This is a genomic window from Rhodovarius sp., from assembly GCF_040399605.1.
GTDB classification, from domain to species: domain Bacteria; phylum Pseudomonadota; class Alphaproteobacteria; order Acetobacterales; family Acetobacteraceae; genus Rhodovarius; species Rhodovarius crocodyli_A.
In genome coordinates this window covers 1-56,228 of the sequence record NZ_JBBARU010000012.1, presented here as the reverse complement: position 1 = coordinate 56,228, position 56,228 = coordinate 1, and the positions used below count along the sequence as shown (strand labels likewise).

At 66.8% G+C, this 56,228-nt stretch carries 52 protein-coding genes (1 of these 52 running past the window's edge); 35 read left to right on the top strand and 17 right to left on the bottom strand.

Annotated elements, in window-relative coordinates; translation table 11 throughout:
- The 4 genes from ABWP84_RS05980 to ABWP84_RS05965 all read left to right on the top strand — a co-directional run.
- Positions 1-411: the 3' portion of a 3-hydroxybutyryl-CoA dehydrogenase gene (locus tag ABWP84_RS05980; RefSeq protein ID WP_353211093.1), read on the top strand. Its footprint begins 507 nt before the window's first position; 411 of the gene's 918 nt are visible here — the last part of the coding sequence; the start codon falls outside the window, past its left edge; the stop codon is at positions 409-411.
- A gap of 79 nt (positions 412-490) precedes the next feature.
- Positions 491-1,225, top strand: a complete 735-nt coding sequence (rph, locus tag ABWP84_RS05975; RefSeq protein WP_353211092.1) for a ribonuclease PH — start codon at positions 491-493, stop codon at positions 1,223-1,225.
- Between the two features lie 13 nt (positions 1,226-1,238).
- Entirely contained in the window at positions 1,239-1,832 is a 594-nt protein-coding gene (rdgB, locus tag ABWP84_RS05970) for an RdgB/HAM1 family non-canonical purine NTP pyrophosphatase (RefSeq protein ID WP_408904242.1), read from the top strand.
- Positions 1,833-1,861: 29 nt separating this feature from the next.
- Positions 1,862-3,052, top strand: coding sequence for an FAD-binding domain-containing protein (locus ABWP84_RS05965; protein ID WP_353211090.1), 1,191 nt, complete (start codon positions 1,862-1,864; stop codon positions 3,050-3,052).
- A 209-nt stretch (positions 3,053-3,261) separates the two neighbouring features.
- Here ABWP84_RS05965 and ABWP84_RS05960 read toward each other — a convergent pair whose 3' ends face one another.
- Genes ABWP84_RS05960 through ABWP84_RS05950 form a run of 3 tightly spaced genes read right to left on the bottom strand, consistent with a single transcriptional unit; the run spans position 3,262 to position 5,736 of the window.
- Positions 3,262-4,470: an ATP-binding protein gene (locus tag ABWP84_RS05960; RefSeq protein ID WP_353211089.1), complete on the bottom strand. Its 1,209-nt coding sequence runs from the start codon at positions 4,468-4,470 to the stop codon at positions 3,262-3,264.
- Positions 4,421-4,597 (bottom strand): hypothetical protein, encoded by a 177-nt coding sequence (locus ABWP84_RS05955; RefSeq protein ID WP_353211088.1) that lies wholly within the window; start codon positions 4,595-4,597, stop codon positions 4,421-4,423. The genes ABWP84_RS05960 and ABWP84_RS05955 overlap by 50 nt, the downstream gene beginning before the upstream one ends.
- On the bottom strand, positions 4,597-5,736 hold the full coding sequence (locus ABWP84_RS05950) for a penicillin-binding protein activator (protein WP_353211087.1): 1,140 nt from the start codon (positions 5,734-5,736) through the stop codon (positions 4,597-4,599). Before ABWP84_RS05950 ends, ABWP84_RS05955 begins: the two co-directional genes overlap by 1 nt.
- Before the next feature lie 5 nt (positions 5,737-5,741).
- Here ABWP84_RS05950 and rsmI point away from each other — a divergent pair, with 5 nt between their 5' ends.
- Positions 5,742-6,653, top strand: a complete 912-nt coding sequence (gene rsmI / locus ABWP84_RS05945) for a 16S rRNA (cytidine(1402)-2'-O)-methyltransferase (RefSeq protein WP_353211086.1) — start codon at positions 5,742-5,744, stop codon at positions 6,651-6,653.
- Positions 6,654-6,789: 136 nt separating this feature from the next.
- Positions 6,790-8,223 (top strand): lytic transglycosylase domain-containing protein, encoded by a 1,434-nt coding sequence (locus tag ABWP84_RS05940; RefSeq protein WP_353211085.1) that lies wholly within the window; start codon positions 6,790-6,792, stop codon positions 8,221-8,223.
- A gap of 124 nt (positions 8,224-8,347) precedes the next feature.
- Here ABWP84_RS05940 and ABWP84_RS05935 read toward each other — a convergent pair whose 3' ends face one another.
- Positions 8,348-9,079 (bottom strand): sulfite exporter TauE/SafE family protein, encoded by a 732-nt coding sequence (locus ABWP84_RS05935; protein ID WP_353211084.1) that lies wholly within the window; start codon positions 9,077-9,079, stop codon positions 8,348-8,350.
- A gap of 16 nt (positions 9,080-9,095) precedes the next feature.
- A complete protein-coding gene (locus ABWP84_RS05930; protein WP_353211083.1) occupies positions 9,096-10,064 on the bottom strand; it encodes a lysine-2,3-aminomutase-like protein in 969 nt (322 codons plus the stop codon).
- 38 nt (positions 10,065-10,102) lie between these two features.
- On the opposite strand from ABWP84_RS05930, the gene epmA reads away from it, so the two are divergent.
- Entirely contained in the window at positions 10,103-11,119 is a 1,017-nt protein-coding gene (epmA, locus tag ABWP84_RS05925; RefSeq protein ID WP_353211082.1) for an EF-P lysine aminoacylase EpmA, read from the top strand.
- Positions 11,120-11,213: 94 nt separating this feature from the next.
- On the opposite strand, the gene ABWP84_RS05920 is transcribed toward epmA, so the two are convergent.
- On the bottom strand, positions 11,214-12,257 hold the full coding sequence (locus ABWP84_RS05920; RefSeq protein WP_353211081.1) for a C-terminal binding protein: 1,044 nt from the start codon (positions 12,255-12,257) through the stop codon (positions 11,214-11,216).
- A gap of 346 nt (positions 12,258-12,603) precedes the next feature.
- Here ABWP84_RS05920 and groES point away from each other — a divergent pair, with 346 nt between their 5' ends.
- On the top strand, positions 12,604-12,903 hold the full coding sequence (groES, locus tag ABWP84_RS05915) for a co-chaperone GroES (RefSeq protein ID WP_353211080.1): 300 nt from the start codon (positions 12,604-12,606) through the stop codon (positions 12,901-12,903).
- Between the two features lie 78 nt (positions 12,904-12,981).
- Positions 12,982-14,628 carry a chaperonin GroEL gene (groL, locus tag ABWP84_RS05910; RefSeq protein WP_353211079.1) on the top strand — a complete coding sequence of 549 codons (1,647 nt, stop codon included), beginning with the start codon at positions 12,982-12,984 and terminating at the stop codon, positions 14,626-14,628.
- A 54-nt stretch (positions 14,629-14,682) separates the two neighbouring features.
- Here the strand turns inward: groL and ABWP84_RS05905 are convergent, their stop codons facing one another.
- Positions 14,683-15,525 carry an alpha/beta hydrolase gene (locus ABWP84_RS05905; RefSeq protein ID WP_353211078.1) on the bottom strand — a complete coding sequence of 281 codons (843 nt, stop codon included), beginning with the start codon at positions 15,523-15,525 and terminating at the stop codon, positions 14,683-14,685.
- A gap of 179 nt (positions 15,526-15,704) precedes the next feature.
- On the opposite strand from ABWP84_RS05905, the gene ABWP84_RS05900 reads away from it, so the two are divergent.
- From ABWP84_RS05900 to ABWP84_RS05835, 14 genes are all read left to right on the top strand, one after another.
- Positions 15,705-15,884, top strand: coding sequence for a hypothetical protein (locus ABWP84_RS05900; RefSeq protein ID WP_353211077.1), 180 nt, complete (start codon positions 15,705-15,707; stop codon positions 15,882-15,884).
- A complete protein-coding gene (locus tag ABWP84_RS05895) occupies positions 15,885-16,886 on the top strand; it encodes an ABC transporter substrate-binding protein (protein ID WP_353211107.1) in 1,002 nt (333 codons plus the stop codon). It abuts the gene before it with no gap.
- Complete coding sequence (locus tag ABWP84_RS05890) at positions 16,886-17,749, top strand: branched-chain amino acid ABC transporter permease (protein WP_353211076.1); 864 nt, start codon at positions 16,886-16,888, stop codon at positions 17,747-17,749. The genes ABWP84_RS05895 and ABWP84_RS05890 overlap by 1 nt, the downstream gene beginning before the upstream one ends.
- Positions 17,746-18,678 (top strand): branched-chain amino acid ABC transporter permease, encoded by a 933-nt coding sequence (locus tag ABWP84_RS05885; RefSeq protein WP_353211075.1) that lies wholly within the window; start codon positions 17,746-17,748, stop codon positions 18,676-18,678. The genes ABWP84_RS05890 and ABWP84_RS05885 overlap by 4 nt, the downstream gene beginning before the upstream one ends.
- A complete protein-coding gene (locus ABWP84_RS05880) occupies positions 18,675-19,436 on the top strand; it encodes an ABC transporter ATP-binding protein (RefSeq protein WP_353211074.1) in 762 nt (253 codons plus the stop codon). The genes ABWP84_RS05885 and ABWP84_RS05880 overlap by 4 nt, the downstream gene beginning before the upstream one ends.
- A complete protein-coding gene (locus ABWP84_RS05875; protein ID WP_353211073.1) occupies positions 19,429-20,139 on the top strand; it encodes an ABC transporter ATP-binding protein in 711 nt (236 codons plus the stop codon). The genes ABWP84_RS05880 and ABWP84_RS05875 overlap by 8 nt, the downstream gene beginning before the upstream one ends.
- Positions 20,140-20,150: 11 nt before the next feature.
- Positions 20,151-20,648, top strand: a complete 498-nt coding sequence (locus ABWP84_RS05870) for a hypothetical protein (protein WP_353211072.1) — start codon at positions 20,151-20,153, stop codon at positions 20,646-20,648.
- Positions 20,548-21,261, top strand: coding sequence for a 5-methyltetrahydropteroyltriglutamate--homocysteine S-methyltransferase (locus tag ABWP84_RS05865; RefSeq protein ID WP_353211071.1), 714 nt, complete (start codon positions 20,548-20,550; stop codon positions 21,259-21,261). Before ABWP84_RS05870 ends, ABWP84_RS05865 begins: the two co-directional genes overlap by 101 nt.
- A 156-nt stretch (positions 21,262-21,417) precedes the next feature.
- Positions 21,418-22,191 carry a carboxymuconolactone decarboxylase family protein gene (locus ABWP84_RS05860; RefSeq protein ID WP_353211070.1) on the top strand — a complete coding sequence of 258 codons (774 nt, stop codon included), beginning with the start codon at positions 21,418-21,420 and terminating at the stop codon, positions 22,189-22,191.
- A 28-nt stretch (positions 22,192-22,219) separates the two neighbouring features.
- Positions 22,220-23,422 (top strand): ABC transporter substrate-binding protein, encoded by a 1,203-nt coding sequence (locus ABWP84_RS05855; protein ID WP_353211069.1) that lies wholly within the window; start codon positions 22,220-22,222, stop codon positions 23,420-23,422.
- Positions 23,423-24,316 carry a branched-chain amino acid ABC transporter permease gene (locus ABWP84_RS05850; RefSeq protein ID WP_353211068.1) on the top strand — a complete coding sequence of 298 codons (894 nt, stop codon included), beginning with the start codon at positions 23,423-23,425 and terminating at the stop codon, positions 24,314-24,316.
- Complete coding sequence (locus ABWP84_RS05845; RefSeq protein ID WP_353211067.1) at positions 24,313-26,118, top strand: branched-chain amino acid ABC transporter ATP-binding protein/permease; 1,806 nt, start codon at positions 24,313-24,315, stop codon at positions 26,116-26,118. Before ABWP84_RS05850 ends, ABWP84_RS05845 begins: the two co-directional genes overlap by 4 nt.
- Positions 26,111-26,821: an ABC transporter ATP-binding protein gene (locus ABWP84_RS05840; RefSeq protein WP_353211066.1), complete on the top strand. Its 711-nt coding sequence runs from the start codon at positions 26,111-26,113 to the stop codon at positions 26,819-26,821. Before ABWP84_RS05845 ends, ABWP84_RS05840 begins: the two co-directional genes overlap by 8 nt.
- Before the next feature lie 13 nt (positions 26,822-26,834).
- A complete protein-coding gene (locus ABWP84_RS05835; protein WP_353211065.1) occupies positions 26,835-27,800 on the top strand; it encodes a tripartite tricarboxylate transporter substrate binding protein in 966 nt (321 codons plus the stop codon).
- A gap of 46 nt (positions 27,801-27,846) precedes the next feature.
- Here ABWP84_RS05835 and ABWP84_RS05830 read toward each other — a convergent pair whose 3' ends face one another.
- The 5 genes from ABWP84_RS05830 to ABWP84_RS05810 form a co-directional block, all read right to left on the bottom strand.
- Entirely contained in the window at positions 27,847-30,681 is a 2,835-nt protein-coding gene (locus ABWP84_RS05830) for a 5'-nucleotidase C-terminal domain-containing protein (RefSeq protein ID WP_353211064.1), read from the bottom strand.
- 368 nt (positions 30,682-31,049) lie between these two features.
- A complete protein-coding gene (locus ABWP84_RS05825; RefSeq protein ID WP_353211063.1) occupies positions 31,050-31,811 on the bottom strand; it encodes an enoyl-CoA hydratase/isomerase family protein in 762 nt (253 codons plus the stop codon).
- The gene (locus ABWP84_RS05820) at positions 31,808-32,956 is read right to left on the bottom strand and encodes an iron-containing alcohol dehydrogenase (protein ID WP_353211062.1); all 1,149 of its coding nucleotides are present in this window, start codon (positions 32,954-32,956) and stop codon (positions 31,808-31,810) included. Before ABWP84_RS05820 ends, ABWP84_RS05825 begins: the two co-directional genes overlap by 4 nt.
- A gap of 27 nt (positions 32,957-32,983) precedes the next feature.
- Entirely contained in the window at positions 32,984-34,771 is a 1,788-nt protein-coding gene (locus tag ABWP84_RS05815) for an NAD(P)/FAD-dependent oxidoreductase (RefSeq protein WP_353211061.1), read from the bottom strand.
- A 50-nt stretch (positions 34,772-34,821) separates the two neighbouring features.
- Positions 34,822-35,661 carry a helix-turn-helix domain-containing protein gene (locus ABWP84_RS05810; RefSeq protein ID WP_353211060.1) on the bottom strand — a complete coding sequence of 280 codons (840 nt, stop codon included), beginning with the start codon at positions 35,659-35,661 and terminating at the stop codon, positions 34,822-34,824.
- Positions 35,662-35,813: 152 nt separating this feature from the next.
- Here ABWP84_RS05810 and ABWP84_RS05805 point away from each other — a divergent pair, with 152 nt between their 5' ends.
- The 7 genes from ABWP84_RS05805 (at position 35,814) to ABWP84_RS05775 (ending at position 42,776) form a co-directional block, all read left to right on the top strand.
- Positions 35,814-36,788, top strand: coding sequence for a tripartite tricarboxylate transporter substrate-binding protein (locus tag ABWP84_RS05805; protein ID WP_353211059.1), 975 nt, complete (start codon positions 35,814-35,816; stop codon positions 36,786-36,788).
- On the top strand, positions 36,788-37,753 hold the full coding sequence (locus ABWP84_RS05800; protein WP_353211058.1) for an aldo/keto reductase: 966 nt from the start codon (positions 36,788-36,790) through the stop codon (positions 37,751-37,753). Before ABWP84_RS05805 ends, ABWP84_RS05800 begins: the two co-directional genes overlap by 1 nt.
- Positions 37,754-37,791: 38 nt before the next feature.
- Positions 37,792-38,823 (top strand): LLM class flavin-dependent oxidoreductase, encoded by a 1,032-nt coding sequence (locus ABWP84_RS05795; RefSeq protein ID WP_353211057.1) that lies wholly within the window; start codon positions 37,792-37,794, stop codon positions 38,821-38,823.
- Positions 38,820-39,677, top strand: a complete 858-nt coding sequence (locus tag ABWP84_RS05790; RefSeq protein WP_353211056.1) for an alpha/beta fold hydrolase — start codon at positions 38,820-38,822, stop codon at positions 39,675-39,677. The genes ABWP84_RS05795 and ABWP84_RS05790 overlap by 4 nt, the downstream gene beginning before the upstream one ends.
- 25 nt (positions 39,678-39,702) lie before the next feature.
- A complete protein-coding gene (locus tag ABWP84_RS05785) occupies positions 39,703-40,677 on the top strand; it encodes a tripartite tricarboxylate transporter substrate binding protein (protein ID WP_353211055.1) in 975 nt (324 codons plus the stop codon).
- Between the two features lie 375 nt (positions 40,678-41,052).
- Positions 41,053-41,292: a hypothetical protein gene (locus ABWP84_RS05780; RefSeq protein WP_353211054.1), complete on the top strand. Its 240-nt coding sequence runs from the start codon at positions 41,053-41,055 to the stop codon at positions 41,290-41,292.
- Positions 41,280-42,776, top strand: coding sequence for a solute carrier family 23 protein (locus ABWP84_RS05775; protein ID WP_353211053.1), 1,497 nt, complete (start codon positions 41,280-41,282; stop codon positions 42,774-42,776). Before ABWP84_RS05780 ends, ABWP84_RS05775 begins: the two co-directional genes overlap by 13 nt.
- Before the next feature lie 4 nt (positions 42,777-42,780).
- Here ABWP84_RS05775 and ABWP84_RS05770 read toward each other — a convergent pair whose 3' ends face one another.
- Complete coding sequence (locus tag ABWP84_RS05770) at positions 42,781-44,247, bottom strand: M81 family metallopeptidase (protein ID WP_353211052.1); 1,467 nt, start codon at positions 44,245-44,247, stop codon at positions 42,781-42,783.
- Positions 44,248-44,315: 68 nt separating this feature from the next.
- Between ABWP84_RS05770 and ABWP84_RS05765 the strand changes: the two genes are divergently transcribed.
- Entirely contained in the window at positions 44,316-45,245 is a 930-nt protein-coding gene (locus ABWP84_RS05765) for a TAXI family TRAP transporter solute-binding subunit (protein ID WP_353211051.1), read from the top strand.
- A gap of 20 nt (positions 45,246-45,265) precedes the next feature.
- Here ABWP84_RS05765 and ABWP84_RS05760 read toward each other — a convergent pair whose 3' ends face one another.
- Positions 45,266-46,348: an aminotransferase class V-fold PLP-dependent enzyme gene (locus ABWP84_RS05760; RefSeq protein WP_353211050.1), complete on the bottom strand. Its 1,083-nt coding sequence runs from the start codon at positions 46,346-46,348 to the stop codon at positions 45,266-45,268.
- Positions 46,345-47,403, bottom strand: a complete 1,059-nt coding sequence (locus ABWP84_RS05755; RefSeq protein ID WP_353211049.1) for a malate/lactate/ureidoglycolate dehydrogenase — start codon at positions 47,401-47,403, stop codon at positions 46,345-46,347. The genes ABWP84_RS05760 and ABWP84_RS05755 overlap by 4 nt, the downstream gene beginning before the upstream one ends.
- A gap of 136 nt (positions 47,404-47,539) precedes the next feature.
- On the opposite strand from ABWP84_RS05755, the gene ABWP84_RS05750 reads away from it, so the two are divergent.
- The 3 genes from ABWP84_RS05750 to ABWP84_RS05740 all read left to right on the top strand — a co-directional run bounded on the left by ABWP84_RS05750 (position 47,540) and on the right by ABWP84_RS05740 (position 54,309).
- Positions 47,540-50,872, top strand: a complete 3,333-nt coding sequence (locus tag ABWP84_RS05750) for a transglutaminase family protein (RefSeq protein WP_353211048.1) — start codon at positions 47,540-47,542, stop codon at positions 50,870-50,872.
- Positions 50,873-50,962: 90 nt separating this feature from the next.
- Positions 50,963-53,440: a circularly permuted type 2 ATP-grasp protein gene (locus tag ABWP84_RS05745; protein ID WP_353211047.1), complete on the top strand. Its 2,478-nt coding sequence runs from the start codon at positions 50,963-50,965 to the stop codon at positions 53,438-53,440.
- Positions 53,437-54,309, top strand: coding sequence for a transglutaminase family protein (locus ABWP84_RS05740; RefSeq protein ID WP_353211046.1), 873 nt, complete (start codon positions 53,437-53,439; stop codon positions 54,307-54,309). The genes ABWP84_RS05745 and ABWP84_RS05740 overlap by 4 nt, the downstream gene beginning before the upstream one ends.
- 1 nt (position 54,310) lies before the next feature.
- On the opposite strand, the gene radC is transcribed toward ABWP84_RS05740, so the two are convergent.
- Entirely contained in the window at positions 54,311-55,063 is a 753-nt protein-coding gene (gene radC, locus ABWP84_RS05735) for a RadC family protein (RefSeq protein ID WP_353211045.1), read from the bottom strand.
- 56 nt (positions 55,064-55,119) lie between these two features.
- Entirely contained in the window at positions 55,120-55,683 is a 564-nt protein-coding gene (locus ABWP84_RS05730) for a cell cycle transcriptional regulator TrcR (RefSeq protein WP_353211044.1), read from the bottom strand.
- Positions 55,684-55,888: 205 nt separating this feature from the next.
- Here ABWP84_RS05730 and ABWP84_RS05725 point away from each other — a divergent pair, with 205 nt between their 5' ends.
- A complete protein-coding gene (locus ABWP84_RS05725) occupies positions 55,889-56,083 on the top strand; it encodes a DUF1192 family protein (protein ID WP_353211043.1) in 195 nt (64 codons plus the stop codon).
- Positions 56,084-56,228 lie beyond the last annotated feature (145 nt).

Below are 56,228 nucleotides of genomic sequence, written 5' to 3'. Positions count from 1 at the left end.
GGCCTGCCGACCGATGAGCCCACTTTCCAGGCCGTGGCGGCGCTCGCGGAGCGCATCGGCAAGCGCCTCGTCTCCTCCGCCGATACCCCCGCCTTCATCGTCAACCGCATTCTGATCCCGATGATCAATGAGGCGGTCTATGCGCTGTATGAGGGTGTGGGCGATATTCTGGCGATCGATAGCGCCATGAAACTCGGCGCCAACCACCCGATGGGCCCCTTCGAACTGGCCGATTATATCGGCCTCGATACCTGCCTGGCGGTGATGCGGGTGCTGCATGAGGAGCTGGGCGACAGCAAGTATCGCCCTTGCCCGCTCCTGGCGAAATATGTCGATGCGAATTGGCTGGGCAAGAAAACCGGCCGCGGCTTTTACGACTACACGGTCACCCCGGCCCGGCCGACGCGTTAGGGAGAAAGCGGGCAGGGGGCCTTCGCCAGATGCCCCCACCCCCTACCGGCCCATGGCGAAGCGGCGTATGCGCTGGGGCATGAACACATCCTCCACGCGCCCCTCCGGCCGTATCCCCGCCGCCTTGCGCGGGCTTTCGATGGACACTGGCTTTTCGAAGCACGCCGAGGGCTCCTGCCTCATTCGCATGGGCAATACTGAAGTCCTCTGCACCGCCTCGGTCGAGACCCGGGTGCCGCCCTTCCTCCGCGGCAAGGGCGAGGGCTGGGTCACCGCCGAATACGGCATGCTCCCCCGCGCCACCCATACCCGCGGTGATCGTGAAGCGGCGCGCGGCAAGCAATCCGGTCGCACCCAGGAAATCCAGCGCCTGATCGGCCGCTCGCTGCGCGCCGTGGTGGACCGCAAGGCCATGGGCGAGATGAGCATCACCGTCGATTGCGACGTGCTGAACGCCGATGGCGGCACACGCTGCGCCTCTATCTCCGGCGCATGGGTCGCGCTGCACCTGGCGCTGAAGCATTGCGTGGCCAATAATATCCTCAGCGCCATCCCGCTGATGGATCAGGTGGCAGCGGTGAGCTGTGGCATTTTCGGCGGCGTCTGCGTGCTCGACCTTGATTATGCCGAAGACAGCAATGCCGAGGCGGATGCCAATTTCGTCCTCACCGGCGCCGGCGGTCTGGTCGAAGTGCAGGGCACTGCCGAGGGCGCGCCCTTCTCGGAGGGCCAGTTGCTCGAATTGCTGGGCCTGGCCAGGCTCGGCACGGCGGAGATCTTCGCCGCCCAGAAGCGGGCTGTCGGCCTTGCCTGAGGTCCGGCGGCTGATGCCGCCCGGCCGGCTGGTTCTGGCCAGCCATAATGCAGGCAAGCTGCGTGAGTTGCGTGCCTTGCTCGCGCCGCGCGGCTTTGCGGTGGTGAGTGCTGGCGAACTCGCCTTGGCCGAACCGGCCGAGACGGGCACCAGCTTCGAGGAGAATGCCGCGATCAAGGCGCTGGCCTCGGCCCGCGCCACGGGCCTGCCGGCGCTGGCCGATGATAGCGGGCTGATGGTCGCAGCCCTCGGCGGTGCCCCGGGGGTTTATACCGCCGATTGGGCGATGGCCGATGATGGTGGCCGCGATTATGCCGTTGCCATGGCCCGGGTGGCGCGCGAGGTGGGCGACAACCCCAATCGCCGCTGCGCCTTCGTCTCCACCCTCGCCCTCGCCTGGCCGGATGGGCATGTGCAGTTTCACGAGGGCCGGGTGGAGGGCCATTTCGTTCACCCGCCACGCGGCAGCGGCGGCTTTGGCTATGATCCGATGTTCATCCCCGAAGACGAGACCCGAACCTATGGCGAGATGACCCCGGAAGAGAAAGCCCGCACCAATCATCGCGCCCGGGCTTTCCAGGCATTTGCCAGCGCCTGTCTGGACTGACGCGCTGCCTTCCGCCACACCCACGGCGCATGAGCAATATCCCCCCAACCCGTGCCGCGGCACTGGCGCATCTTGAGGCCTTCGCCCCGCGCATGGGCCGGCTCTATGCCGCCGGGCGCAATACCGACCCCGGCCCAGGCCAGCGGCAGGATGTGAGCGAACTTTCCGCCCATATCCGCCATCGCCTCATCACCGAGGAGGAGGTGGTGCGTCTGGCCCTGGCCCATCACGGCGCAGAGGCGGCGGAAAAATTCATCCAGGAGGTGTTCTGGCGCAGCTATTGGAAGGGCTTTTTAGAACTGCGCCCCAGCATGTGGCGGCATTTCGAAAGCAAGGTCGCCGCCGATCAGGCGCGCCTGGCCACCGATGCCCTGCTGCGCGGCCGCCACGAAATGGCAATGATGGGCCTCACCGGCATCGAATGCTTCAACGCCTGGGTCCATGAATTGAAGGAGACCGGCTATCTGCACAATCATGTGCGGATGTGGTTCGCCGGCATATGGATCTTCACCCTGAAGCTGCCCTGGGCGCTGGGGGCGGATTTCCTCCTGCACCACCTCAAGGATGCCGATCCGGCCTCCAATACCCTCAGCTGGCGTTGGGTGGCGGGCATTCAGACCCCGGGCAAGCATTATGTGGTGCGGCCGGAGAATATCGAGCGCTACACCAATGATCGCTTCAACCCCGAGGGCGAGTTGGATGTCTGCTGCGAGCCGCTCAATGAACCGCCCCCCCCGCCGCCGGGCAGCCTGCCACCGGCCGATGCGGCGCGCGGCCGCATCGCCCTGCTGCTGCATAGCGATGACGTGACCTTCTGGCCCGAACGCTGCGAGGTGGTGGCGCTGGCCGGGCTTTCCGTGGCCAGGCCCTGCGCCGATGGCGCTGCCAATTTCGCCGAAGCCGCGCTTGAGGATGGGCTGGCCATGGCCGAGGCCAGGCTGGGTGCCCCGGCGGCACGGCTGACACCGGGTAGCCTCGCGGCATGGGCCATGGCGCAGGATGTCGATGCCATAGTGACGCCTTGGGCTCCGGTGGGCTGGGTGGCCGATGCCCTGGCGGTGGCCGCTTCGGGCGTTACGCTGCTGCGCGCCCGCCGCGCCTGGGACAGCACCTGCTGGCCCCTGGCCCGCGCCGGCTTCTTCCCCTTCAAGGACAAAATCCCGACAATCCTGCAGGAATTGTCGATCGCGCCCGACGCCCTGCCGCTCTTTGGCCGCTGACCATCACCGCAGCCCGCGCCGGCTGATGATAGACAAGCAAAGACTTGGGGTATCATCCGTTCAAACGGAATCGTTTGAGCGGATAGAGATGCGCGACAAACAAAAGTTTAGAGCCTGTGCAGTGAGCCGTGGCGAAGGAAGCAGGCTCTAGCCTTTGTTTTGCCGCATTTTCCCAGTCGCCTTGCGAAGCCGCAAGGCTTGAAAATGCTCTAATCCCCCGGCAGCCACACTTTGAAGGTGGCGCCTTGCCCCGGCTCACTCTCGATGATGAGTTGGCCGCGGTGGCGATTGACGATGTGCTTGACGATGGCAAGGCCCAGGCCGGTGCCGCCGGTGCCGCGGCCGCGGCCCTGCTCCACCCGGTAGAAGCGCTCGGTCAGGCGCGGAATATGCTCGCGCGGAATGCCCGGGCCATCATCGGAGATGGCGAGCAGGATGCCCGGCCGGTTGGGAAGGCGCGGCCCGCCGCCGGTCACCCGCGTGAGGCTCGCGCGCACCAGCCCCTCGGTTTTGCCGTGGCGCAGGGCGTTCTCCAGCAGATTGCGCAGCACCTGCGCCAATTGCTCGGTATCGGCGGGGCTGGCCAAAAGGCTGGGCGGTGCGGCAATCTCGATGCGCGTGCCCTTCGCCAGGGGCTCCAGCGCCACCGCCTCGGCCCGCAGCAATTCCGCCACATCGGTCTCGCCCTGCGGCGGCTGATGTTCCGACAATTCGATGCGCGAGAGGCTCAGCAGGTCATCGATGAGCATGCGCATCCGCTCACCCTGCGTGGCCATGATGCCCAGAAAGCGCTCGCGCGCCTCCGCATCATCCTGCGCCGGGCCGCGCAGGGTCTCAATGAAACCGATCAGGCTGGCGAGTGGCGTGCGCAATTCATGGCTGGCATTGGCGACAAAATCTGCCCGCATGCGCTCGACAGCGCGCATCTGGCTGCGGTCGGAGAGCACGACCACCACCCGGCCGCCATCGGCGAGCGGCGGGTTCATCGGGATAGCCTGGGCGTGCAACTCGCGGGCGACGGGCACGGGCAGGTGCAAATCCGTCCCCTGTGCCGTTTGCTCGGCCAAGGCCCGCTCCACCGCCCCTGACAGGGCCGGGTGGCGCAGCAGCGCCGCCAGATCCCCCCCCGCGCCCGATTTGAGGCCAAAAAGCTGCCGTGCCGCGCGATTGGCGCGCAGCGCCGAGCGATCCTCCGCCAGCACCAGCAGCGGGTCCGGCAGGTTTTCGACAATGGCCTCATCGGCCGCGCGCAACCGGCCAACCAGGGCGCTGCGGGCCTGCAGGCTGCGGGCGAGGCGTGTCAGCGCCTCCTCGATATCCGCCACCGCCGGCAGGCGGGGGGTGCGGAAGGGGCGGGAGGATGCATCATCATCCGCCGCCGCCGCCTGCAGCGCCGCGGAGAGCCGGGCCGTATGCACCAGCCAGCATGGCCAAAATGGCGCTGCGGGTGGAAACCTCCTCGGTCAGCAACAGCACCAGCTGCACCAGCAGGGGCACCGCACCGAGAATAAGGGCGGTGCGCAGCAGGCGGCCCAGCGGGGGCATCAGCTGCCCGGCCCGCCGGGAATCGGCGCTGCGTCTCGCAGCACGGCCTGCCCGTTCTGGAATTCGAGAATGGCCAAGCCGCGCCCCAGCACGCCATCTGCCATCAATCGGATCGGCCCATCGGCACCCTGAAACGCCATGCCAATGAGCAAGGCGCGGCCCCCCTCGCGCGCAGCACGGGCTGCAAGGGCCGCCGCATCATAGGCTGTGCCGGCAAGGCGGGCGGGCCTTTCGCCAAAATTCTCCAAGAAGCGGTTGTCAAAGCTGTTGCGCGCAGCGGGATCGGGCCCGGTGAAGCCAGCGCCCGCCAGCACGCTCTCCTGCGCAATCTGGCCATCGCCTGCCCAGAGATGGGTGCCAAACAGCCGCGGCATGGGTGCGAGCCCCGCCGCCACCAGCCCCTGGACGGCCTGCCGCGCCGCCGTGCCGGCCTGGGACAGGATCAGCGCATCCACCCCGCCCTCCGCGGCCAGGCGGGCGGTGAAATCCCGGCCATTTTGGCCTGCATCTGAGCCGGGCCGGGTGAGCATCACCACCGGTGCCGGCAGCCCCGCCTCGGCCAGAATGCTGCGCAGCGCCGCCACCAGCCGGCGGCCAAATTCATCATCGGCGCCGAGCAGGCCGATGCGGCGCTGCCCGCCCGAGACCGCGACACTGGCCAGGCGGCGCGCGACCTGCGCCGGGGTCACGCCCAGCACCCACACGCCATTGCCTGCCTGGCTTTCATCGCTGGTGAAGGAGAGCATGGGTACCGAGGCGGCCTGGGCCGGGCCCGCGGCGGCTGCGGTCTCTCCCAGGGTGAGGGGGCCGATCAGCACGCCCGCGCCATCGCCAATCGCTGCCCGCGCGGCCTCCAAGGCCCCCGCGGCGGAGCTGCGGGTGTCACGCGGCAGGAATTCAATCATCGTGTCGCTTTGGTCGAACAGCGCCAATTGCGCGGCATTGAGCATGGAATGCCCCAGCGCCGCATTGGGCCCCGAGAGCGGCAGCAGCAGGCCCACGCGCTGGCGCGCCACCGCCGCAGCCGCAGCCGGCGGCGCCATCACCGGCGCCTGCCAGGCCTGGGCTGCGGGTGCCCGCGGCCTCGCGGCCTGCTGTCGCACTTGCGGTGCACAGCCGATCAGGGCCAACACTGCCATCACCCATGCAAGACGCATCCACCAATCTCCCTGCCGCCGGCATTTCGCCCCCACCAGGCCCCCAACCGGGGCTGACCCTGGTGGCGACGCCGATTGGCAACCTTGACGATATCTCACCACGCGCACTGGCCGCCCTGGCGGGGGCGGATGCCGTGCTGTGCGAGGACACCAGGGTAACCTCTAAGCTGCTCGCAAGACATGGCATTTCCATAACGCTTTGGCCACTGCATGATCACAATGAGGAGGCACAATTGCCGGGCTTGCTGGCCCGGCTGCGTGATGGTGCGGCCTTGGTGCTGGTGAGCGATGCCGGCACGCCTCTGATGAGCGACCCCGGCTTTCGCCTGGTGCGTGCCGCCATTGCGGCCGGTGTTCCGGTGCATGGCATTCCAGGCGCCAATGCGGCTGTGCTGGCGCTGATTCTCTCCGGCCTGCCGCCGCATCCCTTCATGTTCGTGGGCTTTCTGCCGGCGAAAGCGGGTGCGAGGGACGCCGAATTGGCGCGTTTCAAGGCCATGGAGCAGGCAGGCCTATCCGCCACGCTGGTCTTCTATGAGGCGCCGCATCGCGCCGCCGAAACCCTCGCCGCCCTGGCGGCATCGCTGGGCGAAACCCGCCCCGCCGCCCTGGCGCGCGAATTGACCAAGCGTTTCGAGGAGGTGCGGCGCGGTTCTCTGGCCGTGCTCGCCCAAGGGGCGCTGGACGACCCGCCGCGCGGGGAGGTGGTCTTGCTGGTGGGGCCCGCCCCCAACGAGGCAATGGGCCAGGCCAGCCTCGATGATGCGCTGGCGGTGGCGATGGCCGCCATGAGCCTGCGCGATGCCGCCGCCAGCGTGGCGCTGGCCCATGGCCTGCCGCGAAAATCTGTCTATGCCCGCGCGCTAGAACTCGCCGCCGAGAAAAAGCGTCCAGATTAATTCCAAATGTTGCATGCCAGGGGCGAGATTCTGTATAACGCCCGCTGCTGCGCGTTCATCCGCGTGGTGCCTGCTGTCCGGCGTTCCCATGGGGGTGGGTTCGCGCTATCAAGGCAGCGGCCAGGGGAGTGTGGGGATGTTTGTTGCTTCCGGCGTGATGCGCTCGGCCTTTGCCGTGGCTTTGCTGTGCGGTTTGGCTGCCTGCGGTGGCAATGCCGGGCGGCCGGGGCCCACGGCGGCCCATAACAGCGCCGCACGCAGCTATGACCCTCCAGGCCCGCCTTCTGACCCTTGGGGGCCCTATATCCGCGAAGCGTCGCGCCGTTTCGATGTGCCCGATCGCTGGATCCGGGAAGTGATGCGCCAGGAATCCGGCGGAAGGGCCACCGCCACCAGCCCTGTCGGCGCCATGGGGCTGATGCAGGTTATGCCCGGCACCTATCGGGAACTCCAGTCGCGCTACGCCCTGGGCGATGATCCTTATCATCCCTATGACAGCATCATGGCTGGCACAGCCTATCTGCGTGAGATGTATGATCTCTTCGGCTCGCCCGCCTTCCTTGCGGCCTATAATGCTGGCCCGCGCCGGCTTGAGAATTACCTCTATAACCGCTCCGGCCTGCCCAATGAAACGCGCAACTATGTGGCGCGCATTGGCCCGGGCGTGCTGCGGGCCAGCCCAGTGCGCCGCGCGCCGCCAGAGGTCTATGCCGCTGCTGAACTCCCGGTGCGCGTGCCGCCGGGCCCGCGTAGGATGGACAGTGCCACAATGATGGCCCTGCAGGAGCAGCGTGACCTGCGCGAGCAGAATGCCCGCTATGCCCGCCTGCCAGACCCTGAGCCGGCAACGCCGATCCTCACCGCAGCCCGAGCCACGGCCCCCGCCATGGCCCGCCCGGTTGCCTTGGCCAGCGGCGGGGTGGTGGCGATGGAGCCCATCGCCGATGGCTCCACCCCTGGCGGCCAGCAGGCGATGGCAGAGAGCGCGGCGCGCGCCGGCACAGCGCAGGTCGGCACAGCGCAGGTCGGCACAGGGCAATCTGGCACCTCTCTGGCTGGCTACGACCAGCCGCCGGCGGAGCGGCGGGTGATCGCCGCCGCCATGGAGCCCATCGCCGATGGCAGCACGCCCGAGGGTGCAGCCGCCCTAGCCGAGAGCGCCAACCGGCAGGCCATGGCCAATTCTCCCACCGGCCCGCTCGCCCGGCCTGTCTATACGCCGAGCCCGGCCCGGGCGAATGGCCCTAACCTTGCCGCTGCATCATCGCCTCGCCGCTTTGGCCTGATCGGTTCGGCCCAGGCCGCCAGCCTGTCGCCGGAGATTCGCCCAGTTGTGGCGAATACCAGCGCAAGCTGGGCGGTGCAGGTGGGGGCCTTCTCCGATGAGCGCCAGGCGCGCAGCGCCGCGGATGCGGTCGGCGGCGGGCGGGTGCAGGTGCAGCCGGTCCGCGTTGGCCGCTCCACCCTTTATCGCGCCCGCGTCGTGGGCATGACGCAAGGCGGCGCGCAACAGGCCTGTGGCCGGGTGCGCGGCCCCTGCATCGTGCTCAGCCCCGACGCGCAGGGGTAATGCTGGCAGGGTGGAGCATGATGCGTTGCGGCGGAACCGCCATAAACGCTGCTTTATTCTCTCAACAATGGCTGGACCACGCGGCGTGAACCCAGCCTGGGCTGGGCATCCAGCCTCGCCCGCCTCAGGGCCAGGCCTGCCAGACCAAATGCAGCCCCAGCAGCACCAGCGCGGCGAAAAAACAGCGCCGGAACAGCGCCTCATTCAGCCGCTGCCGCAGCATGCTGCCCAGCGCCTGGCCCAGCAGCGCCGGCAGCAAGGCGAGGGCTGAGCCACCAAGCTCCGCCAGACCCAAATGCCCAGAACCGCCGATCACCAAGGCGAGCGACAGCGCCGAGACCAGCAGCGAGACACCCATCGCCTGTACCAAACGCTCCCGCGGCAGGCCGCTGGCCTGCAGCCATGGCACCAGCGGAATGACGAAAATCCCGGTGCCGGCGGTAATCACCCCGGTGACCAACCCGGTTGGAATGGCCAGCCGGGCCGAGGCGCGCGGTGACAGGCTGAGCCGCAAGGCGCTGACGCCCAGCAATCCATAAGCCACCACCATGCAGCCCAGGCCCAGCCCCGCGAGCCGCCCACCCAGCCCGCCCCAGGCCCACCAGCCGGCGCACGTGCCCAGCACCACGGCGGCCAGCATGGGGCCGAGTTGGCGCAGCAGCCCGGGCAATCCCGGCCCCGCCATCTGCACCATATTGGTGACGATGCTGGGCACCAGCAGCAGCGAGGCAGCCTGCAGCGGGTGCAGCCATAGCCCCAGTAGACCCATGGCGATGATGGGCAGCCCCAAACCCACCACGCCCTTCACCAGCCCGGCCAGGGTGAAGATCAGGGCAATGGCGATGCCCTCGGTCACGCCCGCCGGCCCGCCGCTACCATGCCGGCCCCAGCGGCCGCTTGCCCGCACCGCCCGCCGTCTCACGCACGAAAACCGGCCAGGCCAGGCCCGAGACGCGCCCGCGCAGGCTGCGCAACAATTCCAGCGCCCGCGCATCCGGCACGGCAAAGCGCGCAGTGCCCGGCGCGGCGTCCAGCGCATGCAGATAATAGGGCTTGATGCGATGCGCCAACATGGTGCGCAACAGCCCCTCCAACGCCGCTAGGCTGTCATTCACCCCGGCCAGCAGCACGGATTGGCCGAGCAGCACCACGCCCGCACCATGCAGCGCCCGCAGCGCCGGCCCGGCAGCGGGGCCGAATTCCTGGGCGTGATTGGCATGCACGCACAGATAAAGCGGCGTCTCCAGCCGCAGCGCCGCCAGCAATTCGGGCGTGATCCGGCTGGGTTCGGCCACCGGCACGCGGCTATGGATGCGCAGGGTGTGGATATGCGGCAGCGCCGCCAGCCGGCCCAGAATATGGGCCAGCCGCCGGGGCGAGAGCATCAGCGGGTCGCCGCCGGTGAGAATGACCTCCCCCACCTCCGGATGCGCCGCAAACCAGCCCAGCGCAGCCTCAAGCTCCGCCTCGTTCAGCAAACCGCCATCGGGGCCGACATGTTCGCGCCGGAAACAAAACCGGCAATAGACCGGGCAGGCCAGCAGCGGCTTGAGCAGCGCGCGGTCGGGGTAGCGGTGCACCACGCCCTTGATGGGCGTGAAGGGGGCATCGGCGGTGGGGTCGGCCATTTCATGCGGCTGGCTGAGCGCCTCATCGGCATGAGGGATGTATTGCCGGCCCACAGGATCATCGGGCGAGGCGATTCGCGCCTGGACCTCCGGCGTGAGAGCGATGGCATAGCGCGATTGCAGCGCGCTGAGCGCGGGCAGCGCCGCGGCGGTGATCAGCCCGGCATCGAGCAGGGCCGCAGCATCACGTAGGGTTTTTTGGGGCAGGGCCATGGTGGGCTGGCAGTAGCTGGGCTAGGGCAGGGGCCGCAATGGCCCTTCCCGCATGGCACCCCGAACGTTTGGCGGCAAGGCTGCCCTATCTGGCGGCGCGCAGCCGTATTCTGGCCGCCACCCGCGCGCATTTTTCCGCCCGCGGCTATAGCGAGATCGAAACCCCCGCTTTGGTCCCCAGCCCCGGGGCCGAAGTGCATCTGGCGGCCTTCGAAACCGCCTATGAGCCGCATCTGGGGGCCGGGGCGCAGCAGCGGCTCTTCCTGCGCACCAGCCCCGAACTGGCCATCAAGCGGTTGCTGGCCGGCGGTGTGGGGCCGGTCTTCGAAATCGCCCGGGTTTGGCGCAATGGCGAATTATCCGCCCGCCACGCGCCGGAATTCACCATGCTGGAATGGTACCGGCCCGGGCTCTCCATGGCCGGGCTGATGGATGAGGCTGAGGCCTATCTGCGCGCCGTCTGGCCCGATTGCCCGGCCGCGCCATTTCGGCGGATCACCATGGCGGAGGCGTTTTTTCGCTGGTGCAACGGACTCCATATCCTGGCCACGGTGCGGCCGGACGGCCAGGGGGACGCGGCAGCGCTGCAAGCGGCCATGGCCAGTGCCGGCCTGGAAGTCCGGCCCGATGAGGATTGGGAAAGCGGCTTCTTCCGCCTGCTGCTGGAGCATGTGGAGCCCCGCCTGGCCGCCGAGCCCAGCTTTCTCACCCATTGGCCCAGCCCGCAGGCGGCGCTGGCAAGGCGTGATGCAGCCGATGCCCGCGCCGCGCTGCGCTTCGAGCTCTTCGCCGGCGGTATGGAACTGGCCAATGCCTTTGAGGAACTGACCGACCCGCAGGAGCAGCGTCTGCGCCTGGAGGCTGATATGGCCGAGCGGGTGCGGGTGCATGGCCCGGGCGCCGCCTGGCCGGTGGATGAGGATTTCCTGGCAGCACTTGAACTGGGCATGCCGCCCTGCGCCGGCATAGCTTTAGGCCTGGACCGCTTGGTGATGCTGGTCTCTGGCGCGCGACGAATAGCGGACGTGCAATGGCTGCCCTGGCAGGGCACCTAGAGGGCCGCCCAAAGCAACGGGATCAAAGGGCCTTTCGGCCCTTTGCGGGAGGGTTCGGGAGGGCAAAGCCCTCCCAAGCGCCATCTATGCGACCTTAAGAGTTAGGCCCACGCCCCAGCCCCACGGGCTGCCAACGCGCCAGCGCCGTATTCTGCAGCACTGAAGGGTTCACGCAGCTCATCGGCCATTTGCCAGACAACACCAGCGCCAATTCGCTGCCCACGCGGCGCTTGCGCGCCTCATCGAAGCGCGCCGAGGCCGAGGCCGTATGCGCCGATAGAATCACATTATCCATCGACAGGATGGGGTTGTTGTGGCTCGGCGGCTCCACCTCCAGCACGTCGAGGCCGGCATAGGCGAACCAGCCCTCGCTCAGGGCCTTGATCAGCGCATTCTCATCGACCGTGGGCCCACGGCCGGTATTGATGAAGATCGCGCTCTTCTTCATCTGCCGGAAATGCTGTTCCTTGAGCAGATGGGTGCATTCCGGCCGTGCCGGAGCATGCATGGAGACGAAATCCGACTGGCTCATCACCTCGTTCAGCGTCGCCGGCATCACGCCATGTTCGGCGATCTGCGTCTCGTCCAGGAACGGATCATAGGCGATCATCCGCAGGCCGAAGGGCGCAGCCCGGCGGGCAACAGCGCGCGCCACACGGCCGAAGCTGACAAAACCCAGCGTCTGGCCCATCAGGCGGGGGATTTTCAGCAGCGCCGGGCGGCCTTCCTTCCAGCGATGTTCGCGCACCATGCGGTCCTGCTCGATCACCCGGCGGAAGGTGCTGAGCAGCAGCGTCATGGCATGGTCGGCCACCTCCTCGATGAAGGTATCGGGCACATTGGTCACCGGGATGCCGGCTGCGGTGGCGGCCTTCACATCCACGCTGTCCACGCCCACCGAGCCCAGGCTGATCACCTTGCAGTTCTTCAGGGCGGCGATGATCTCGGCGGTGATGGGGATGCCCTTGGCATAGATCGCATCCGCCGTGGCGGCGGCGGCGATGAAGCCGGCGGTGTCCATCGGCGCTTCGATGATCTCGGCATCCATATTGGCGAGCGCTTCCATCTCCAGCGAGTAATCGCTGCTGCCGACGGTGAAGCTGGCCCCGGCCGGGGTGATGATACGTTGTTTTGCCATGTGTTCCTCCAGAGATAACTTGTTAGGAAGCCAAGCATGCAAGGGCGGGCGCCACAACCCTGGCAACGCAGGCGCATCGCCAGCAGCCCCGTCCGGGCTTTCGGCGCCTCAGCCATGCGTCTTGCGACAAAAAACCGTAAAATTAACGTAAAAACATTGAATTAGCACTCATGCTCGGAGAGTGCTGGAAATCCCTTGACGCCAGTCAACCAAGCCCCTACATCGCTGGCACTCCTTGGGTGAGACTGCTAACGGGCGCTAAGCTCAGCGGCTTCCCCACGGATCCGTGGCCCAGGGGCTCCCCTGGGCTGCATGACTTTCACCCTTTCAGGAGAGGATTAGCCATATGAGCTTTCGCCCCCTGCACGACCGCATCCTGGTCGAGCGCATTGAAGCCGAAGCCAAGACTGCCGGCGGCATCATCATCCCCGACACCGCCAAGGAAAAGCCGCAGGAAGGTCTCGTGATCTCCGTCGGCAACGGCACGATCAACGAAGATGGCGATGTCCGCCCGCTCGACGTCAAGGCCGGTGACCGCATCCTGTTCGGCAAGTGGAGCGGCACGGAAGTGAAGCTCGACGGCAAGGATCTCCTCATCATGAAGGAATCCGACGTGATGGGCATCATCGACACCAAGTCCGCCTGATTTCGGGCCCGGCGCGCGAGGCCGCAAGGCTCGGCGTGCCGCCCGTATCCGCAACATTCGTAAGAAAGAAACCAGACAATGGCAGCTAAAGACGTCAAGTTCGGCGCCCAGGCCCGCGAGCGCATGCTCCGCGGCGTGGACATCCTGGCCGATGCCGTGAAGGTCACCCTCGGCCCCAAGGGCCGCAACGTGGTCATCGACAAGTCCTTCGGCGCACCGCGCATCACCAAGGACGGCGTCACCGTCGCCAAGGAGATCGAGCTGGCCGACAAGTTCGAGAACATGGGCGCCCAGATGGTGCGCGAAGTGGCCTCGAAGACCAACGACACCGCCGGTGACGGCACCACGACCGCGACCGTGCTGGCCCAGGCCATCATCCGCGAGGGTGCCAAGGCCGTGGCCGCTGGCATGAACCCGATGGATCTGAAGCGCGGCATCGACAAGGCCGTCACCCAGATCGTGGGCGAGCTGGAAGCCAAGACCAAGAAGATCACCACCTCCGCCGAGGTGGCCCAGGTCGGCACGCTCTCCGCCAATGGCGAGACTGAGATCGGCAAGATGATCGCCGAAGCGATGGAGAAGGTCGGCAACGAGGGTGTCATCACCGTCGAGGAAGCCAAGTCCATCCAGACCGAACTCGACGTCGTCGAGGGCATGCAGTTCGATCGCGGCTATGTCTCCCCGTATTTCATCACGAATGCGGAGAAGATGATTGCCGAGATGGATCAGCCCTACATCCTGATCTTCGAGAAGAAGCTGTCCCAGCTGCAGCCGATGCTCCCCCTGCTCGAGGCCGTGGTGCAGTCCGGCCGTCCGCTGGTGATCATTGCCGAGGATGTCGAGGGCGAAGCCCTGGCCACCCTGGTGGTGAACAAGCTGCGCGGTGGCCTGAAGATCGCCGCCGTCAAGGCGCCGGGCTTTGGTGATCGCCGCAAGGCGATGCTGGAAGACATCGCGATCCTGACCGGTGGCCAGCTGATCTCCGAAGACCTCGGCATCAAGCTCGAAACCGTCACCCTCGCCATGCTCGGCAAGGCGAAGATGATCCGGATCGAGAAGGAAAACACCACCATCGTCGATGGCGCCGGTGAAAAGTCCGAGATCCAGGGCCGTTGCGAGCAGATCAAGGCGCAGATCGAGGAGACCACCTCGGACTACGACCGCGAGAAGCTGCAGGAGCGCCTGGCGAAGCTCGCCGGTGGCGTGGCCGTCATCCGCGTCGGTGGCAGCACCGAAGTGGAAGTGAAGGAGCGCAAGGACCGTGTGGACGACGCGCTGCACGCAACCCGCGCCGCCGTGCAGGAAGGCATTGTCCCCGGTGGTGGCACCGCCCTGCTGCGCGCCAGCACCAACCTGCACACCCTCAAGGGCCTGAACTCTGACGAGCAGGTCGGCATCGAGATCGTCCGCAAGGCCATCCAGGCCCCGGCGAAGCAGATCGCCGAGAATGCCGGCAAGGATGGCGCCGTGGTCGCCGGTGAAGTTCTGCGCAGCGATGTGTGGGAATTCGGCTACGACGCGCAGCTCGACCAGTACAAGAACCTGGTCGATGCCGGCATTATCGACCCGACCAAGGTTGTGCGCACGGCGCTGCAGGATGCGGCCTCGGTCGCCAGCCTGCTGATCACCACCGAAGCCATGGTGGCCGAGCGTCCGGCCAAGGGCTCGGCCCCGGCCGGTGGCCCGGGCGGCGGCATGGGCGGCATGGGCGACATGGACTTCTAAGAAGTCCAAGCCTTGCGAGAAACGAAGGGGCGGTCCGCAAGGGCCGCCCTTTTTTTATGCGTCGAGGCTCCAGCGCCCACGCTCCACGGTCGAGAAAAAACTCTGCATCTCGCGGTTAAACGCCGCCGGCTCCTCCAGATTGATGGCGTGCCCGGTGCGCGGCTGCATCCACAGCCCGCAATGGGGGATGGTGCGCTTGAGGAAGCAATTGGGTTCGATGCAGGGCCAATCCTCATCACCCAACGCCAGCAGGGTGGGCACCATCATGGTCTTGAGTTCCGCCTCCCAGGCGTAAACCGGGTCGCGCGCGCCCTGGTAATATTGCTGCGTCATCGCCGAGCCCTCGGGCGAATGCTCGCGCAGATGGGCAACGAATTCAGCCCAGCCGCGCGGGTCCTTCTTCTTCAACTGCACCCGGGTTGGGCTATGGCCGGATTCAAGGGCAAGATCATGCCAGCCATCGCTGCGCAGCGCATCGGCGCGCACCACCTGTGCGGCGCGAAACGCCTCAAGCTCGGCCAGGTTCGAGCCAGTGCCCACGCCCGCCACCACCAGCGCCGTCGCCATTTGCGGGTAGCGGATGCCAAAGAGCAGCGTCGCAAAAGCCCCCATCGAGAGCCCCACCACATGCGCCTTGGGAATATCAAGGTGGCGCATCACCGCCGCGATATCGGCTGCGGCAAAATCCTGGCCATAGAGCCGTGGGTCGGATGGCACGTCGGAGGGCGTATAGCCGCGCGCATCAAAGGTGATGCAGCGATATTCGCGTGAGAAGAAGCGAACCTGCTGCTCCCATTCGCGATGATCCGAGCCGTATTCATGGACGAAGACGATGGGATGGCCATGGCCCGTCTCCTCATAATGCAGGCGGGCACCTTCGGCTTGGGCGTATGGCATGGTGGTTTCCTCAAACAGTGCCGCCCCAGCTTGGCCCCGCCAATGCCCGCTGCATAGCGGCTGCCCGCCGCGCCCCAACACCCAAAGCCGCAACGGGCTTGCGAATTTTTGTGATGCGGGCGACATCGCACCCATTGGCGGGAAGCCATGCAGGCAAGCGAAACAGGGAGACCAGGACCATGTCCATTGTGACACGACGCAGCGCCATCACCGGGCTTGGCATCGCCCTGGCCACCCCCCCTCTGGCCATCCCCGCCCTGGCCCAATCGGGCGATGTCTTCCGCATCGGCCTGATCCTGCCGATGACCGGCCCCTTCGCCAGCACCGGCCGGCAGATCGAGGCCGCCATCCGCGCCTGACTGCGCGCCAACCCCGCCCCGATTGCCGGCAAGCGCATCGAAATCCTGCTGCGTGACGATACCGGCGTCGCCCCCGATGTCACCCGCCGCCTGGCGCAGGAGCTGGCGGTGCGTGAGCGGGTGCAGGCCCTGGCTGGCTTTGGCCTCACGCCGCTCGCTCTCGCCGCCGCCCCCATCGCCACCGAGGCGAAGCTGCCGATGATCGTCATGGCGGCCGCCACCGCCATCATCCCCAGCCGCTCGCCCTTCATCCTGCGCACCGCCTTCTCGCTGCCGCAGGCCACCGCCCCCATCGCCGTCTGGGCGCAGCGCGCGGGCATCCGAACCGCGGTCACATTGGTCACCGATTTTGCCTCGGGCCTGGATGCCGAGCGCGCCTTCAAGGAGCGTTTCACCGCCGCCGGCGGCAGCGTGACGGCCGAGCTGCGCACGCCGCTGCGCAACCCCGATTACGCCCCCTTCCTGCAGCGGGTGCGCGATGCGCGGCCCGATGCGCTGTTCATTTTCGTGCCCTCCGGCGAGGGCGCGCCGCTGATGCGCCAATTCGCCGAGCGTGGCCTGCGCGAGGCCGGCATTCGCCTCATCGGCACCGGCGATGTGCTCGATGATGATATCCTGAACGATATCGGCGACAGCGCGCTCGGCGCCGTCACCTCGCACCACTACTCGGCCGCGCATGACAGCGCCGAAAACCGCGCCTTCCTCGCCGCCTATGCCGCCCAGGCGCCCGGCCAGCGGCCGAATTTCATGGCGGTGGGCGGTTGGGATGGCATGCATCTCCTGGCCGAGGGCCTGCGCCGCACCCAGGGCAATACCGATGGCGAACGCCTGGTCGCCGCCATGGCCGGCCAGGAATGGATCAGCCCGCGCGGCCCCGTGCGCATCGATGCGCAAAGCCGCGACATCGTGCAGGACATCTATATCCGCCGCACCGAGCGCCGCGACGGCCAGCTGTGGAATATCGAGTTTGACCGCGTCGAGCGTGTGGGCCCGATGGGCTGATGGCCTCCGCCATCACCGTGCTGCTCGACGGTGTGGCGGCGGGCATGCTGCTCTTCGTCCTCTCGGTTGGCCTCTCGGTGACGCTGGGGCTGATGAATGTGGTCAATCTGGCGCATGGCGCTTTTGGCATGCTGGGCGGCTATGTCTGCGTGGTGTTGCTCAACCGGCTGGGTGTGCCGTTTCCCCTCGCTTTGCTGGCGGCGGCCGCGGCGGCGGCGGCCATGGGTTTTGTGCTCGAGCGGCTGCTCTATGTGCATATTTATGGCCGGGATCACCTCACCCAGGTGCTCTTCTCCATCGGCCTCGTGTTCATCATGGGGGCGGTGGCGGATTGGCTGATGGGTGCGCGCACCCAACTCATCCAATTGCCGCCCTGGCTCTCGGGGCGGATGGAGTTTGCCGGCATTGGCCTCGGGCGCTATCGCCTCTTTCTGATCATCCTCTGCGGCTTTGTGGCACTCGCGCTGCATTTTGGCCTGGTGCGCACCCGTTTTGGCGCCCGGCTGCGCGCTGCGGTGGATGATGGGGTGGTGGCCCGCGGCATGGGGCTGCCGGTGGGGCGCATCTTCTCCATCACCTTCGCGCTGGGCTCGGGCCTGGCCGGGCTGGGCGGCGCGCTTGGGGTGGAAATTCTCGGCCTCGATCCGAATTTCCCGCTGAAATACATGGTCTATTTCCTCGTCGTCGTGGCGGTGGGCGGGGCCAATTCGGTGGCCGGGCCGTTTCTGGCCGCGCTACTGCTGGGGGTGGTGGGTGTGGCCGGGAAATATTGGATTCCCGAGGTGGGCGCCTTCATCATCTACACCGCCATGGTCGTGCTGCTCCTCGCCCGGCCGCAAGGCCTGCTGGCGCGGGCGAAATGATCCTGCTGCACGCCATCCCCTGGGCTGGGGCGCTGGCCGGCTATTGGCTCTTTCCTGAGCAATTGCCGCTGCTCTCGGCCATTGCCATCGCCGCACTCTTCGCCGTCTCGCTCGACCTCATCGTCGGCTATGCCGGGCTGGTCACGCTGGGCCAAGCCGCGTTTTTTGGCGCGGGCGCCTATACCGCCGGCATCCTCGCACAGCAGGGCTGGGGCGAGCCATTTTCCGGCCTGCTCGCCGCCGCCGCGGTGGCAGCACTGCTTGGGCTTATCAGCGCGCCCCTGGTGCTAAGGGCCGGCGAATTGGCCGGGCTGATGGTCACGCTGGGCCTGGGCCTCATGCTTTATGAGGCAGCCAACAAGGCCGCCGCCATCACCGGCGGCGCCGATGGGCTGCAAGGTGTGGAGATGTGGCCGATTTTTGGCCTTTATCGTTTCGACCTTTGGGGCCGCACCGCCTATCTCTACTCCCTGGCCGTGCTCTTCGTGCTGTTCATGCTGGCGCGGCTGCTGGTCGCCTCGCCCTTTGGCTGGTCGCTGCGCGCCATTCGCGGCAATGCCCGCCGCGCGCCCGCCCTGGGCGTGCCGGTCAAGGCAAGGCTGACCGCGGCCTATGTCATCGCCGCAGCCTATGCCGGGGTGGCGGGGGCTCTTTTGGCGCAGACCACCAGCTTCGCCTCCCTCGATGCGCTCTCCTTCCAGCGCTCGGCCGATGGGTTATTGATGCTGGTGCTGGGCGGGCTGGGCAGCCTTTATGGCGCGCTGCTGGGGGCGGTGGCCTTCACCGTGGCGCATCACGCGCTCAGCGAGGCCAGCCCGGTCTTTTGGCAATTCTGGCTGGGCATCGCGCTGGTGGCGCTGGCCCTGGCAGGGCAGGGCGGGCTGCTCGGCCTCGCCCGCGCCGCCATCGCCAGGCTGCGCCGCCGATGAGCGCTGCGCTGGAAACCCGGGGCCTCACCCGCCGCTTCGGCGCCTTCGTCGCCGTTGATGCCGTCTCGCTGCGGGTGGAGCCCGGCGCACGGCACGCCCTGATAGGCCCCAATGGCGCGGGCAAGACCACCTTCGTCAACCTCCTCTCCGGTGCGCTGGCGGCCAGTGCGGGCCAGGTAAGCCTGCTGGGCCGGGATGTCTCGGCCGCGCCACAGCATCTGCGGGTCCGCCTCGGCCTGGCCCGCACCTTCCAGGTCAATCAACTCTTCGCCGAACTCACCCCCATGCAGGCCACCACCATGGCGCTGGCCGAGAGGGCGGGGCTGGGCGCCATCTGGTGGCGGCCGCTATTCGGCATGGCCGGGCTGCGGGCGGAGGCCCAGCAATTGCTCGACACGGTGCGCCTGCCCGATGCCGCCCGCCACCAGCGCACCGCCTCGCTGCCCTATGGCCGGCAGCGGCTGCTGGAAATCGCCCTGGCCCTGGCCATGCGCCCGCGCGTGCTGCTGCTCGACGAGCCCGCCGCCGGCGTGCCCCCCGCCGATAGCCGCGAGGTGCTGGCCGCCGTGGCCGCCCTGCCGCGCGACGTCGCCGTGCTGTTGATCGAACACGACATGGACCTCGTCTTCCGCTTTGCCGAGCGCATCACCGTGCTCGCCTTCGGCGCCGTGCTGGCCGATGGCGCACCATCCGAGATCGCCCGCAGCCCGGCGGTGCGCGAGGCCTATCTCGGCAGCACCGAGGTGGCGCATGGCTGAGCCGCTTCTCAGTATCGACAATCTCCGTGCCGGCTGGGGCGAGGCCATGGTGCTGGACGGCATCAGCCTCACCTTGGCGGAGGGCCAGGCGCTGGCACTGCTCGGCCGCAATGGCGCGGGCAAGACCACGCTGATCGCAGCCCTGATGGGCGTGGCCCGCCACCGCGCCGGGGTGATCCGCCTGGGTGGTACAGCGCTGGAGCGCCTGCCCAGCGAGCGCCGCGCCGCCCTCGGCTTGGGCTGGGTGCCGCAGGAGCGCAATGTCTTCCGCTCGCTCACGGTGGAGGAAAACCTCACCGCCGTGGCCCGCCCCGGCCGCTGGGATCTGGCGGCGGTCTATGCCCTCTTCCCCCGGCTGCGCGAGCGGCGGGCCAATCTCGGCGGCGCATTGTCGGGCGGTGAGCAGCAAATGCTCGCCCTGGCCCGCGCGCTGATGCTCAACCCGCGCCTGCTGTTGCTCGATGAGCCACTGGAGGGCCTCGCGCCGGTCATTGTCGAGGATCTGCTCGCCGCCATCCGTCGCCTGGTGCGCGATGAGGGCATGGCCGCCATCATCGTCGAGCAGCACGCCCATCAGGTGCTGCCGATCGCCGACCACGCGGTGATTCTCGATCGCGGCAGCATCATCCATCGCGGCGCCGCTCCGGCGCTGCTGGCCCAACCCGATCTGCTCTCCCGGCATCTCGGCCTGCAACACCACTAAGGACGCTTGTCATGCCCCATGGAGTTCCCCCCTTCCGCGCCGATCACGTTGGCAGCCTGCTCCGCCCGGTGGCGCTGCGTGAGGCCCGCGCCGCCCGCGCCGCCGGCAGCATCGATGCCGCCACCCTGCGCGCGGCCGAAGACACATGGATCGCCCAGGCGATTGCGGAGCAAAAGGCGATCGGGCTGAAGGCGGACACCGATGGCGAGTTCCGCCGCGCCTTCTGGCATTTCGACTTCCTGGGCGAATTGGGCGGGGTGGACATGGTCGAGACCGACCAGGGCATCCAGTTCAAGGGTGGCCAGACCAAATCCTACACCCTGAAGGTGACGGATAAGATCAAATACCTCCCCCATCCTTTCGTCGCCGATTATCGCTTTGTCGCCGAGCATGCCGGGGGGGGCTGTGGTGAAGCAGACCATCCCCTCGCCCTCCGTGCTGCATTTCCGCGGCGGGCGACGGGCGGTGGACCCGGCCGTCTATCCGGATATGGACGGCTTCTTCCATGATCTGAAGTTCGCCTATCGCGATGCGGTGCAGGATTTCGCCGCCGCCGGCTGCCGCTATCTCCAACTCGATGAGGTCAATATCGCCTATCTCTGCGACCCGGAGCAGATCGCCGGCCTCAAGGCGCGGGGCGAGGAGACCGAGGGCCTGCTCGGCCGCTATGCCGAACTCATCAATGGCGCCATCGATGGCCGGCCTGCCGACATGATGGTGACCATGCATCTTTGCCGCGGCAATTTCCGTTCCATGCACATCGCCTCGGGCGGGTATGACCCTGTGGCCGAGGTGCTGTTCAACGGCATCAATGTGAATGGCTACTTCATGGAGTATGATGACGAGCGCTCGGGCAGCTTCGCACCCCTGCGCTTCCTGCCCAAGGGCAAGACGGTGGTGCTGGGCATTGTCACCTCCAAGCGCGGCGAATTGGAAAGCCGCGATGAATTGCTGCGCCGCATCGAGGAGGCAGCGAAATACGCCCCGCTCGACCAATTGGCGATCAGCCCGCAATGCGGTTTTGCCTCGACCGAGGAGGGCAATCTGCTCACCGTGGAGCAGGAATGGGCCAAGCTGCAACTATGCGTCGATGTCGCGCGCGAGGTCTGGGGGCCGGTCTGAGCCGATCATCGCGGCCGGGTCCGATAAACCCGGCCTGCGCCTGAGCGCTGCAATCGGCGCGCAACACCGATTGCCAAGTACTGTCCGATCCCGCAGTCTTCCCATCATCGAGGCGTGAGGAACGCGCCCGGTGTTCAGGGAAGGACGTCAAGAGCCATGGATGAGCTCTCACCGCGCCAACGCGCCTTGAAGGAGGAGTTCACCCAAGCGCGCGGCTATTGGAGCCCGACCTGGGACCAGGTCCTGGCACTCGATGCCGATTTCTTCGAAGCCTATATGAACTTCTCCTCGGTGCCCTGGCGCCATGGCGTGCTCGACCCCAAGGTGCGCGAGTTCATCTACATCGCCATCGACGCATCAACCACGCATCTGCACGCCGCGGGCACCCGCGTGCATATGAAAAACGCGCTGGGCTACGGCGCGACCCAGCAGGAAATCATGGAGGTGCTGCAGCTCATCTCCGTGCTCGGCATCCACAGCGTCACCCACGGCGTGCCCATCCTGATGGAGGAGATGACGGCGGCCGGCCGCGGCGGGGAACTCCCCAAGCCCGGCGATGGTGGCGAGCGCGCGGCCCGGCTGAAGGCCGAGTTCACCGCCGCGCGCGGCTATTGGTCCGCATTATGGGATGATGTGCTCGCCCTCTCGCCCGATTTTTTCGAGGCCTATATGCGCTTCTCCTCGGTGCCCTGGCAGCATGGCAGGCTGGAGCCCAAGGTGAAGGAATTCATCTACATCGCAATCGACGCCGCCACCACGCATCTCTATGCCCCCGGCACCCGCATCCATATCCGCAACGCCATCGGCTACGGCGCGACCAGCCAGGAAATCATGGAAGTGCTGGAGCTGATCTCCGTGCTGGGCATCCACAGCACCACACATGGCGTGCCGATCTTGCTGGAAGAGCTCAAATCCGCCGGCAAAACCTGAAAAACCAGCGTCAAGGGAGGAAAACACAATGAATATCAGCCGCAGAACCTTAGGCCTCGGCGCCACGGCCCTCAGCCTGCCCGGCCTCGTGCAGGCGCAACCGGCCACCATCAAGTTCGGCTTCACCGCAGCGCTGACCGGCCCGTTCAACGAGTTTGGCGAGGGCATTAACCGCGGCGCGCAGATCGCGGTGGAAGAATGCAACAAGGCCGGCGGCATCAATGGCCGCATGGTGGCCCTCGCTGAGGTGCTGGACGATCAGCTGGTGCCAGACCGCGCGGTGCAGAACCTGCGCCGCATCCTCGACAATCGGGAGATCGTCGGCCTGATGTGCCCCTCGGGCTCCGGCCCCACCCTCGCCATCGCCGATATGATCCAGGCCGATGGCCGGCCGATCATCAACCCGCAGGCGCAAACCCCCACCATCGTCTATCCCAATGGGCTGGATAAGCCGCCACGGCCCAACCTCTTTTCCGTCTCCATCAGCAATACGGTGGAATCGGAAAAACTGGCGGCGGCAATGTCGCAATACAGCCGCGTCGGCATCGTCCATGAAAGCACGGGCTATGGCGTCACCGGCGCCGAGCTGGTGCGCCAGGAGCTGGTGAAGCGCAAACCCGGCATGCGGGTGAGCGTGGAGAGCTACAACCAGCGCGCCCAGGACATGACGGCGCAGCTCGTGCGCGTGCAGCGCGCCAATGCCGAGGCGATGCTGGTGATCGGCCTGGGTGCTGACTTCGCCGTCATCCGCCGCAATATGAGCCGGCTGAACATGAACCTCGCCCTGTTTGGCGCCGCCGGTGCGGTCACCATGCCCTATATCGAAGGTGCGGGTGATCTCGTGGCCGGCACCCGCGCGGTCAACCACGCCGCCTTTGGCCGGCGGCCAATGCATGCGGCGGCGGCGAAATTCGTCGATCTCTACCGCGCCAAATTCGGTACCGACCGCTGGTATGGCCAGGATGCCGCCAATCCGCTGATCTCGCTCGCCGCCACCGTGGGCAGCGGCTATGACTGCATCAACCTCCTGATCGACGCCATTCGCCGCGCTGGCTCCACCAATGCCGCCGAGATTGTGCGGGCCCTCGACCAGACCCGCGATTTCGCGGGCGCCACCATCGAGAAAATCAGCTTCACCCCGCAAAACCATGTGGCGCTGAAGCTGGAGGATCTGGGCACCTATGAGATGCTCAAGCGCGGCGATCGCGTGGTGCTGGAACTGCGCGACTAAATGATGGACGACTTCTTCTTCTCCCTGCTGCTGGCCGGCATCAGCGTGGGCGCGGTCTATGCGCTCATCGCCCTCGGCCTGAACCTGACCTTCTGGACCACGAAGACGATGAATTTCGGCCAGGGCTCGCTGATGATGCTCTGCGCCATGCTCACCGTCTTCCTCTCCAGTCAGGGGCTGGCAATGGCCCTCGCGGTCATCGGCAGCCTGCTGGTGGTGGCTGCTTTCGGCGTCTTCATCGAGCGCTGGACGGTGCGGCCGGCGCTGCAGGCCAGTGGCGGCAGCATGGGATGGGTGGTCTCCACGCTGGGCTTTGGCATTTTCCTCCAGGGCGTGGCGGCGAAGTATTTCGGCTCCCAGGCGGTGGCCTTCCCCGATGTGGTGTTCACCGCGCAGGATTTCGTCACCGTCTTCGGCCAATATGTCTCGCTGCAATACCTGGTGGTGCTGGCGGTGGCGGTTGCGCTGATTCTGGCGCTGGAGCTTTTCGTCCGCAAAACCGTCTGGGGCCAGGCGGTGCATGCCGTCTCGCTCGACCCTGAACTGGCGCTGGTGCAGGGCATTCCGGTGCGGCTGCTGGTGCTGGGCTCCTTCATGCTCTCCTCGGCCCTGGCCGGGGTGGCCGGCGTGCTGATTGCGCAGATCGGCGGCACGGTGGACCCCGCCTTTGGCTTCGATCTGGTGCTGCTGGGCTTCGTGGCGGCGGTGCTGGGCGGCATGGGCAGTTCCATGGGCGCGCTGGCCGGCGGACTGCTGGTGGGCATCCTCAGCAAGCTGGTGGGCGGCTATGTCTCCACCGCGGCCGAGCATGGCATCGCCTTCGCCCTGCTGATGCTGGCCCTGGCGCTGCGCCCGCAGGGGCTGTTTGGCCGCCCGGAGGTAAGCAAGGCATGAACCGGCTTCGCGCATTGCTCCGCGCGCTGGTGGCCGATTGGCGGCTGCAGGCGCTGCTGGTTCTGGCGCTGCTGCTGGGCGCGCCGCAGCTCTCACCTGGCACGGTGCAGATAGCCAGCTTCGTGCTCATCGCCGCGATCTTCGCCCAGAGCATCAATCTTCTCACCGGCCTGGCCGGACAGATTTCCCTCGGCCATGCCGGCTTTTTCGGCATCGGCGCCTATTGCACCGGCGTGCTGGTCAAGACCCATGGCCTGGATGTCACCATCGGCGTGCCCCTGGCCGTGCTGCTGGCCGGGGTGGCCGGCTGGCTGCTCTCCTTCCCCGCCAAGAGGGTGCGCGATGTCTATCTGGCGATGATGACGCTGGGCTTTGGCATGGTGTTCTTCGAGGTGGTGCGCGAGTGGAACAGCGTCACCGGCGGCACCATGGGCCTGCCCGGCGTGCCCTCGGCGGCGCTACGCACCCTCACCATCCTTGGCATCAAGGTGGATGGCCTAGCCTATTTCCAGCTTCTGCTGCTCATCACCGCCGCCACCATGCTCGCGGTGCGCAACCTCACCCAGTCGCGCATCGGCCGCGCCTTCTATGCCATTCATATCAGCGAGATCGCGGCTGGTAGCATTGGCATCCCTGCTGGGGCCACAAAGCAATGGGCCTATGCGCTCTCGGGCGGGCTGGCTGGGCTGGCCGGCGCGCTCTACGCCCATCTGGTGGGCTATTTGGGGCCGGAAAGCTTCGCCCTGCCGCGCTCGATTGAGGTGCTGGTCATCGCCATTGTCGGCGGGCTGGGCAGCATCGCCGGCCAGGTGCTCAGCGCCACGCTCTTCACCTTCCTGCCCGAGCGGTTGCAGGTCTTCGCCGAATGGCAATTCATCGCCTATGGCCTGATCCTCACCTTCTCCCTGATGCTGCTGCCCAAGGGCATTGGCGGCCTGCTGTTTGAAGCACCGCGCTTCATCCGCCCAGGCGCGCGCGCCCGGGCGGGGGCGCTGCATGCCGATGCGGCGATGCTCCGCCCGGCCGATCAGGGCGCCGCCCTTGAAGCCGAGCGCATCACCATGCGCTTTGGCGGGCTGGTTGCGGTGGATGACGTCTCGTTGCGCCTGGAACCGGGGCGCATCACCGCGCTGGTCGGGCCAAATGGCTCGGGCAAGAGCACCTTGGTCAATGTCATCACCGGCATTTACCGCCCCAGCGCCGGGCAGGTTCGCTTCGCCGGGCGCGACATCACGGGCCTTGCCGACCACCAGGTGGCCGCGGCCGGCGTGGTCCGCACCTTCCAGGACCCCCGGCTGGTGCCGCATTTCACCGTGCGGGAAAATCTGCTGCTGGGTGCGCATCGCCAATTGCGCCATTCCGGCGTTGCGGCGGTGCTGGCCCTGCCCAGCGCCACCGCCGAGGAGGCCAGCCAACTCGCCCTGGTCGAGGCCGTGCTGGCGCTCGCCGATCTCACCGCCGTGGCCGACCGCCCGATTGATACGCTGCCCTATGGCACCCGCCGCATGGCCGAGGTGGGCCGCGCGCTGCTCGCCCGGCCAAGGGTCATTCTGCTCGATGAACCCGCCGCCGGCCTCTCGGAGCCCGAGATGGAGCGCCTCACCCAGTTGATCCGGGATATGAAGGCCATGGGCCTCGCCATCCTGCTCATCGACCATCACATGGATTTCCTGGCCGATCTGGTGGATGACGTGGTGGTGCTCGATAGCGGCCGCATGATCTATCGCGGTGACATTGCCGGCATGCGCGGCGACGCCCAGGTGATCGCTGCCTATCTGGGAGATGAGGCCGCCCATGCTTGAGCTGCAAGGACTGACAGTGCGCTACGGCGCGGTGCAAGCGCTGGAGGGCGTCTCGCTGCAGGCCGGGGCAGGGGGCATTACCGCCATTCTGGGCGCCAATGGCGCGGGCAAATCCTCGCTGATGCGCGCGGTCTCCGGCATTGCCCCGGTGACGGCAGGGCGCATCCTGCTCGATGGCCAGGACATCACCGCCCTGCCGGCGGCCGAGCGGGCCAGGCTCGGCATCGCCCATGCCATGGAAGGCCGCCGCCTGTTCCGCCAACTGACCGTCGAGGACAATCTCAAACTGGCCTGGAGCTTTGGCGCCCGAACAGCGCCGCTGGCCGCCTCGCTGGCCGAGACCTATGCGCGCTTCCCCATCCTCAAGGAGAAGGCGCGTATCGCCGCCGGCCTGCTCTCCGGCGGCCAGCAGCAAATGGTGATTTTGAGTTGCACCACCATCCGCAGCCCGCGCTGCCTGCTGCTCGATGAGCCCTCGCTCGGCCTCGCACCCATCATCGTGCAGCAGATCTACGCCTTCATCACCGATTACGCCGCGCGCAGCGGCATCATCGTGGTCATCGCCGAGCAAATGGCCGCCCTCGCCCTGCGCGTCTCCAGCCATGGGCTGGTGCTGCGGCGCGGCCGCGCGGTGTTGCAGGGCAGCAGTGCCGAATTGCTGCACGGCCATGACGGCAAGACATTGGCCGCGAGCTATCTCTAGGGAACCCCGAACCATGACCCTCTCCCGCCGCGCGCTGCTGGGCAGCACCCTAGCCCTGCCGGGACTTGCCCGGGCCCAGGGCTTCACCGAGGGCCGCCCGGTCTCCATCGTGCTGCCCTATACCCCCAGCGCCGGGCAGGAGGTGAACAGCCGCATCCTGACCGATGGCTTCGCTGAGTATTTCCGCGGCGGCACCTATGTGAATGAGCACCGCCCCGGGGCTGGCACCACTGTCGCCGCGCGCCACGTTGCCCGCGCGAGGGCCGATGGCACCACCCTGCTCCTGGCCACCAATGTCACCTTCACCGTGGCGCAATTCGCCTATCGCAATCCGGGCTTCGACCCTGACGCCGATTTCGCCCATATCTCGCTGCTGAGCGAGGCGCTGTATTTCCTTGCCGCCAATCCGAAATGGCAAAGCGTGGAGGAGCTGGTGGCTGCGGCCAAGCGCCGGCCCGGCGAGTTGGTATTCACCAGCTGGGGCGTGGGCTCGGTTGCGCATCTGCTGGGGGTAGATTTTTGCCGCCGCAACGGTATCGAGATGCTGCATCTGCCCTTCAATGGCACGCCCCCCGCACTCATCGAGATCATCGCCGGCCGGGCAGATATGATCTTCAGCACCATGGCGGCAGCCCTGCCCAGCGTGCAGTCCAATCGGCTGCGCGCCCTGGCCACCCCCTCGCCACAGCGCATCGCCTCCTACCCCGATCTGCCGACGATGCAGGAACTTGGCTACCGCGATTTCGTGATGCTGCCCTGGTACAGCCTCTCTGCCCCGACAGGCACGCCGCCTGCGCTTCTGGCGCAGCTGGAGGAGGCAGCGATGCGCGGCTTCGCCACCCCAGCAGCCGCGGCCAAACTCACCGAGAACGGCTTGGTCCCCGCCGCCCGCGGCCGCTCTGATATGCTGGCGCGGATCGTGGAAGACCGCCGCCGCAACCAAGAACTCATGCGGGTGGCGGGAATTCAGCCGGAATAAGCCACCCCGGCTTCAACGCCCGTCCCGCAACGCCCATAGCAACCACTCAGCCAAAGAGGATGTAGTCAGCCCCATCGGATGAGCCATAGCTCGGAGTGGGGAGTTGAGCCTGGCTCAGGCCGGAGAAGGTCACCGAGGCGTCGGTCACGCCATTGCCATCAAGGTCGCAATGCAGCGTTGCACCCTTGAAACCGCTGGTACCATCGCTCGCGACCCAAGTGAACTTGCTCACGCCGGACTTGAAGCCCCAGATGGTCAGGGATTCGTCCGCTGAGAAATCGGTGATGGTGGACCAAGTGGTATTGGTGCCGGCCCCGCGGCCATCGACGAAGAACCTGTCAGTGCCGCCGCCACCGGCGACGAAACTCGAGCCCTGGCCGCCATCGATCACATCATTGCCCGCACCGCCATTGACGGCATCATCGCCCGCCCCGGCATTGATGAAATCAGCCTTGTCGCTGCCGAGCACGATATCGGCCGTGGCAGCTCCGAGATACTGGTTCACCAACCCCGATACCGGCCCGCTATAAGCATCGGCCACGGCGTAGAGGTTCTTGCCAGCGATATTGGCGTAGATCAGGCCATTATCGCTCGTGCCAGCCTGCAGGGTGGCGATGCTCACCGCCGCCGCAGTGCCGAATTTCAGCAATTCCACATTGCTCAACTGGTCCATGCCATCGGCACCCTTGATGACCATCACGCCGTCGCGGAAGCCAAAACGGTAGGATGATTGGGCGGCGGAGAAGTTCGCCGTATCGGTGCCCGCACCGCCTTCGATCGTATCATTGGCGCCGCCCGCGGTGAGGCTGTCATCGCCGCCGCCACCATTGAGCACATCATTGGTCGAACTGCCATTGAGCGTGTCCGCTCCATCGGTGCCAGTGCTATTGACGCCAAAGACGACATTGCTGCGCAGGCTGAGATTTTCGATGCGCTCATCGCCGCCTTGCGTCGTATCCGCCTGGCCATAGGCGGTGGCGGGGGTGGCGTGGAAGGCCTTCAGATAATCTTGGAAGGCCTTTTGCTCGCCCAACAGCGTGCTGCCGGTATCATCCAGCCCGGCCGAATTGAAGCCGGCCTTGGCGGTGAGGTCGGTTGTCGGGTCGGCTGCCTTGCTGAGGGTGCCATTGCTCAGCAAATAGCGGAAATTGCTGGCATTGGCCTTGATGGGGTAGGCGTCACCGCCATTGGCGGTGAAGTTCAGCGCGACGACGCTGATGGTCGCCGGTGCGTCGGCCACCGCCGCACCATTCTTCCAGATCTGAGCGATCTGATTGCCCGCGAGGTCAACCAGGGCGATGTCGGTAACCTTACTGCCCGCCGCCCGGGTCGGGTCGATCGCCACGCGCACACCGCCAAGCTGTGCATAGCCGCCATTGCCCGCCGCCAGGGTGGTGCCGTATTCGAGGATGTTCTTCAGCCCCTGCGCGGTGGTGTCGAACACCATCAGCTTATTGTCGAAGCGCAGTGCGTTCTCGATATCGAGCTGGGAGATGCCGCCGCTGGGCTTCACATCGGTGGCGCTGGGCGGAAGCTTGGTGCCATCGCCCCCGACCGAGCCGACCGAGGCGCGCAGGCCACCGCCATTCTTCAGCGACACCATGATGTTGCCACCGGTCGCCGCCAGCGCCTTCCAGGCATTGGCATCGGCGGTGACGTCGCCGAAATTCACCTCCTGGGCGCGGCCATACACCCGGTCACCTTCCATATAGACATTGGTGTAGCCAAAGATATTGCTGTCCTTGGCGATGATGACATTGTTGATCGCCGTGGTGATGGCATTGACCTGCGAGCCGATGGTGCTGGAGGCGACGGTCTGCGCCGCCGTCTGGGTCGTGCCATAGGCCGCCTGCAGCGTCGCCTCGTTTGAGGCATAGGCACCATTGATCGCCGTGTTGAGACTGCCCAGCACCACCTCGCCATTGGCGTCAAAATCAACCACGAGGCGGCCGAGATAGCTGAACTCGGTATCGGTGGTCACGATCAGGGTGGGTTTGCCGTCCTTGCCGGTGGCGATGATCGGGTAGCTGCCATCGGGATAGGGGGTGGCGTCATGGCCATTGAAGGGGGCGAGTTTGTCCGTGGAATCGACCAGACGGTCATGCGAGCCGCCGGCGACGACCACATCCACGCCGCTCAGCAGCGGTGCCAGCAGCTTATTGCGCGCCAGGGTATCGAGCTGGTCAACCATGACGATCTTATTGACGCCGGCCGCGATCAGCGCATCGACCGAGGCCTGGATGACGGCCGCCAGCTCGGGAATTTTCAGGCTGTCATCAATGCTGGCAAGGCCGATGGTCACGGTACCATTCGGCGAGCTCTTATTCAGCAATTCATAGGTGGTTGCGCCAACGAAGCCGATCTTCTCACCGCCCACGGTGGAGATGGCATAGGGCGCGATCTTGCCCTTCAGCGCGCTGACATCAAGGCCGGCATAGTTATTGGTGCTGGTGCCGCCAAGTGATTTGTCTGCGAGGGAGCGCAGCGAGTTATCGGCGGAGACGTTCAGATTGTTGCTGATGTAAGCGAATTGCGCTCCCACCCATGGGCTGCCGGCGTTGATCGCTGCGGCGAAAACCGGCGAGCCGAGATCGAATTCATGGTTGCCCAGCGCCGAAACGGTCGTGCCAAAGGCGTTCATGATCGCAATATCCGGCCGGCCCAAAGCCGTCGACCCAATACCAGTAACAGCGCTCAGCGAGGGGTCGGCGCCGCCCACCAGCCAGGGGCCAGGGATGAAGGTGTCGCCCTCGGCAATCTTGATGGTATTGGCATATTGGTCATCGAATTTGTCGATCAGCGCGCCCATGATCGGCGCGGTCTTCACGCCCAGAAGGCCGCTCTCGCCATAATAATGCAGGATTTGCAGTGTGAATGACATGGTGGAGTTCCTCCAGAGCCTGTTGAAGAGGCTTCAGTCCGGCCGCTGCCGCGCCAAGAGACATTGCTGCCAACCTGGCGGGTTCACCACGAATCTGACTGTCACCCCAAGACCTGGACTACTCAACGAATTACATGCCTTCGTCATGGTATTTTTAGTTTAAATTTTATGAAATTCCCGGCTGAATTCATTTTGTTATGTTGTCCGCGCCGCCCATTGTCCAATATTCGTTAAAAAAGTGTTTATAAAGGGAAGAAAAGTCAAAAATTAGATTATTGGGCGCATAATCTCAGTTCAGGCGAATATTCTAGGCTGTCCCAGGCCGCATCTCAATCCATGCAACCAAACCCATTTTCACAAGCAACGCGCTACTCAGGCTGCTCCATCAGCGCCAAGCCCTCCATCGCCAGCCCATAGCCCAGCAAATCCTGCATCCGCTTGCGCAAATGCTCGGTGAACATCAGCCTTGTATAGCGCAGCAGCAGCGTCGGCCGCGCCGCCAGCAGCCTTGCATGCTCCCAGGCGCGGGCCAGCACCTGATCGGCCGGCAGGACCTCATTCACCAGGCCCAACTCCTGCGCCTCATGCGCGCTCAGCGTCTGCCCGGTCAGCAGGAAATACCGGCCGCGATTCATCCCCATCAGCAGCGGCATGACAATATGCATCCCATCCCCGGGCAGCATGCCGGACATGAAATGCGCGCTGTCCTGAAACTGCGCCGTGTCCGAAGCCAGCACGATGTCCGACAGCAGCGGAATTTCGCAATGCCGCCATGCCGGGCCATTGATCGCGGCAATCACCGGGCATTCAATATTCAGCAGGTTCATCAGCAGGGCGCGGCCCTCCCAATGCACCCGGTCATAGGCCCGGGCGGTGATGCCCTGCGCCAGCGAGCGGCTCGCCACATTGGCGCGAATACCCGAAAATTCATCGCCGGTGCCGGTGAGAATCACCACGCGATTGTCGCGGTCACGCCCCACCTCGGCAAAGGCATCGGGCAATTCGCCATGCGGTATCAGGCCCCAGCGCAGCGGCCCGTCATCGGTGTGCAGCCGCATCTCCAGAATGCCATCCTCGCGCCGCATCCGCAGGCAGGAGAATTTGTCGCGGTAGGTCTCAAACCGGCTCATGCCGCCAGTTCCAGAATCTCCAGCACCTGCTCAGGCCCGGCAATCGGCCGCGGATTGCGCGGCACCCAAGGTGTCGCCATCGCCGCCCCGGCAATGCGGGCAAAATCGTCACGCCCGATGCCCACAGCAGCCAGGCTGCGCGGCATGCCAAGCGCGGCGATCAGTTCATCGAGCAGCGCCGCCGCATCCCCGCCAGGCTGGCCCATGGCGGTGGCCACCATCTCCTGCCGCGCGGCATTGGCGCCCCAATTCCACCGCATCACCGCCGGCAGCATGATGCAGGAGGTATGGCCATGGGGAATATCAAAAGCCGCGCCCAGCACATAGCCAATGCCATGGCTCGCACCCATCGGCACCCCAGCCGCCAAAGGCCCCATGGAAAGCCAGGAGCCCAACTGGCAATCCAGCCGCGCATCGAGATCACCCGGGTCGCGCTTCACCCGCTCCAGCCCCGAGGCCAGCAGCCCCAGCCCGCGCAGCGCCTGGGCATCGGTGTAAGGATGCGCCTCGGCGGCGCAAATCCCCTCCACGCAATGATCCACCGCCCGAATGCCGGTCGAGAGAAACAACCATTCCGGCGTGGCCAGTGTCATCGCCGGGTCCAGCACCACGGCGGCGGGGATGATGTCAGGATGGCGGAACAATTCCTTCACCCGGCTGCGTTCATCCGTCACGCCAGAAACCGCGCTGAACTCCCCAGCCGAGAGCGTGGTGGGCACCGCAATCTGCCGCACCCTCGGCGCCACCAGCGCCGCCCCCCCCGGCCGCAACCGGTCCATCGCCTCAACGCTGTCGATGCCATTGGCCAGGCACAGCTGCACCGCCTTGGCCGCATCGGTGATCGACCCGCCGCCAATGGTGACGATGAGATCAGCATCCACCCGCCGCGCCGCCGCCGTCGCCTCCAGCACCGCAGCCCGCGGCGAATGCGCCGGCATGCCCTGATACTGCGCCGCGAAGCGCGGCCCCAGCGCCTCACGAATGCCGGCCACGCAGCCAGTCTCCCGGTCCAACGTCGCGCTGGCCATCACCAGCACCCGCTCGGCTCCGCGGCGCCCGGCCAACTCCGCCACCGCACCGGCGGCAGGCTGGCCAAACACCACCTCATCCATCCGGCTGAACATCACCCGTCCCTGGCGGCTCATCGGCTTCTCCCTTGTTTGCTTACGGCACTACAGCGGCCCGAGTTGGCCCAACTCCATCGCCTTGATCTGCAAGGCCAGAAATTTCGAGTTGATGCGGCATTGCGGCAGCCCGCCAGCAATGAACCACAAGCCCTGCTGCGGCGTGCGCTTATACATATTGTTCAGCTCACCATCTGGGCCAATGCCCCAAACCGGGCCAATGCGCTCCACCATCGCCTCGCCCATGCTGCGGCGGATCAACTCCTGCTGCGGGTAATAGCCGGTGGCCAGCAGCACCAAATCCGCCGGCACCACGCTGCCATCATGCAGCAGCGCGCCCTCGGCGACGAAGCGCTCGATCCGGTCATATTGCAACAGGCCAATCTCACCCTTGATCAGCAATTCGGAACTGCCGGCATCCAGATTATACCCGCCACCCCGGCGGAAATACTTCATCTGATGGCCGGTCTCATCCTCGCCGATATCATGCTTGAAGCCGATGCGCCGGAGCCCCTCCACGATCTCGCGGTCCAGCTCCATCATCCGCTTCACCACCGCCCGGTAATTGCGCAGCACCAGCGGCGGCGGCACTGAGGAGGCGATGACATCGGCATCCTCCATCGTGCCCGGCTCGTCCCACACCGCCTCATTCAACCGCGCGCTGGGGTTGATGGAGACCACCGTGGTCGAGCCACGCTGGATCATCGTGGTGTGCACGCCATGGCTGTGCAGGTCGAGCGCCATGTCATTGGCGCTGCTGCCAGTGCCCAGAATCAGCGCCCGCTTCCCACCCCAGCCAGCACCGCTATCAAAGCCCTCAGAATGCATCACCGTGCCCTGGAACGCATCCAGCCCCGGCACATCGGGCATCATCGGATAGCTGCTGACGCCATTGGCGCAGACGATATGCCGCGGCCGCATCACCCGCTCGCTGCCATCGCCACGCTTCAGCCGGGCATTCCAGCATTGCGCCGGGCCATCCCATTCCGCGCCGGCGAATTCGGTATCGGTCCAGCAATTGATCTCCATCGCATCGGCATAGAACTCGAACCAGTTCCCCAGCATGTCCTTGGGGATATAGGTCGGCCAGCTCGGCGGGAATGGCATATAGGGCAGGTGGTTGATATGGATGGAATTATGCAGCGCCAGCGAATGGTATCGCTTGCGCCAGCTATCGCCGATGCGCGGCCATTTCTCCACCACCAGCGTGTCCACGCCCAGCCGGTTCAGCCGCGCGGCCACGGCCAGCCCCGCCTGCGCCCCGCCCACCACCAGCACCGCCGGGTCACGATCCTCATAGGCCGCCGCCTTGCGCCGCACATCGGCCCAATTGTCACCACCGAAATTGCGCGAATAGGCCGAGCCGCTCGGCCGATTGGCGCCGATGCGCTCCTCATGGCCGGTGATGGATTGCAGCGTGGTCGAAAGCAGCCAGGCCTTCATCAGCCCATCCTCGGCCTCCGACAGCCGAAAGATGCCCGCGCCGCCGCCGATGGCGGTGCTGAACTCATACAGCGCCTCAATGCAGCGCGTGCCGAGGCGGGTGACCAGCCGCGGTGCGCGCCGCTCGGCTGGCAGCACGAAGCCCCGGGCACGAACCCGGCCCTGCTCGGCCAATAGCCGCTGCACGATGGCATCGGCACCGGCCACAGGGGTCACATGCCATGTGAAGGCCAGCACATCGCGCCAATGGGCATCGGCGTGGAACATCCGGCCCAGCGCGGTGGCATCGCCGCTGGCCAGGGCAGCCTCAAAACCGGCCAGCCAACCCGCCGCCACCCGGCGCAGTTCCAATGCGGCGCGCTGCTCCTGCAGCCCGTCATCTTCGGTGTCCATGGCGTCCCTCTTCGCGCGCCCTGGTTCAAGCCTGGCGCTTCAAAGCCAGCTTAGGCGCCCTCGGAAGCCGCCGTCCACGGGGGGCCTGGCCGTAAACGAAGCGCCGTCGCATCGCCTGTCGTTGCCGCCGTTGCCGCCGGCGCCGCCGCGGCCGGTTTGCCGCCCAGCGCCAGCGTCGCCCTTCCCGCCCCCGCCAGCAGCGCCGCCACCGCAGCGCTGCCCGGCCCAATCGGCAAGGTGCTCTGAGCGCCGATGATGCTGAGCGCAAACCGCACCTCACCACTCCAGTCCCAAATGGGCGCAGCAGCCGAGACATAGCCGGTGCCATCATCCCGCCGCACCGTTACATACCCGGCATCGGCCAATTCCCGCCGCGCCGCCGCGGCAAAGCCCGCCACCGCATGCGGCTCACGCGCCAGCAATGGCCGGGTCACCGCCTGCGGCATGCAGGCGGCAAAAACCTTGCCCGCCGCCGTCGAGGTCATCGACAGCAGGCCGGTGCGCAATTCCAGCGCCGAGCGCCATTCGCCCTCCTGCTTGAACAGGCTGACCGGCCCATCCGCGCTCCAGGCCGAGACGGCGGCGCTGTGCCTTGTGCCGGCGCGCAGCAGCATCACCTCGCGCCGGATCACCGCAAAACCATCAATCTGGCGGATCGCGCCCATCCCCAAGCCCAGCGCGGCGGGGCCCAGCCGGTAATGCCCCGCCTTGTCATCCGCTGCCGCCAGCCCCGTCCGCACCAGGCTCACCAGATAATTATTGGCAGCGCTGGGTGACATGCCGGCGCCCTGGGCAATCTCGCGCAAGGGCAGGGCGCCCGGCGCCTCCTGCAGCACCTGCAATAGCCGATAGGCAATCTCAATCGACTGAATCCCGCGACGTTCGGCCATGCATGCTCCAGGCGGGAAGGCCAAAGGGAAAGGCCAAAGGGAAAGGCCAGCGCTCCGGCATTGACACCACGCGCCCCCACCGCTCAGGATACAACAAATCAACAGCCATTCAACAGTTTTGAATGAAAAATCTGAGGCGGAGGAAATAATCCATGAGGCAGAGCTTCCTCATGCGCAGACGGCACGCCGCAGCAGCGCTGCTCGGCGCCGTGCCTGCCGCCGCGCAGGCGCCCTTTCCATCGCGCCCCCTCACCATCATCGTGCCCTTCGCCCCCGGCGGCCTGGCCGATATCCTCGCCCGTCTGGTGGCCGACAAGCTGCGCGCCAGCCTCGGTGTCGCGGTGGTGGTGGAAAACCGCCCCGGCGCGGGTGGTATTGCCGGCGCGCGGGCCGTCGCCGCCGCCGCGCCGGATGGTCATACCCTGCTGCTGGCCAATACCAACCTCGCCATCAACCCAAGCCTTTACCGCAGCCTGCCCTATGACACCCAGGCCGCCTTCGCCCCGGTCATCCTCGCCATCACCCTGCCCAATATCCTCGTGGTCCGCGCCGATATGCCCGCCCGCAGCTTGGCCGAATTGATCGCCCTGGCGCGCGAGGCCCCCGGCCGGCTGAACTATGCCTCCGCCGGCGCCGGCACCTTCCCGCATCTGGCCATGGCGCTGGTCCTGCAACGCGCCGGCATCGATGTGGCGCATATCCCCTTCAATGGCGCCGCCCCGGCCATGGCGGCCATCCTGGCCCGGCAGGTCGAACTCCTCGCCAGTGACCCGCCCGGCGCCATTCCGCAGATCACCGCCGGCACGCTGCGCCCGCTCGCCGTCACCTCCTCCGCCCGGCTTGCCGTGCTGCCCGATGTGCCCAGCGCCGCCGAGGCCGGCCTGCCCGGCTTCGAGGCCGTGGGCTGGCAAGGCTTCGTCGCACCCGCCGGCACGCCCGAGCCGGTGATCCGCAGCCTGAACGCCGCCATCACCGCCGCATTGGCAGCACCCGATCTGCGCGAGCGCCTGCTCTCCCAGGGCGTCACCTTCGCCCCCGGCAGCCCAGCCGATTTCGCCGCCTTCCTGCGGCAGGATACGGAGCGCTGGCGCGGTGCCGTGGCCGCTTCCGGCGCGCGCGTGGAATAATGCAACACCGCCAACTCGGCCGTTCCGGCCTGCGCGTCTCCGCCATCGGCCTGGGCTGCAACAATATCGGCGGGCGCTGCGACTTCGCCGCCTCGCGCGCCGTGGTGCATGCGGCACTCGACCATGGCATCACCCTTTTCGACACCGCCAATGTCTATCCGCGCGGCGCGCGCGGCCGCTCGGAGGAATTCCTCGGCGAAATTCTGGGCGAGCGCCGCCGGGATATCGTGCTGGCCACCAAGGTCGGCATCGCGATGGATGGCGGGCGGCTCGGCGGCGCCTCCCGCGCCACCATCATGGCCTCGGTCGAGGAGAGCCTGCGCCGCCTCGGCACCGACTGGATCGACCTTTACCAGATGCATAAATTCGACCCCCTGACCCCCATCGAGGAAACGCTCCGCGCCCTCGATGACCTGATCCGTCAAGGCAAGCTGCGCTATATCGGCTGCTCCCGCTTCGCCGCCTGGCAGGTAGTGGATGCGCTCTGGACCTCGCGCTCCGCCAGCCTCAATGCCTTCATCTCCTGCCAGGATGAATACAGCCTGCTGGCGCGCGAACCCGATCTCGGCCTGCTCGACGCCATGGCCGCCAATGGCCTGGGTATGCTGCCCTATTTCCCGCTGGCCAGCGGGTTGCTCACCGGCAAATACCGCCGAGGCGCGCCGCCGCCGCCGGGTGCGCGGCTGGCCATCACCCCGGTGCTCTCCGATCACTTCGTCACCGAGCAGAACTGGTCGGTGCTCGAAGCCCTTGAGGCCTTCTGCGCCACCCGCGGCCGCACGCTGCTCGAACTCGCCTTCTCCTGGCTGCTGGCCCGCCCGACGGTGGCCAGCGTCATCGCCGGCGCCACAAGGCCCGAGCAGATCACGCAAAACATCGCCGCCACCGGCTGGGCCCTGGCCCCCGATGAACTGGCCGAGATCGACCACATCACCGCGCCCCACCGCGCCGTGCCCGCCCCATGACCATCGCCTGACAGCCCCAACCCGAACAGGACAGACCCATGCAATTCGGCATCTTCGACCAGAATGACCGCGGCAGCCTGCCGCTCGCCGAGCAATATGAGCATCGTCTGCGCCTCGCCGCGCTGTATGACGAACTTGGCTTCGACCGCTATCACATGAGCGAACACCACGCGACGCCGCTCAGCACCGCGCCCTCGCCCAGCGTCTTCATCGCCGCCCTCACCCAGCGCACCAGCCGCCTCAGGCTCTGCCCGCTGGTCTATCTGCTGCCCACCTACCACCCGCTGCGGCTGGCGGAGGAGATGTGCATGCTCGACCATCTCAGCCGCGGCCGCTTCGAATTCGGCATCGGCCGTGGCGCCTCGCCGCATGAACTGGCCGCCTTCGGCGTGCAGCCGGAGAACGCGCGGGAGATGTATGCCGAGGCGCTGGAGGTGATTCGCGGCTTCTTCGCCGCCGGCGACAGCTTCAGCCATCACGGCCGCTTCTGGCAGATCGACGATGTGCCGGTGGAAATCGCCCCCCTGCAACAGCCCCATCCCGCCATGTGGTACGCGCTGGCATCACCGGATTCCACCGTCTGGCCGGCACGCAATGGGGTGAATGTGCTCTGCGGCGGCCCCGTCGCCCGCGTCCGCGCGGTCAGCGATCGCTACCGCGCCGAATGGCGCCTCTCCCATCCCCAGGGCGGCGATGAGCCGCTGATCGGCGTCAACCGCTATATCCTGGTCGCCGATACCGATCAGGAGGCGCTGGAACTGGGCCGCGCCGCCTGGCCGGTCTTCTATCGCCACTTCATGAAGCTCTGGCACAAGCATGGCACCCTGCCGGTCAATGCCAAGCTGCCGCCGGATTTCGACACGCTGGTGGAAGCCGGCCAAGCCGTCGCCGGCTCGCCCTCTACAGTGCGCGATGCGCTGCTGCGCCAGGTGCGCGATGGCGGGTTGAACTACCTCATCGGCAATTTCACCTTCGGCGGCCTCGCCCCGGCCGATACCGAAGCCTCGGTGAGGCTCTACGCCGCCGAGGTGATGCCGGCGCTGCGCGAAGTCAGTCCCGTGCTGGCGTGAGCGCCATCACCGCCGATGAGGCCGCATGGCTGGCCGCTGACCTGCCGCCGCTGCAGCGCCAGGTGACGCAGCCGAGCGGGAGCGTCATCGAGTACCGCGAAGCCGGGCCGTCCAACGCACCGGCCATAGTGCTGCTGCATGGCGTGGGCTCCAGTTCGGCGGGCTATCGCGCGCAATTCGCCGGCCTGTCGGACAGTTTTCGCGTTATCGCCTGGAACGCCCCGGGCTATGGCGGCAGCACCCTCCTGGCCGAGCCCAACCCCACGGCGCTGGACTATGCCGCCGCCCTGGCCGGTTTCCTCGATGGGTTGGGGCTCGCCCGCCCCGCCGTGCTGGCCGGCAGTTCCTGGGGCAGCGTCATCGCGCTGAACCTCGCTGTGGCGCAGCCCGAGCGGGTGGGCGCGCTGCTCCTCTCAGCCCCCAATACCGGCCGTGGCAGCCTGCCCCCCGAGGCGCGTGCCGAGGCCCTGGCGGCGCTGCGCGCCAAGCCCCCCTCGGCCAGTGATGACCGCAGCGCGGTGGCCGAACGCCTGCTCACCTCCGATACCCCCCAGCCGGTCCGAGCCCTGGTGGAACGCCTGCGCGATGCGCTCACACCCGTGGGCTGGTCGGCGGCGATGCATATGATGTTCACCACCGACACCCCCTGCCTCATCGCCCGCGCCCAAGGGCCGGTCGCACTGCTGGCCGGCACGCGGGACCGGATGGCGCCGCTGGAGGCGCATGCCGCCAAACTCCACGCGGCCCGGCCCGATGCGCACTTGCATGTCTTCGAGGGCTGCGGCCACATGCTGAAACTGGAGGCGCCAGCCCGCTTCAATGCGATCCTGCGTGCCATGGCAACGGGCGATTAACGCCCGCGCCGATGAGGAGGAAACGATGAAAAAACTACCCTTTCTGGCGCTGCTGGCGCTGGTGGTGATGATCGCCCCCGCGGCGCGCGCGCAGCAGGGCTTGCAGCCGGGCGGCGGCACGGTGCGCCTCGTGCTGGCCGGCGCGCCGGGCAGCGCGGCCGATGCTGTGGCGCGGGTGCTGGCGGAGCCGCTGGCGGAAATCCTCGGCCAGCCCGTGGTGGTGGAGAATGCCGTGGGCGGCGGCGGCGTGGTCGGCGCCGCGCGGGTCATGCAGTCCCGCCGCAATGGCATGACCATTCTCTCCGCCGTCTCAGGCGCGCTGATCGGCCCGATGCTCGACACCACCCTGCCTTACGAAATCGGCCGCGACCTTGTGCCGGTGTCGCAGATCACCGCGGCCATGGCGGTCTTCGTGGTGCGCGCGAGCCTGCCAGCAACCACGCTGCAGGATTTCATCGCCCGGGCGAAGGCAGGGCGTGAACAACTGGCCTTTGGCAATTACGGCTATGGCTCCGCCAGCCATCTGCAGGGCATATTGCTTGCCCGCCAAGCCGGGCTCGATGTCGAGCCGGTGCCCTTCAACGGCACCGCGCAATTCATCTCCGAATTGCTGGCAGGGCGGCTATGCTGCGGTTTCATCGATGCCGACTCGGCGCGCGACTTTATTCGCTCCGGCCAGCTTCGCCCGCTCGGTTCCACCGGCCCGCGCCGCGCCCCGGGACTGCCCGATCTCCCCACCTTGACCGAGCAGGGCATGACCAGCTTCGACCCGCAGATCTGGCAGGGGATGTTCCTACCCTCCGGCACGCCACCGGCCATTGTGGCCGCGGTCGGCCGGGCCATGGCCGAAGCGGTGCGCCGCCCGGCACCCACCAACCTCATCCGCGGCGTGGGCTATGAGCCCGTGGGAAGTTCGCCCGAGGAATTCGCGGCGATGATCGCCCATGATGCGCCGATCTGGCGGCGGATCATCAATGAGACGGGTGTTCGCATCCGCTGAGGTGGCGCCGCATGCCACCACCATGCAACACCGGCGCGCAACCCGCGCCGGTGTTGCATGGCTTCATATCTTTTTTGGCATAATAGTCCCAGACGATATGATAAAAATTACCGTAAAATAAAAACTTGTTAAATTTCTCGGCTGCTACTAGCCTTGCCACTATCTTTTAAAGTTTTGTTTTTAAATTAAATGCTGGCGAAGAATGGTCTTCAATTCTCAAAAATCGGCCGGCTTGTTGAGCAAAAAATGGATCTCTGCTATGACGGTGGTCTGCGATCCTATCCAGAATTCTCATGCAGCCCGGCAATGCGGTGAATTCCCCTGCCAAGGTTGCGCCCCCGGCGCATCGGCGCAGGCGGCCCAAGGTGGCCAGCCATGACCCTATTCCCCTTCGCGCCCAGATCAGCCGACCGCAAGGCCACCCGCCCGCAAGACCTTCTCTTCGCCGCGCATGAGAGCATGCCCTGGCCGATGGCCACCGCCATGGCCTTACAGCATTTGGCGCTGCAATCGATTTACATCGTCCTGCCCGTCGCCGTCGCCGACGCCCTGGGGCTCGATACCCGTTCGGCCGCCAATTTGCTCTGCCTGTCATTGCTGCCATGGCGATCCTGACCCTGGCGCATGCAATGTGGCGGGGCCCCGTGGGGGCCGGCTACCAGATGGCGAGCATTCCCGCGCCCGTTTTTGTCGGCGCCTATCTGGTCTGTGCCGCCAATGGCGTGGCGATTGATCAGATCGCGGCCCTGGTTGTCATCAGCGGCGTGGTGGCCATAGGCCTCGTGCTGCTCATGCCGCGGCCGGAGAAGATATTTCCCTCTGAGCTGGCCGGTGTCTCGGTCTTTCTACTGGGCGCCTCGCTCCTGCCGCTGGTGTTCGACCTGCTGAGCGATAAAGGCCAGTTGGCCCCGGCTGTGATCATGATGGAGATGGCGATTATCATCCCGGCCTTCATGATCATGATGGTTGTGGTGCTGTCCAGGCTGCCCATTGCGCCATTTGCCGTGATCATCGGCGCCACACTGGGCTTGATGCTTGCGGCTTGGCTGATGCCTGAGCAGTTGCAATTCGCCACCGCCTTGGCGTCCAATCCCTGGCTGGCGGTTCCTCAGCCCATCCTGCCACGCTTTGAGGGGATCACGCTTGGCCTCGTCATCATGTTCGTCATTCCCATCCTGCCGACTTTTATTTCCCTGCTGGGCAGTCTCACCGCCCTGCAACGCGCCGCCGATGCCGACTGGAAAAAACCCGATAGCCCGCCTCTGCGGCGCGGGTTATTGGCGAGCAGCCTATCAATCGTCGCGGCCGGTCTGCTGGGCGGCATGGTGGCCAGCCCGTCCTCCGCCTGCTACTCGCTATCGATCGCCAATCGCGCGCTCTCCCGCCATATCGCTTTCCTCGGCGCGGCCTTCCTCTGCGCAATGGCTTTTTCGCCACAAATTGCCGCGTTTTTCGGTTTGCTGCCAAAAACCGTTCAAGCGGTCATGCTGATCTATGTCGCCGTCATCATGCTGGTGTCCGGCATCCAGTTGATCACGGCGCGCATGCTCGATACCCGACGCACCCTGGTCGCGGGTGTGGGCATATTTGCCGGGATGTCGGTGCTCATTCTGCCCGGGGTGTTCCGGATATATCTGCCGGCTCTGGCCTCACCGCTCAGCTTTGGTTGCCTGGCCGCGCTGCTCGTTCACCTGCTCACCCTGCCGCTGGTCACGCGCCAGGCCAGTCTTTCCCTGCCGGTCGGCGCCAGCCTGCCACGCCTGGCCGAGGATGAGACAATCCGCCTGGGCGGCGCCTGGGCCACCCACCGCGCGACGATGCAAAAGGTCGAAAACTTCCTCATCGAGATCGGCGAGGTGATGGCGCTGCGCGGCGAGAACACCATCAACGTCGCCATTCGCCACCTGGAGGGTGAGGTTTCGGTGGTGCTGAAACACCAGGGCGGCATGCTGCCCGCACCCTCATCCCAGCCTGCGGTGCTGTCACTCGATAACGGAATGGACGATGATGTGGCCTTCATCCTATGGCTTGCCGTCCGTCAGGCATCGACGGTCGAGCGCAAAGCCGGCGAATTGCGCCTGACCTTTCTCGACGCATAGCGCCTCAAGCTACCCCCACCGCCCCCCGCCAGGCCGTCGGCACATGGCGAAACGGCAGCCCGGCCAAATCCAGCGCCGCCGGCCCAGCAAAATCCGCCTCCACAATGGCGGCGCAGCGGGCCGCGAAGGCGGCGCGGAAATGGTTCTTGGCCTTATTGGCCAGCAGCCGAACCTCACCCAGCGCAATCCCGTGCAGTTCAAAAAACGCCGGGTCCACCGCCGCCTCCTTGCGTGAGGTGAGGATCACCCGCAGCGCGCCGCGCCGCAGCACCGCGCTCGGCCCCAGATCCACCGGGCTGCCCGCCTCCATCGGACCCTGGTTGAGGAAGCGCCCATGCGTCAGCCGCTCCACCACCCCGGCAAAAGCCACCGGCGGGCCAAAGGCGGCGGTGCTGCGCCCGCCCAACAGGCGCGCAATCGGCGCCCCAACACCCAGTGCCGCGGCCTCGGCCACCGCTTCAGGGTCATGCAGAAAGGCCAGCACGGTTTCCACCGGCGGGCCCGCCTCCAGCAGCAGCCGCAACAGCCCCGGCGTATCGGCGGCACCGCCGCTGAGCGGGTTGTCAGCCGGGTCGAGCAGCGCCACCAGCCCCGGGGGCGCTTCCAGCGCCGCAGCCAGCCCCGCCGGCCCATCGGGCAGCGCCACGGCAAAGCGGGGCAGTCGGGCAGCCAATTCGGCCATCACCGCGCGTGCCGCCGCGCGGGCCCCGTCGGCACTTTCCCCCCAGGCCATGGCCGAGGGCCCAGCCCCCGGCGAATCCCCCCAGGCAAAGCCGCCAAAGAGGCTCACATCCGGCAGCGCGGGGCTTTCCATCGCCTGGGCCAGCGCCCAGGTCTCGGCCATCGGCCCCGCCTCGCTGCGCATATGGAAGGAGTGCAGCACCTGCGGCAGCTTGGCCAGGGCGCCATGCAGCCGCCGCCCCGAGAACCGCGCCTCCAGCAGCCGCAGCGCCCGCCACGCCGCATCCGCCATGTCGATATGGGGGTAGGTGCGATAGCCGCTCGCGCCATCGAGCAGTCCCACCAGCTGCGGGCTGAGATTGGCATGCATGTCAAAACTCGCCACCAGCGGCACCGAAGGCCCGATGATCGCGCGCGTCAGGCGGATGATGGTGAGGTCCGCCTCCGGGTCGCTTTCGGTGAGGCAGGCGCCATGCAGCGAGAGATAAACCCCATCAAACCCGCCAGAAGCGAGCCCCACCGCCACCTCCTCCCACCAGGTGGCGAAGGCCTGATCGGTCATCGGCCCGCCCGGCTGGGCCGAGGTGCAGCGCAGCATGGTGGCTGACCATTCAGGCCGCTCGCGCAGAAAGGCATCCAGCCCGCCCAATTCGGTGGCCGTGCCACGATAGCGGGCGCGGGCATCATCGCCCGCCACCCATTCACGCGATTGGAAGGCGGCCAGAGGGGTGGCTTCGGGGGCGAAGGAATTGGCCTCGAACCAAAGACGGGCAACGGCGATATGGGGCATGGCGGCAAAACTGGCAGGCGGCGGCGAGGAGGGCTAGCCTACTCCCTCACTCAAGCCAGAGATTCGCCATGAACCGACGCGCCGCCATGGCCAGCCCCCTCATCGCCCTCACCCAGCCCGCCCAGGCCCAGGTGCCCTTGCGGATATTTGCCGCAGGGCCGGGCAGCGCCTTCCTGCCCTATGCCGAGGGTCTGGCCGCCTATCTTCGCCAGGGCGGCATCCCCGCCGAGGCCCGCACCAGCGCCGGCTCGCTGCAAAACCTCGCCCTGGTGCAGGATGACCCCCTGGCGCTGGGCACCGCCTTTCTGGGCAGCGTGCAGGATGCGCTGCAGGGCAGCCAGGCGGCAGGCGGGCGGCGGCATGTCGCGGTGCGCGCGCTGTTTCCCATGTATGAGACGGCCTTTCACATCGCCGCGCTCACCAGCAGCGGCCTCACCCGCTTCAACCAACTCAATGGCAAACGGGTGGGGGCTGGCCCCGCCCGCGGCCCGGCCGAGAGTTTTCTCCGCGCCGCCGCCGAGGCCGCGGGCATCCATATCGAGGTGGTGAGTGGTGACCCCTCGGCGATGACCGAGGGCCTGCTGAGTGGTGCCATGGACGCGCTCTGGCAAGGTGCGATCGTGCCCATCCCCTCGCTGGTGGCGGTGCTCGGCCGGGCGCCGGCCATCATCTTCGGCCCCGGCAATGAGGTCACCGCCCGGGTGATTGCCCGCATGCCCTATCTTGCCCCCAGCAATACCCCCGCCGGCAGCTATGCGGGGCAGGGGGCGCCGGTGGCCAGCTTCGCCGCCTGGAATTTTGTGATTGCCAATGCCGCGCTCTCAGATGCCACGGCCTATGCGATCACCCGCCAAGTGCTCAGCGCCGCCAATCCGGCGGCGGAGATCCACTCCAGTGCGGCGGCCACCCGCGCCGCCAATGCGGTGAATAATCGCATCATGCCCTTCCACCCCGGTGCGCTACGGTATTTCCGTGAGGTCGGGTTTGAACTGGCATAGCTGCTCCCAGGGCCGCGCCCTCAGCCCATCACCGCCGGCAAAGCCGCCAGCGCCGCCGCCACATCATCCATGCCATTATAGCCATGGAAGCTGAAGCGCAGCCGCCCCCGCCCGCCCCAGGCCATCACGCCCCGCGCCCGCAAACCCGCCACGGCAGCGGCTGAGTCAGGGTGGGGAATACAGACATTGGCGCCATGGCGGCTGGGCGTCCAACAGGGCAGCCCCGCCGCCAGCACGCCCTGCCGCATGGCGGCAGTCAGCGCCAGAACATGCGCCTCCACCGCCGCCGCCCCGGCCCAACCACGCGCCACCGTCACCGCATGGCCCAGCATATAGAGCGGCACAAAGGCCGGGTTGCCACGGCAAAACCGCATGGCGTCCGGCACCAGGGCAGGCGCCTGCCAGTCAATCGGCGCCACCAGGCTGAACCAGCCGCCCGAGCGTGGCGCCCAGTGAGGCTGCCGCGCCATATTCCAATAGGCCACCGTGATGCCGGTGCTCCCCAGCAGCCATTTATAGCAGGAGGAGAAGGCAAAATCGGCCATCGCCGCATCCACCCGCTTCCACCCCGCCGCCTGGGTGAAATCCACGATCAAAGCCGCCCCCACCGCATCGGCCAGGGCGCGCAGCGCCGGCAAATCAGCCGCCTCGCCGGTGAGTTGCGAAATATCGGAGACCAGAATCGCGCGGGTCCGCGCATCCACCAATCCAGCAATGCCGGCCAGCCCCTGGCCGATGCGCATCTCCACCCCCGGCCGCAGCGCAAAGCCACCCAGCACCGAGGAATATTCAATATCCGCCGCCACCACATTGCAGCCCGGCGGCAATTCCAGGCTCTCGCCCAGCATGGCGCAGCCATCGGCCACCGAGGAGACAAAACCAATCTCCGCCAAGGCCACGCCCCATTCCTCCGCCAGCAGGCCACGCACCGCCAGCACCTCGGCATCCATCAGGTCGCGCCCGGTGAAGCCGCCATTGCGGTGCTCGGCATAGCGGGCCATGGCCATGGAGTGGCTGCGCAGCCAGGGCGGCTCCCCGCCGCAGCACAAATGCGCCACATCCGGGCCAATATCGAAGGCCTCGCGCGGGAAGAGCGGGGTCACGCCAGCGCGGCCTGAATGAGCGCCTCGGGCATGCCCAGCCGCGTCGCCGTCACCGCCAGATCGCCCCAACTCACCTCATCGAGCGGGATGCCATCGCTGCCGCTGCGCTGGGCGCGGGTGCGCCGCTCCGGCTCGCCCGGCAGCAGCACATTATCCGGTGCCGAGGCCCGCACATGGTCACAAATCGCCTGCACCTCATGGGCAAAGCCCGGCAGATCGGCCATGCGCGCAGGGTCGAGCATGATGCCGAACATGCCATTGACGATGCCGCGATCATTGGGCGTCTGAGGCTGATTGGTGCCGCCGCCAGTCAACGCGCCGCCGAGAATTTCGCAAATCAAGGCCAGCCCGTAACCCTTATGCCCACCAAAGGGCCCCAGCGCGCCGCGCGGCCCCTGGCCATAAATCACCGCAGGGTCGGTCGAGGCCTCGCCCAGATGGGTGATCAACACCCCGGGCGGCACCTGCTTGCCGGCATTAAACGCCACTTTCACCTTGCCCACCGCAATGGCCGAGGTGGCGAAATCCAAAATGATCGGCTCAGGCGCCATCGGCACGCCGATACAAACCGGATTGGTTCCCATCCTTCCATCCATGCCGCCAAAGGGCGCCACCACGCCCCGCCCGCTCACCGCATTGACGAAGAACAGCGAAATCATCCCCGCCGCCGCCGCCTGCTCGGCATAGCCGCCGATGCGGCCCAGATGATGGGTGCGGCGCAGCCCAAACATCGCCATGCCCTGCGCCCGGCTGGTCTCAATCGCCCAATCCGTCACCGCGCGGCCAACCACCTGGCCAAACCCCATGCCGCCATCCCATACGGCCATCGCACCCTCGCCACCCACCCGGCTGGGCTGGGTATTGGGGTTGATCAGCCCCGCCTCGGCATTCTCGATATAGCGCGGCACGAGTTGCACGCCGTGGCTGTCATGGCCGCGAAGATTGGCCTCCACCAGGTCGGAGGCGATTCGCGCGGCCTCAGGGCCGCTGCTGCCCACCGCCTCGAACATGGCGCTGACAAGGGTGATGAGGGCAGGGGCGGTGATGCGGGGCATGGCGTTTCTCGTTCTTGGATCGCGGCAGCACAACACAATTGCCGCCGCAGGGCCACGGCGACCCTTCAAACCTATCCCCAGGCTACGGCCCTGCGCTATAGCCCAAGGTCTGCGACCAAACCCCCGGGATTAGCTCATGACCATTCATGTCGCGCTGCGCCACCGCACCAGCTACACCTATGAAAAGCCGGTGGCACTCGGGCCCCAGGTCATCCGCCTACGCCCCGCGCCGCATGCCCGCACCCCGGTTCTGGCCTATTCGCTCAACATTTCGCCGCGCGGCCATTTCCTGAACTGGCAGCAGGATCCGCAGGGCAATTTCCAGGCCCGCGTGGTCTTCCCCGAAAAGGTCACCCATTTCGACGTGACCGTGGATTTGATCGCCGATATGGCGACGCAAAACCCCTTCGACTTCTTCCTCGAGCCCGAAGCCGAAACCTGGCCCTTCGCCTATGATCCTGTGCTGGACGAGGAACTCGCCCCCTTCCGCAAAACCACCGAATCCGGGCCGCTGCTCAAAGCCTTCCTGGCCGATGTCCCCCGCACCGAGCGGCGCAGCATCGACATGCTGGTGGGCCTCAACCAGATGATCCAAGGCCGCACTAATTACATCGTGCGGATGGAGCCCGGCGTCTGGTCGCCAGAGCAAACCCTTGAAGAAGGCCGTGGCTCCTGCCGCGACTCCGCCTGGCTGCTGGTCCAGGCGCTGCGCCATCTCGGCCTCGCCGCGCGTTTCGTCTCCGGCTACCTCATCCAATTGGTGGGCGACGTAAAACCGGTGACCGGCGCCGAGGGCCCCGCCGCCGATTTCACCGATCTGCATGCCTGGGCCGAGGTCTATCTCCCCGGCGCCGGCTGGATCGGCCTCGACGCCACCTCAGGCCTTTTCACCGGCGAGGGCCATATCCCACTCGCCGCCTCGCCCGAGCCCGCTTCGGCCGCGCCCATCTCCGGCATGGTGGAGGAGGCGAAATGCGAATTTGGCTTCGAAATGCATGTCACCCGCGTGCTGGAAACGCCCCGCGTCACCAAGCCCTATAGCCCAGCGCAATGGCAACGCATTCTCGCCACCGGCCGCGCCGTGGATGCCGAACTCGCCGCCGGTGATGTCCGCCTGAGCATGGGCGGCGAGCCCACCTTCGTCGCCGATACCGATCGCGACGCGCGGGAATGGAACATCGACGCGCTGGGCCCGACCAAGCGGGGCTATGCCGGGCGCCTGCTGCGCCGCCTGGCACCGCTCTGGGCCCCGGGTGCCGCGCTGCAATATACCCAGGGCAAGCAATACCCCGGCGAGCCGCTGCCGCGCTTCGCCCTGTATTGCCATTGGCGGGCCGATGGCGTTCCAGTCTGGGAAAACCCCGCCCTCCTGGCCAGCGACGATGACACTGATAACGCCACCCCCGCCGATGCCGCGCACTTCAGCAAACTCCTCGCCGCCCGGCTGCAGGTCGACCCCGCCATGGTGCAATCCGGCCATGAGGACATCCATTACTACCTCTGGAAGGAAGGCCGCCTGCCGGCCAATATCCTCGCCGAGGACAGCAAGCTGGCCGACCCGCTGGAGCGCACCCGCCTCAAGCGCATCTTCGCCCAGGGCCTGGGCGCCCCGGTCGGCTCCGTGCTGCCGCTGCGCCGGGTGCAGGCCGAGGGGGGGGCGCGCCTCTGGCAGACCGGACGCTGGTTCTTCCGCGATGATGTGATGTTCCTCGTCCCCGGCGATAGCCCCATGGGCCTGCGCCTGCCGCTCGCCTCACTGCCCTGGATCGACCCGGCCGCGCTGGAGGCGGATGCCGAGCCCGATCCCTTCGCCGATACCGCGCCCCTGCCCAGCGCTGAGGCGGTGATCCAGCGCCGCCAACTCGCCCTCAGCCGTGCCATGGACGCGCTGCATGATGACCTCGGCATCGAGGATTTCCGCCCCCACCCGCAACCCAGCACCCAGGCGGCTATAGACCCAGGCCAGATCCGCACCGCGCTCTGCGTGGAGCCACGCGGCGGCCTGCTGCATGTCTTCCTCCCCCCCGTCTTCGCCGCCGAGGATTGGCTGGACCTCGTCGCCGCCATTGAGGGCACCGCCGCCCAAACCGGCCGCAAAATCTTCCTCGAAGGCTATCTGCCGCCCGAAGACCCCCGCCTGCCGCATTTCTCCGTCACCCCCGATCCGGGCGTGATCGAGGTGAATATCCACCCCGCCCATGGCTGGCATGAGGTGGTGGACCGCACCGCCCAACTCTACGAGCAGGCCCGCCAGGTCGGCCTCACCGCCGAGAAATTCATGATGGATGGCCGCCATGTCGGCACCGGCGGCGGCAATCATGTGGTGATGGGTGCGGCCGATGCCGCCGATAGCCCCTTTCTGCGCCGTCCGGATCTGCTGAAATCGCTGCTCGGTTTCTGGCACAACCACCCCAGCCTCTCCTATCTCTTCTCCGGCCTCTTCATCGGCCCCACCAGCCAGCACCCGCGCATCGACGAGGCGCGGCAGGATAATGTTCGCGAACTGGAAATCGCCTTCGCCGAAGCCGCCAAAACCCGCCCCACGCCGCCCTGGCTGGTGGACCGCCTGTTCCGCAACATCCTCGCCGACATGACCGGCAATACCCACCGCACCGAATTCTGCATCGACAAGATGTACAACCCGGACAGCGCCTCCGGCCGGCGCGGCCTCGTCGAGTTCCGCGGCTTCGAAATGCCGCCGCATGCCGAAATGTCCACCGCCCAGATGCTGCTGATGCGCGCCGCCGTCGCCGCCTTCTGGAACCGCCCCTATGAGCGCCGCCTCATCCGCTGGGGCACCCGGCTGCATGACAATTTCATGCTGCCCGAACTCTGCGGCCAGGATTTTAACGACGCGCTGGAAGATCTCGGCCAATTCGGCTTCAAGCTGGACCCGGCCTGGTTCGCCCCCCACATGGAATTCCGCTTCCCGCTGATCGGCGAAACCACGCTGCGCGACATGCGCCTCGAAATCCGCCACGCGCTGGAACCCTGGCACGTGCTGGGCGAGGAACAGGCGGCCGGCGGCACCGCACGCTATGTCGACAGTTCGGTCGAACGCATCCAGGTGAAACTCTCGAATTTCTCGCCCGAGCGTTTTTCACTGATCTGCAACGGTGTCACAGTCCCGCTCACCGCCACCGAAACCACTGGCGAATACATCGCCGGTATCCGCTTCAAGGCCTGGGCGCCCTATTCAGCCCTGCACCCGACGATCAAAGCCCAAACACCGCTCACCATCGACATCCACGACACCTGGAACAACCGTGCCATTGGCGGCGTGCAACACCACACCATCCACCCGGGCGGGCGCAATTACGACAGCTTCCCGGTCAATACCAATGAAGCCGAGGCCCGGCGGCGCTCGCGCTTCTTCACCATCAATCACACGCCGGGCTTCAGCGCGCCGCTGCATGCGGGCCGCAGTGCGGAACATCCGTTGACGCTGGATTTGCGGGCTTATGCGTAACGGGAGAGGTTGCTTGTCAGGGGGCTTTGCCCCCCGACACCCCCCACCAGGGGCGACCCGCCCCTGGACCGTGTTTGAATTGGGTCGCCGATGAGCGCGCCTATGGATGAGATGGTGGATGGCGCAGGGCGGATCAGGCCGCATTGGCGCAATCTGCTCGGTGCCGTCGGTGGCCTGGGCAAGCCGCAATTGGAGGAGCGCGCCCGACGTTTGCAGCGCGCCGCCGAGGAGGAGGGCATCGCCTCCATCCTGCCCGGCACCAAAGCTGCGGGCATGGGCTGGCGCTGTGACCCCGTGCCCCTGCCTATGCCGGCAGCCGAATTTGCCACCCTCGAGGCCGGGCTGGCCCAGCGGGCGCGGCTGCTGGAGGCCGTCCTGGCCGATCTCTATGGCCCGCAAACTCTCCTGCGCCTGGGTTTGCTGCCGCCGATGCTGGTCTATGGCAATCCGCAATTCCTGCGCGCCTCGCGCCGCGCCAATGCCCCCGCACCAAACCCCCTGCTGCAACTTTATGCAGCCGAAATGCTGCGCGGCCCGGATGGGCAATGGCGGGTGATGAGTGACCGTGCCGGCCTGGTCTCCGGCATGGGACACGCGATGGAAAATCGCCGCCTGATGGGCCAAGCGATGCCCGAGGCATTTCGCGCCGCCAAGCCGCGCGGCCTGTCGATCTTTTTCGAGCTTTGGCAGGACAGCCTGCAACGCCTGGGCCCGCAGCGCGCCGGCGCACCGGCCGTGGCCCTGCTCAGCCCGGGCACCGCCGATCCGCATTGGTTCGAGCATGTCGTGCTCAGCCGCGAAATCTCGGCTGCGCTCGTCGAGCCAGGAGACCTCACGGTGCGCGGCGGCGCGCTATTCCTCAAAACCTTGCAGGGCCTGCAGCCCATCGATGTGCTGCTCTCCCGGGTCGAGGCCAATACGCTCGACCCGCTGGAATTCCCCGAAGCCGATGCCGCAGGCGGCGTGCCCGGCGTGCTGGATGCGGCGCGGCATGGCGCCCTGGCGCTGGTCAATGCCCCGGGTGCCGACCTGGCCGAATCCCCAGCCCTCGCAGCCTTCCTGCCGGCCTTGTGCGAGCATCTTCTGGGCGAGAGCCTCTTGCTGGAAAGCCTGCCCACGCTCTGGCTCGGCAGCCCAGGCGCCACGGCGCAAGTGCTGGCGGCAGGCGAGCCCATCCTCATCCGCCCCGCCATGGATGGTGCCGCCCCGGGCGAGGTCTATACCCCCGCCATGGCCCCCCGCCTGGAGGCCGCGCCGGGCGCCTGGTGCGCCACCTGGCTGCCCACCGCCTCGGTCGCGCCGTGTTTTTCCGGCACCGCCCTGGCCCCCCTGCCGCTGGCGCTGCGGCTTTTTGCGGTCAGCGATGATACCGGCTGGCATGCCATGCCCGGTGGCCTCGCGCGCGTGCTCGATGGCACCGCACCCATGGCCGGGCGGCTGCCGCGTTCGGGCTGGTGCAAGGATGTCTGGGTGCTGGCCGAAGAAGAAGCACTGCCGATCATCGGCCCCGCCGCGCAGCAATTGCCCCCCATCGCCATACGCCGCAATTCCGGCGCCATCCCCTCCCGCGTGGCCGACAACCTCTATTGGCTGGGCCGTTATGTGGAGCGGCTGGACCGCGCGGCGCGGCTGATCCGCGCCACCCTCACCCGCCTGCGCCGCGGCGCGCCGCTGCCGCGCGAGATCGCCGAGGTCGCCGCCCTGGCGCGCTGCCTGCGCGAGGCCGGGCTGATAGATGCCGAGGCGCTGCCCGGCGGTGGCTCCACCACGGCGCTCGCCGCCGCCCTGGCCCATGCCGCGCGGCCCGAGGGTGCTGTCGGGCAATTGCAGGCCCGCATCGCCAATCTGACCGAGACGGTGCGCGACCGGCTGACCGATGACATGCACGCCACCTTCAATCTCAGCCTGCGCGCCGCCCGCGCGGCCGGCGAGACGGCGGGCACCGGCCTCGAATCCCTCTCCCGCGCCATGGTGGCCAATCTGCGCTTCGCCACCGCCGTGGCCGGCGTGGCCAGCGAGAATATGGTGCGCGGCGGCGGACGGCTGTTCCTGGAACTCGGCCGCCGGCTGGAGCGCTCGCAGGCGGTGCTGGCCGAGATCGGCCTGGTGCTGGACCAGCCGCCCGCGCGCATCGAGGCCGGCTTGCGCCTCGTGCTGGAACTCTGCGACAGCGTGATCACCTATCGCAGCCGCTACCTCGCCGTGCTGCAGCCCGCCCCGGTGCTCGACCTCGTGCTGGCCGACCCGTCAAACCCCCGCGGCCTCGCCTTTCAGATCAGCGCCATCCAGGCCGCGCTGGCCGAGGTATCCGGCCTCACCGAGGACCCCCTGGTGGATGAGGCCGGCGCCCTGTCGCGCGATGCCGAGGCGCTGGTGCAATCCATCCTGGCCTCGCCCGAGCAGGCGGTGGCCGCCGCCATGCTGCCGCCGCAACTGTCCGAGATGGCCGACCGCCTGGGCGGGCTCAGTGACGGCGTCACCAGGCGATATTTCGCCATGCTGCCGGTCGCGCGCTCGCTCGGGCTCGATGGACCGGTGGCAGTACCGGCCGAGGTGCTCGCCACATGATGTATTGGGTGCGCCACATCACCGCCTATGCCTATGACCAGCCGGTCGATCTGGCAGCGCATCTCTTGCACCTCAAGCCGCGCGCCCTGCCGGGCCAGCGGGTGATTCATGCCCGCATCCGCTGCCAGCCCGCCCCCGACCACGCGACCGAGACGCATGACCATTTTGGCAATGCCGCCACCCGCATCTTCATCGCCGCCCCGCATCAGCATTTCGAGGTAACGGCCGAGGCGTTGGTCGAGGTTAACTTCGCCCCGCCGCCCCAACCCGAGGCGACGCTGCCCTGGGATGTGGTGGCTGACCAGGCCCAGCGCGGCTGCGACGAGGCCACGGAATACCTCCATGCCTCAGCCCATGCCCCCGCCCTGGCCGAGGCGGCAGAATTCGCCCGCCCCTGCTTCCCCCCCGGCCGGCCGGTGCTGGCGGCCCTGCTGCATCTTAATGAACGCATCGCCACCGAATTCCGCTTCCAGGCCGGCGTGACCTCCATCTCCACCCCGGTGGAGGAGGTGCTGCGGCTGCGCCGCGGCGTCTGCCAGGATTTCACCCATCTGATGATCGCAGCCCTGCGCGGCCTCGGCCTGCCGGCCCGATATATGTCTGGCTATATCCGCACCCGCCCGCTGCCCGGCCAGGAGCGCCGCCGCGGCGCCGACCAAAGCCATGCCTGGGTCGGCGCCTGGCTGGGCGAGCGCGATGGCTGGGTGGGGCTGGACCCCACCAATGGCATCGTGGTGCGCGATGAGCATGTGGTGATCGCCTGGGGGCGCGATTTCGCCGATATCTCGCCGCTGCGCGGGGTGATTTTGGGCGGCGGCGCGCATCACCTGAGCGTCAGCGTTGATCTGGAACCCGCAGAGGGCGGCTGAACTACAGCAACCCCTCCCGCCGAAAGGAGAGGTGCTGCCCGCGCCCGACCACCACATGATCATGCAGCACAATCCCCAGCGCCTCGGCGGCGCGGCGGGTTTCGGCCGTCATCTCAATATCAGCGCGTGAGGGTGTTGGGTCACCACTCGGGTGATTATGCACCAAAATCAAGGCGGTTGCGTGCAATTCCAGCGCCCGCTTCACCACCTCCCGCGGATAGACCGGCGTGTGGTTCACCGTGCCCCGCGCCTGCGCCTCATCGGCGATCAGCCTGTTCTTGCTGTCGAGAAACAGCACGCGAAACTGCTCAATCGGCTCGCGCGCCATCACCGCCGTCAGGTGCTCCAGCAGCCGCTCCCAATTGTTCAGCAGGTTTTGTGATTTGATTGAGGCGGCAGAGAGCCTGAGTGCCGCGCCCTGCACCAGTTTCAGCGCTGCCGCACCTGCTTCGCCCATGCCCTCCACCGCCTGCAAGGCGGCCATGGGTGCGGCGATGGTATCGGCAAAACTGCCAAAACGGTCGAGCAGCGCGCGGGCAATGGGTTTGGTGTCGCGCCGCGGCATGGCGGTGAAGAGCAGCATCTCCAGCATTTCATGGTCGAGCAGCGCATCCGGCCCCGCCCGCAGCAGCCGCTCCCGCATGCGGGCACGATGGCCGAGATGCCCCGGCGGCGGCACGTCGCCGCCAAAAAGGTCACCAGCCTCCGCAAAGCCAGCTTGCCGCTTCCCCCGGCCACCTGCGTTGCTGGACATCTCGCCCCTCCACACCACCTGCGGCAGTGTGACTGCTCAACCTGGGGCTGTCACGCCTATTCCGCGCCATCCTCAGGCGCGGGCAGCGGCAGCGCACCCGGCTTCTCGCCCGCCGCCAGCAACACCGCATTGAGCGCCTGCTGGGTGCAAAGCCCCAGAATCACCGGGTCGCGTGGCTTGATATTGGAGCTGTTCCAATGGGTCCGGTCGCGCACCTTGGCAATGGTGTCCTTGGTGGTGCCCAAAAGCTTGCCCACCGCCGGATCGGGCAGCTTGGGGTAGTTGCGCAGCAGCCAGGCAATGCCATCAGGCCGGTCATTGCGCTTGGCCACCGGGGTATAGCGCGCACCCTTGCCGCGCGCCTTGGGCAGTTCGATCGAGGAGATAGAAATCTGCAGCCGCGCATCGGCATTGGCCTCGCAGCGGGCAATTTCCTCGCGCGTCAATTGGCTATTGGCAATGGGGTCATAACCGATAATACCCTGCGCCACCTCACCATCCGCAATGGCCTGGACCTCAAGGGGATGCATGCCGACGAAATCGGCAACCTGGTCAAAGGTCAGAGCGGTTTTCTCGATTAGCCACACGGCGGTGGCCTTGGGCATCAGGGGCTGGGTCATCGGCGTTGGTTCACAGCTGTTGGCGCAACACGGAGGCCGGTGGGGCGCGCGCAATATGCTGCGGCCCGGGCCGGCCCACCCGGGCACGCGGGGCGGAGTCTCGGGATGGCAGGGAGAATCCCCACCAACATCAAAGATTGATATAGTCGCGCTTGCGGCCAGGGTCAAAGGACCAAGTGGCCAAAAAGCGGGAGGTTATGGGGCAATGCATGATGAAGACAGCATAAGGCGGCCAGAACGGCCATTGGCACCACGCCAGTATGATGGCTGGTCCGTAAGCGATTTCGCCGAGCATATCGCCGCATTGCAGCAGGAAATTATCCGTGCCGAAGCGGCCAAGGCCGCCAAACAGGCCAGCCTTGAGGCCGCCGCAGTTTTTTTCAAACCACACCAAGTCTGACATGCTGCAAGGAATTGCAGAAAATGGCTGAGAATTGACGCTGGTTCAACGTCTTGGCTGGCCTTTGTCGATCTCTGGCAGGCTGCCACGAACAAGATCGAGGGGCTTTGCCCCTCGAGCACCCCAGCAGGAAACTTAGTTTCCT

Excerpts from the sequence above, each read along its gene's own strand:
- rph (WP_353211092.1), top strand. The coding sequence starts at position 491 with ATGAACACATCCTCCACGCGCCCCTCCGGCCGTATCCCCGCCGCCTTG.
- rdgB (WP_408904242.1), top strand. The coding sequence starts at position 1,239 with ATGCCGCCCGGCCGGCTGGTTCTGGCCAGCCATAATGCAGGCAAGCTG.
- ABWP84_RS05965 (WP_353211090.1), top strand. The coding sequence starts at position 1,862 with ATGAGCAATATCCCCCCAACCCGTGCCGCGGCACTGGCGCATCTTGAG.
- ABWP84_RS05955 (WP_353211088.1), bottom strand. The coding sequence starts at position 4,597 with ATGCCCCCGCTGGGCCGCCTGCTGCGCACCGCCCTTATTCTCGGTGCG.
- ABWP84_RS05950 (WP_353211087.1), bottom strand. The coding sequence starts at position 5,736 with ATGGCAGTGTTGGCCCTGATCGGCTGTGCACCGCAAGTGCGACAGCAG.
- rsmI (WP_353211086.1), top strand. The coding sequence starts at position 5,742 with ATGCAAGACGCATCCACCAATCTCCCTGCCGCCGGCATTTCGCCCCCA.
- ABWP84_RS05940 (WP_353211085.1), top strand. The coding sequence starts at position 6,790 with ATGTTTGTTGCTTCCGGCGTGATGCGCTCGGCCTTTGCCGTGGCTTTG.
- ABWP84_RS05930 (WP_353211083.1), bottom strand. The coding sequence starts at position 10,064 with ATGGCCCTGCCCCAAAAAACCCTACGTGATGCTGCGGCCCTGCTCGAT.
- epmA (WP_353211082.1), top strand. The coding sequence starts at position 10,103 with ATGGCCCTTCCCGCATGGCACCCCGAACGTTTGGCGGCAAGGCTGCCC.
- ABWP84_RS05920 (WP_353211081.1), bottom strand. The coding sequence starts at position 12,257 with ATGGCAAAACAACGTATCATCACCCCGGCCGGGGCCAGCTTCACCGTC.
- groES (WP_353211080.1), top strand. The coding sequence starts at position 12,604 with ATGAGCTTTCGCCCCCTGCACGACCGCATCCTGGTCGAGCGCATTGAA.
- groL (WP_353211079.1), top strand. The coding sequence starts at position 12,982 with ATGGCAGCTAAAGACGTCAAGTTCGGCGCCCAGGCCCGCGAGCGCATG.
- ABWP84_RS05905 (WP_353211078.1), bottom strand. The coding sequence starts at position 15,525 with ATGCCATACGCCCAAGCCGAAGGTGCCCGCCTGCATTATGAGGAGACG.
- ABWP84_RS05900 (WP_353211077.1), top strand. The coding sequence starts at position 15,705 with ATGTCCATTGTGACACGACGCAGCGCCATCACCGGGCTTGGCATCGCC.
- ABWP84_RS05890 (WP_353211076.1), top strand. The coding sequence starts at position 16,886 with ATGGCCTCCGCCATCACCGTGCTGCTCGACGGTGTGGCGGCGGGCATG.
- ABWP84_RS05885 (WP_353211075.1), top strand. The coding sequence starts at position 17,746 with ATGATCCTGCTGCACGCCATCCCCTGGGCTGGGGCGCTGGCCGGCTAT.
- ABWP84_RS05880 (WP_353211074.1), top strand. The coding sequence starts at position 18,675 with ATGAGCGCTGCGCTGGAAACCCGGGGCCTCACCCGCCGCTTCGGCGCC.
- ABWP84_RS05875 (WP_353211073.1), top strand. The coding sequence starts at position 19,429 with ATGGCTGAGCCGCTTCTCAGTATCGACAATCTCCGTGCCGGCTGGGGC.
- ABWP84_RS05870 (WP_353211072.1), top strand. The coding sequence starts at position 20,151 with ATGCCCCATGGAGTTCCCCCCTTCCGCGCCGATCACGTTGGCAGCCTG.
- ABWP84_RS05860 (WP_353211070.1), top strand. The coding sequence starts at position 21,418 with ATGGATGAGCTCTCACCGCGCCAACGCGCCTTGAAGGAGGAGTTCACC.
- ABWP84_RS05855 (WP_353211069.1), top strand. The coding sequence starts at position 22,220 with ATGAATATCAGCCGCAGAACCTTAGGCCTCGGCGCCACGGCCCTCAGC.
- ABWP84_RS05850 (WP_353211068.1), top strand. The coding sequence starts at position 23,423 with ATGATGGACGACTTCTTCTTCTCCCTGCTGCTGGCCGGCATCAGCGTG.
- ABWP84_RS05845 (WP_353211067.1), top strand. The coding sequence starts at position 24,313 with ATGAACCGGCTTCGCGCATTGCTCCGCGCGCTGGTGGCCGATTGGCGG.
- ABWP84_RS05840 (WP_353211066.1), top strand. The coding sequence starts at position 26,111 with ATGCTTGAGCTGCAAGGACTGACAGTGCGCTACGGCGCGGTGCAAGCG.
- ABWP84_RS05835 (WP_353211065.1), top strand. The coding sequence starts at position 26,835 with ATGACCCTCTCCCGCCGCGCGCTGCTGGGCAGCACCCTAGCCCTGCCG.
- ABWP84_RS05830 (WP_353211064.1), bottom strand. The coding sequence starts at position 30,681 with ATGTCATTCACACTGCAAATCCTGCATTATTATGGCGAGAGCGGCCTT.
- ABWP84_RS05825 (WP_353211063.1), bottom strand. The coding sequence starts at position 31,811 with ATGAGCCGGTTTGAGACCTACCGCGACAAATTCTCCTGCCTGCGGATG.
- ABWP84_RS05820 (WP_353211062.1), bottom strand. The coding sequence starts at position 32,956 with ATGAGCCGCCAGGGACGGGTGATGTTCAGCCGGATGGATGAGGTGGTG.
- ABWP84_RS05815 (WP_353211061.1), bottom strand. The coding sequence starts at position 34,771 with ATGGACACCGAAGATGACGGGCTGCAGGAGCAGCGCGCCGCATTGGAA.
- ABWP84_RS05810 (WP_353211060.1), bottom strand. The coding sequence starts at position 35,661 with ATGGCCGAACGTCGCGGGATTCAGTCGATTGAGATTGCCTATCGGCTA.
- ABWP84_RS05805 (WP_353211059.1), top strand. The coding sequence starts at position 35,814 with ATGAGGCAGAGCTTCCTCATGCGCAGACGGCACGCCGCAGCAGCGCTG.
- ABWP84_RS05800 (WP_353211058.1), top strand. The coding sequence starts at position 36,788 with ATGCAACACCGCCAACTCGGCCGTTCCGGCCTGCGCGTCTCCGCCATC.
- ABWP84_RS05795 (WP_353211057.1), top strand. The coding sequence starts at position 37,792 with ATGCAATTCGGCATCTTCGACCAGAATGACCGCGGCAGCCTGCCGCTC.
- ABWP84_RS05785 (WP_353211055.1), top strand. The coding sequence starts at position 39,703 with ATGAAAAAACTACCCTTTCTGGCGCTGCTGGCGCTGGTGGTGATGATC.
- ABWP84_RS05780 (WP_353211054.1), top strand. The coding sequence starts at position 41,053 with ATGACCCTATTCCCCTTCGCGCCCAGATCAGCCGACCGCAAGGCCACC.
- ABWP84_RS05775 (WP_353211053.1), top strand. The coding sequence starts at position 41,280 with ATGGCGATCCTGACCCTGGCGCATGCAATGTGGCGGGGCCCCGTGGGG.
- ABWP84_RS05770 (WP_353211052.1), bottom strand. The coding sequence starts at position 44,247 with ATGCCCCATATCGCCGTTGCCCGTCTTTGGTTCGAGGCCAATTCCTTC.
- ABWP84_RS05765 (WP_353211051.1), top strand. The coding sequence starts at position 44,316 with ATGAACCGACGCGCCGCCATGGCCAGCCCCCTCATCGCCCTCACCCAG.
- ABWP84_RS05755 (WP_353211049.1), bottom strand. The coding sequence starts at position 47,403 with ATGCCCCGCATCACCGCCCCTGCCCTCATCACCCTTGTCAGCGCCATG.
- ABWP84_RS05750 (WP_353211048.1), top strand. The coding sequence starts at position 47,540 with ATGACCATTCATGTCGCGCTGCGCCACCGCACCAGCTACACCTATGAA.
- ABWP84_RS05745 (WP_353211047.1), top strand. The coding sequence starts at position 50,963 with ATGAGCGCGCCTATGGATGAGATGGTGGATGGCGCAGGGCGGATCAGG.
- ABWP84_RS05740 (WP_353211046.1), top strand. The coding sequence starts at position 53,437 with ATGATGTATTGGGTGCGCCACATCACCGCCTATGCCTATGACCAGCCG.
- radC (WP_353211045.1), bottom strand. The coding sequence starts at position 55,063 with ATGTCCAGCAACGCAGGTGGCCGGGGGAAGCGGCAAGCTGGCTTTGCG.
- ABWP84_RS05730 (WP_353211044.1), bottom strand. The coding sequence starts at position 55,683 with ATGACCCAGCCCCTGATGCCCAAGGCCACCGCCGTGTGGCTAATCGAG.
- ABWP84_RS05725 (WP_353211043.1), top strand. The coding sequence starts at position 55,889 with ATGCATGATGAAGACAGCATAAGGCGGCCAGAACGGCCATTGGCACCA.